The 52,549-nt window shown below is 74.5% G+C and carries 19 protein-coding genes (1 of these 19 running past the window's edge); 16 read left to right on the top strand and 3 right to left on the bottom strand.

Translation table 11 applies throughout. The features are described 5' to 3' along the window. The 9 genes from IH45_RS1000000145185 to trpC all read left to right on the top strand — a co-directional run. Positions 1-6,919, top strand: the 3' portion of a protein-coding gene (locus tag IH45_RS1000000145185; RefSeq protein WP_050514748.1) for a non-ribosomal peptide synthetase. It extends 5,606 nt beyond the left edge of the window; the window shows 6,919 of its 12,525 coding nt (coding positions 5,607-12,525); its start codon lies beyond the left edge, outside the window; its stop codon occupies positions 6,917-6,919. A gap of 36 nt (positions 6,920-6,955) precedes the next feature. Beyond that, entirely contained in the window at positions 6,956-11,557 is a 4,602-nt protein-coding gene (locus IH45_RS1000000145190; protein ID WP_050514749.1) for a non-ribosomal peptide synthetase, read from the top strand. A gap of 49 nt (positions 11,558-11,606) precedes the next feature. Further along, on the top strand, positions 11,607-12,359 hold the full coding sequence (locus tag IH45_RS0111815) for a thioesterase II family protein (protein ID WP_050514750.1): 753 nt from the start codon (positions 11,607-11,609) through the stop codon (positions 12,357-12,359). 281 nt (positions 12,360-12,640) lie between these two features. Then, positions 12,641-14,203 (top strand): tryptophan halogenase family protein, encoded by a 1,563-nt coding sequence (locus IH45_RS0111820; RefSeq protein WP_030665736.1) that lies wholly within the window; start codon positions 12,641-12,643, stop codon positions 14,201-14,203. A gap of 40 nt (positions 14,204-14,243) precedes the next feature. Then, a complete protein-coding gene (locus tag IH45_RS0111825; protein WP_030665737.1) occupies positions 14,244-15,503 on the top strand; it encodes a cation:proton antiporter in 1,260 nt (419 codons plus the stop codon). Further along, a complete protein-coding gene (locus IH45_RS0111830) occupies positions 15,500-16,021 on the top strand; it encodes a flavin reductase family protein (RefSeq protein WP_324607934.1) in 522 nt (173 codons plus the stop codon). Before IH45_RS0111825 ends, IH45_RS0111830 begins: the two co-directional genes overlap by 4 nt. Before the next feature lie 89 nt (positions 16,022-16,110). Continuing rightward, a complete protein-coding gene (ddaH, locus tag IH45_RS0111835; protein WP_078897474.1) occupies positions 16,111-16,941 on the top strand; it encodes a dimethylargininase in 831 nt (276 codons plus the stop codon). A gap of 49 nt (positions 16,942-16,990) precedes the next feature. Beyond that, a complete protein-coding gene (locus IH45_RS0111840; RefSeq protein ID WP_234440510.1) occupies positions 16,991-18,658 on the top strand; it encodes a 2-isopropylmalate synthase in 1,668 nt (555 codons plus the stop codon). Between the two features lie 85 nt (positions 18,659-18,743). Then, complete coding sequence (trpC, locus tag IH45_RS0111845) at positions 18,744-19,559, top strand: indole-3-glycerol phosphate synthase TrpC (protein ID WP_107058624.1); 816 nt, start codon at positions 18,744-18,746, stop codon at positions 19,557-19,559. Here the strand turns inward: trpC and trpD are convergent. Continuing rightward, complete coding sequence (gene trpD, locus IH45_RS0111850; protein WP_030665748.1) at positions 19,531-20,589, bottom strand: anthranilate phosphoribosyltransferase; 1,059 nt, start codon at positions 20,587-20,589, stop codon at positions 19,531-19,533. The two genes, trpC and trpD, sit on opposite strands and share 29 nt — an antisense overlap. A 235-nt stretch (positions 20,590-20,824) precedes the next feature. Here trpD and pdxR point away from each other — a divergent pair, with 235 nt between their 5' ends. Then, on the top strand, positions 20,825-22,252 hold the full coding sequence (pdxR, locus tag IH45_RS0111855) for a MocR-like pyridoxine biosynthesis transcription factor PdxR (protein WP_030665751.1): 1,428 nt from the start codon (positions 20,825-20,827) through the stop codon (positions 22,250-22,252). 8 nt (positions 22,253-22,260) lie between these two features. On the opposite strand, the gene IH45_RS0111860 is transcribed toward pdxR, so the two are convergent. Further along, complete coding sequence (locus IH45_RS0111860; RefSeq protein ID WP_030665753.1) at positions 22,261-22,833, bottom strand: anthranilate synthase component II; 573 nt, start codon at positions 22,831-22,833, stop codon at positions 22,261-22,263. Continuing rightward, a complete protein-coding gene (locus tag IH45_RS0111865) occupies positions 22,830-24,452 on the bottom strand; it encodes an anthranilate synthase component I family protein (RefSeq protein WP_030665757.1) in 1,623 nt (540 codons plus the stop codon). Before IH45_RS0111865 ends, IH45_RS0111860 begins: the two co-directional genes overlap by 4 nt. A 231-nt stretch (positions 24,453-24,683) precedes the next feature. Here IH45_RS0111865 and IH45_RS0111870 point away from each other — a divergent pair, with 231 nt between their 5' ends. The 6 genes from IH45_RS0111870 to IH45_RS01000000143485 form a co-directional block, all read left to right on the top strand. Continuing rightward, positions 24,684-26,027, top strand: a complete 1,344-nt coding sequence (locus IH45_RS0111870) for a class II 3-deoxy-7-phosphoheptulonate synthase (protein WP_030665763.1) — start codon at positions 24,684-24,686, stop codon at positions 26,025-26,027. Positions 26,028-26,225: 198 nt separating this feature from the next. After that, complete coding sequence (locus IH45_RS0111875) at positions 26,226-27,245, top strand: beta-ketoacyl-[acyl-carrier-protein] synthase family protein (protein ID WP_078897476.1); 1,020 nt, start codon at positions 26,226-26,228, stop codon at positions 27,243-27,245. After that, positions 27,242-29,185, top strand: coding sequence for a non-ribosomal peptide synthetase (locus IH45_RS0111880; RefSeq protein ID WP_234440511.1), 1,944 nt, complete (start codon positions 27,242-27,244; stop codon positions 29,183-29,185). The genes IH45_RS0111875 and IH45_RS0111880 overlap by 4 nt, the downstream gene beginning before the upstream one ends. Positions 29,186-29,304: 119 nt before the next feature. Beyond that, entirely contained in the window at positions 29,305-33,921 is a 4,617-nt protein-coding gene (locus IH45_RS0111885; protein ID WP_030665778.1) for a condensation domain-containing protein, read from the top strand. Beyond that, a complete protein-coding gene (locus IH45_RS01000000143480; protein ID WP_050514751.1) occupies positions 33,918-42,395 on the top strand; it encodes a non-ribosomal peptide synthetase in 8,478 nt (2,825 codons plus the stop codon). Before IH45_RS0111885 ends, IH45_RS01000000143480 begins: the two co-directional genes overlap by 4 nt. After that, a partial coding sequence (locus tag IH45_RS01000000143485) for a non-ribosomal peptide synthetase (RefSeq protein WP_050514752.1) occupies positions 42,392-52,549 on the top strand: 10,158 nt, incomplete at its 3' end. The genes IH45_RS01000000143480 and IH45_RS01000000143485, both read left to right, overlap by 4 nt.

The raw sequence follows: 52,549 nt of genomic DNA on the forward strand, positions 1-52,549 counted from the left end.
CCTCAACACCCTGCCGGTACGCACCCGCGTCACCGCCTCCGACCGGCTGGCCGACTGGCTGCGCGGCCTCCAGGAGGCACAGGTCGCGGCGCGCGACTTCGAGTACGCCGCGCTCGGGCAGATCCAGGGCTGGAGCGACGTGCCGCGCGCCACCGCGCTGTTCCACACGGTGGTGGTCTTCGAGAACTACCCGGCCAACGACACGGCCGCCGAGCGCAGCGGCCTGTGGCTGCGCGAGCTGTCCGCGGTGGACACCACCAGCTTCCCGCTGGATCTGACCGCCTTCACCGACGACGGCGAACTCGTCCTCCAGCTCTCCTACGACCCCGCGCTCTACGGGCATGCGCAGGCGGAGAGCCTGGCCGACCAGCTGCTGGCGCTGCTGAACGGCCTCGCCGCCGACCCCGGTCAGCAGGTGGGCGACGTACCCATGCTGTCGCCGGCCGAACGGGACCGCGTCGTCCACGAGTGGAACCGCGGCACGGTGCCGTGGCAGGAACTGTGCCTGCACGAGCTGGTCGCCGAGCGGGCCCGGCGCACACCGGACGCCGACGCGGTCGTCTTCGAGGACCAGGTGATCGGTTACGCCGCGCTGGAGGCCCGCGCCAACCAGCTGGCCCACCACCTGATGGACCTCGGCGTCGGCCCGGAGACCGTGGTCGGCGTCTGTGTGGAACGCGGCCCGGACATGGTCACCGCGGCCCTCGGCGTCCTCAAGGCCGGCGGCGCCTTCCTGCCGTTGGACCCCGGGCACCCCGCCGAGCGGCACCGGCAGGTGCTGCGGGACAGTGCCGCCGCCGTGCTGCTCACGCAGGACGCCGTGGCGGACCGGCTGCCGCTGTGCGACGCGACGGTGCTGCGCCTGGACGGCGAGTGGGACGCCATCGGGCAGTGGCCCACCCACGCGCCGGCCGTCGAGGTCACCCCGGACAGCCTCGCGTACGTGATCTACACCTCGGGCTCCACCGGCCGCCCCAAGGGCGTCATGGTCGAACACCGTAGCCTGAGTCAGGCGGTGGCCGCCTGGGGCCGGGTCTACGGCGTCGAGGACCGCCCGGCGCGCCAGCTCAACCTGGCGAGCATGGCCTTCGACGTGTTCGTCTCCGACCTCGGGCACGCGCTCGCCCACGGCGGGGCACTGGTGATCTCCCCGTCGGCGGTCACCACCGACCCGCCCCGGCTGTTCGACCTGATGGAGCGGGCCCGGGTCACCCACCTGGAGACCGTGCCGTCGCTCGCCGGCGCGCTCCTGGAGGAGGCCGAGCGGACCGGCCGCACCTTCCCGCCGCTGCGCTACCTCGTCGTCGGCTCGGACAACTGGCGTACGGAGGACTGCCGCCGGCTGCTGGACCGGGTCTCCCCCGGCACCGTCGTGCTCAACAGCTACGGCGTGACCGAGGCGACCGTCGAGTCGTCGGTCTTCCGTGCGGAGCGGGAGGCGCTGCCCGCCACCGCCTCGGTGCCGATCGGCCGGCCGATCCCCGGCGCCCGGATGTACGTCCTGGACGCCGGTATGCGGCCGGTGCCGGCCGGAGTGGTCGGCGAGCTGTTCATCGGCGGGCCCGGCGTGGCCAGGGGCTACCTGAACCGCCCCGACCTGACCGAGGAGCGCTTCCTGCGCGACCCGTTCGCCGTGGACGCGGAGGGGGCCCGGCTGTACCGGACCGGCGACCGGGCCCGGTTCCTGCCCGGCGGGGACATCGAATTTCTCGGCCGGTCCGACGACCAGGTCAAGATCCGCGGCTTCCGGGTCGAGCTGGCCGAGATCGAGAGCGCCGTCCAGCGGTTCCCGGGCATCGCCGACGCCGCGGCCGCGATCCGCCCGGAGGCCGGTGGCAGCGGGCTGACCTGCTACGTGGTCCCCGCGGCAGATGCCGCACCCGACCTCGCGGCGCTCCGTGAGCGGCTGGGCGGCCTGCTGCCCCGGCACATGGTGCCGCAGGTGTTCGTCCCGCTGGAGCGGCTGCCGCTGAACGCCAACGGCAAGGTGGACCGCCGCGCCCTGCCCGCCCCGCCCGCGCCCGCCGGACGCCCCGCCGCGCGCACCGCGCCCCGTACCCCCGCGGAGGAGACCCTCGCCGCGGTGTGGGCCGAGGTGTTCCGGGTGCCGTCGGTGGGCGTCGAGGACAACTTCTTCGACCTGGGCGGCGATTCGATCCTCAGCATCCAGGTCGTCTCCCGGGCCCGCGAGGCGGGCCTGAAGGTCTCGTCCCAGGACATCTTCAGTCACCAGACCGTCGCCGAACTCGCCTCGGTGGTGGCCGCCCGCGAACCGGAGGAGAAGGCAGACGTGAGTACGGAGCCGGTCGTCGGAAAGGTGCCGCTGACCCCCATTCAGCGCACGTTCTTCCGCCGGCACACCATCGCCCCCCACCACTGCACGATGTCCGTGCTGGCCGAGCTGGCGGAGCCGCCGTCCACGGACGCCCTGCAAGCGGCCCTGGACGCCCTGCTGGACCACCACGACGCCCTGCGCACCCGCTTCACCTCGGTGTACGGCCGCTGGCAGCAGGAGATCCCCGCCCCGGGCGACCGGTGGCCGCTGGAGCGGATCGCGCTGGGCGACGCCGGTGACGCGGCCGTGGAGAAGGCGGCCGCCGCCGCGCAGGGCGGACTCGACCTGAGCGAGGGGCCGTTGGTACGGGCCCTGCTCCTCGACCGGGGTGAGCGCACCCCGCTGCTCTTCCTGACCGCCCACCACCTCGTCGTGGACGCGGTGTCCTGGCAGGTGCTCCTCGCCGACCTGGAGCGCGGCTACCGGCAGGCGGCCGACGGCGGCCCGGTCGACCTCGGACCGAAGAGCGCGTCGTTCCTGCAGTGGTCGCGGCGGCTGTCGGAGCACACCGTCGCGGGCGGCTTCGACGCGGAGCTGGACCACTGGGCAGGTGTGGCGCAGCGGGCCGAGGCCGGGCTCCCGGCCGACGCCTCCGGTACGCCGACCGTCGCCTCGGTGGCGAGCGTACGGGTGCGCCTGGACGCCACGGACACCGAGGCGCTGCTGCGGGAGGTCCCGTCGGTCTACCGCACACAGGTCAACGACGTCCTGCTGTCCGCCCTCGGCCGGGTGCTGGCCGACTGGACCGGACGCGACGCCGTGCTGATCGACCTGGAGGGCCACGGCCGCGAGGAGCTGTTCGGCGACCTGGAGACCGGCGCCACCGTCGGCTGGTTCACCAGCAGCTTCCCAGTGGCCCTGGACACTTCGGCCGGGGACGGCTGGGGCGCGCTGCTGCGGTCCGTCAAGGAGCAGCTGCGGGCGGTGCCGGGGCGCGGCATCGGCTACGGCGCGCTGCGCCACCTCAGCCCCGCCGGTGCCCCGGCCGAGGTGCTGGCCGAGGGCCCGCAGGCCCAGGTCGGCTTCAACTACCTCGGTCAGCTGCCCGGCGCGCCGGGCCGCGACGGCGCCCTGCTGCGCGATGTCCGGCTGGGCTTCGGCACCGAGCTGTCGCCTGCCGAGAAGCTGGAGTACGGGCTGGACATCGTGGCCTGGGTGCGGGACGGGCAGCTGGAGTTCGAGCTGTTCCACTCCACCGAGGTGCACCACGCCTCGACCGTCATGCGGCTGGGTGAGGCGCTGCTGACGGCGCTGCGCGCGCTCGTGGCGCACTGCCGGGACGTGAGCGGCAAGGCGGCCGGTGCCACGCCGTCCGACTTCCCGCTGGCCCGCGTCGACCAGCAACTGCTGAACAAGCTCGCCGACGACGGCGGCCCCCTGGCGGACCTCTACCCGGTCACGCCGATGCAGCACGGCCTGCTGTTCCACAGCCTGACCGAGGAGGGCGACAGCGTCTACGTGGGCCAGCTGTCGTTCGTCCTGGACGGCGGGGTGGACACCGACGCGTTCGCGGCGGCCTGGCAGCGTGCGGCCGAGCGCACACCGATGCTGCGCACCGCGGTGACCTGGGAGGAGACCGCGGAACCGCTCCAGGTCGTACGGGAGCGGGTGCAGGTGCCGGTGGAGCGGCGCGACCACAGCGCGCTGTCCGCCCAGGACGCCGCCCGCGCGCTGGAGGAATTCCTCGCCGAGGACCGCGCCCGGGGCATCGACCTGACGTCCGCGCCGCTGATGCGGCTGACGCTGGTCTCCGAGCCGGACGGCGGGCTGCGGGTGGTGTGGACCTCGCACCACCTGCTGCTGGACGGCTGGAGCACGGCCGAGCTGATCTCCGACGTACTGGACCACTACCTGCTGCTGACCGGGCACGAGCGGCCCGAGCCCGCCACCCGGCCGCCGTTCCGCGATTACGTGGAATGGCTGGGCCGCCAGGACCTGGCGGAGGCCGAGCGGTACTGGAAGCACCTGCTGGACGGCTTCACGGCGCCCACCCCGCTGCCGGTCGACCACCGGTCGCAGGACACCGTACGGGCGGGCACCGAGGCCGCCGCGCGCTTCCAGCTCGACGCGGAGACGACCGCGCGGCTGGACGCGCTGGCCCGGCAGCACCGGCTGACCACCAACACCCTCGCGCAGGGCGCCTGGGCACTGCTGCTGTCCCGGTACGCGGGCGAGCAGCAGGTGTGCTTCGGCTCCGCCGTCTCCGGGCGCCCGGCCGACCTGCCCGGCGCCGAGTCGATGATCGGGCTGTTCATCAGCAACCTGCCGGTACGGGCCACCGTCCCGGACGACCGGCCGCTGCTGGAATGGCTCGCCGAGCTCCAGCGCGGCCAGGTCGCCGCCCGGCAGCACGAGTACGTCTCGCTCGCCCAGATCCGCGGCTGGGCCGACCTGCCCGCCGGGGTGGACCTGTTCGACAGCTATGTGGTCTTCGAGAACTACCCGTACGACGGCGAGATGGGCGCCGAGGGCGGCCTGCGCATCCGCGACGTGCGCTCCCACGAGCCCACCAGCTACGCCATGGTGCTCGCGGTGTTCGCCGGCGACCGGCTGTCCTTCCGGCTCGCCTACGACCCGGCCCTCTTCGAGGAGCGCACCGCCGCCCGGGTCACCGCCGACCTGCGGGCGCTGCTGGAGGACATCGCCCGCGATCCGCACCGTACGCCGCGGGAGTTCGACGCGCTGAGCGACGGGCACCGCGCCGAGCTGCTGACCCGCCACAACGCGACCGGCACCGAGCTGCTGAGCGAGCTGCCGGTGGCCCGGCAGTTCGCCGCGCAGGCGGCCCGCACTCCGGGGGCGACCGCGCTGGTCCACGAGGGGGGTCGGCTGTCCTTCGGCGAGCTGGACCGCCGGGCCAACCGGCTGGCGCACCACCTCCTGTCCCTCGGTGCCGGCCCCGAGGAGACGGTCGCCGTCTGCCTCGACCGCGGCGCCGACCTGATCGTGTCCCTGCTCGCGGTCCTCAAGGCGGGCGCGGTGTACGCGCCGCTGGACCCGGCGGCGCCCGGACGGCGTACCGCGTACCTGCTGGAGGACATCCGGCCGCGGCTGCTGGTGACCAGCGAGCCGGTCGCCTCGGCGCTGCCGCCCGCGCCCGGCGCCACCACGGTGGTGCGCCTGGACGCCGACCGGCAGGCCGTGGCGGCGCGCCCGGACACCGCGCCCGAGGTGACCGTGGCGCCCGGCGACGCCGCGTACATCATCCACACCTCCGGCTCCACCGGGCGTCCCAAGGGCGTGGTGGTGGAGCACCGCGGCCTGGCCAACCTGCTGGACAGCCACCGGCGTACGGTCTTCGGGCCGCTCCAGGAGGCCAACGGCGGCAGGCCCCTGCGCGTCGCCCACCTGGCGCCGGCCTCCTTCGACGCCTCGTGGAACCCGGTGCTGTGGCTGGTCGCCGGGCACGAACTGCACCTGGTGCCGGACGCGGTGCGCCGGGACGCGCACGCCCTGACGGCGTACCGCGCGGCGGAGCGGATCGACTTCCTCCAGACCACCCCGTCGTACTTCCAGCAGCTGGTGGAGACCGGCCTGCTGGCGGACGGGGACCACCCGCTGCGCGGCGTGGCGCTGGGCGGCGAGGCGGTCTCCGAGGGCCTGTGGGAGTCGCTGCGCGCCCGGGAGGACCTGATCAGCTTCAACTTCTACGGTCCCACCGAGGCCACCGTGGACGCGCTGATCACCAGAATCGCGGACAGCCCCGTACCGCTGCTCGGCCGCCCCGTGCAGAACACCCGCGCCTACGTCCTCGACGCGGCGGGGCACCTGGCTCCCGTCGGCGCCCCCGGTGAACTGCACCTGGCCGGTGACGGCCTGGCCCGCGGCTATCTGAACCGGCCCGAACTGACCGACCGGGCCTTCGGCCCCGCACCGTTCGACCCCGCGGAACGGCTCTACCGGACCGGCGACCGGGTGCGGCGGCTGGCCGACGGCCGTATCGCGTTCCTCGGCCGGGCCGACGACCAGGTCAAGCTGCGCGGCTACCGCATCGAGCCGGGCGAGATCTCCGCGACGCTGGACGGGCACCCGGCGGTTGCCGAGTCGGTGGTGGTGGTCCGCGGCGAGGGCGACCGGCGGCAGCTGGTTGCGTACTTCACGCACCGGGGCGCCGGTGACGCCGTACCCGCCGCGCCGGAGCTGGTGGGTTACCTGGCCGAGCGGCTGCCCGCGTATCTGATCCCGGCCGCGTTCGTCGCGCTCGACGCCTTCCCGCTCACCCGGCACGGCAAGGTGGACCGGGACGCGCTGCCCGAGCCGGAGGCCGGGCGGGCGGACGACGCCGGCCGTGTCGCGCCGCGCAACGAGACCGAACGGCTGGTCGCGCAGATCTGGGCGGAGACCCTGGGCGTCGCGGACGTCGGGGCCCACGACAGCTTCTTCGAGCTGGGCGGGCAGTCCCTGACCAGCGTCAAGGCGCTCACCCGTATCCGCAAGACCTTCGGGGTGCGCCTCGCGTTCCGCAGTCTGCTGGACACGCCCACCGTCTCCGGGGTGGCCCGGATGATCGAGGACAGCCTGCTGGAACAGCTGGAGAAAGAGGCCGCCGAGGCCGCGGGCGACGCCGTACCGGCGGCGGAGTAGCGGCGGTGCCGCAGTCACGGAAAGGAGTGTCACCCGATGTCCCCCTCGCATGAGGAACGCATAGCGGCGCTGCCCGAGCACCTGCAGGCGCTGCTGCGCAGCAGGCTCTCCGGCGCCGCCGGGACCGACGAGGCCCCCGAGGCCGACGCGGTCCGCCCGGTGCCGCGCGGCGGCCCGCTGCCCATGTCCTTCGCCCAGCAACGCATGTGGTTCCTCCAGGAGTTCGACCCGCTGGCGGTCGGCTACAACTCCTGCTTCGCGCTCCGGCTGCGCGGCACGCTGGACACCTCCGCGCTGCACCGGGCGGTGAACGCGGTGGTGGCCCGCCACGAGTCGCTGCGCACCACCTTCGACTCCGTCGACGGGACACCCGTGCAGATCCCGCACGCGCTGGTCCCCATCGACCTGCCGGTGACGGAGCTGACCTGCGCCGATCCTCTCGAACGCGAGCAGGATCTGCGTACGGCGGTGGAGCGGGAGAGCGCCCGCCCGTTCGACCTGCGGACCGGTCCGCTGCTGCGGACCCTGCTGGTACGGGCGGGCGAGCAGGACCACGTGCTGGTGCTGAGTCTCCACCACATCATTCACGACGGCTGGTCGCTGGGACTGTTCACCCGGCAGCTCGGTGAGGCGTACGACACCGCGCTCTCCGGCGGCGACCCGCACGTCGCGCCCGCCTCCGTGCAGTACGCGGACTTCGCCGTACGGCAGCGGGAGCGGATGTCGGGCGGCGCCCTGGACGACTCGCTCGCGTACTGGAAGCAGCAGCTGGACGGGGTCGCCCCGCTCCAGCTGCCCACCGACCGGCCGCGGCCCCCGGTGCTGTCGGGGGCGGGCGGCGCGCACCTCTTCGAGGTGCCCGCCGACGTGGTCGCGGGCCTGCGCACGCTGACCGCGCAGACCGGCACCACCCTCTTCATGACGCTGACCGCCGCGGCCCAGCTGCTGCTGGCCCGCTACTCCCGCCAGGAGGACATCGCCGTCGGCACGCCGGTGGCCGGCCGCGGCGGCAGCGGCGAACTGGACGAGCTGATCGGCTGCTTCCTCAACACGCTCGTGCTGCGCGGCCAGGTCGAACTGGACCTGTCCTTCCGGGAGTTCCTGCTGCGCACCCGCGAGACCGTGCTGACCGCCTTCAGTCACGAGGAGGTGCCGTTCGAGCAGATCGTGGACGCGGTGCAGCCGGACCGCGACCCGAGCCGGATGCCGCTGGCCCAGGTCCTGGTCGTCCTCCAGAACATGCCCGAGGCGACACTGGAGCTGTCCGGGCTGACGGTGGAGGTGCTGCAGCTCCCCCAGGCCAGCACCGGCTTCGACCTCGTCTGGGCCTTCGAGGAGCGGCCCGGCGGCACGCTGTGGGCGGCGGCCGAGTACAGCGCGGACCTCTTCGACGCGGAGACGGTGCACCGGATGTCCGGCCACCTGGTGAACCTGCTCCGGTCGGTGGCCGAGGCGCCGGACTCCCGCATGGGGCGGCTCGGCCTGCTGAGCCCGGCCGAGCACGAGCGGCTGACCCGCGGCTGGGCCCGCAACCCGCTGCCGCCCGCCGAGGCCGGGCCGGTGCACGCCATGGTGGCCCGCCGCGCCGCCGAGCGCCCCGACGCGGTCGCGGTGCGCTGCGGGGACCGGCGGCTGACGTACGGGGAGCTGGACGCCGGGGCCAACCGGCTGGCCCGCCGCCTGGGCACCGAGGGCGTCCGGCCCGGGGACGTGGTCGGCGTGTGCTGCGAGCGCGGCCCCGACCAGGTGCTGGCCACGCTCGCCGTGCTGAAGGCCGGTGCCGCGTTCCTGCCGCTGCACCCGGCCTTCCCGGCCGCCCGCCGGGCCCTGATGCTCACCGAGACCGGCGCGTCCCTGGTGCTGACCGGGACCGCGCTGCTCGACGGGTTCGCCGACGGCGGGGTACGGACGCTCGCCGTCGACGCCGAACGGTCCCGGCTCGCCGCGTACGACGCCACCGAGCCGGACACCGCCCGTACGGACCCGGCGGACCTGGCCTACATCATCTACACCTCGGGCTCCACCGGTACGCCCAAGGGCGTGCTGCTGCGGCACGGGGGCCTGGCCAACATGATCGACACGTCCCGGCGGAAGCTGGACGTGGGGCCGGGCATGACGGTGTGCCAGCTGTCCGCGCCGAGCTTCGACGGCGCGGTCTGGGAGACGTTCACCGGCCTCGCCTCGGGCGCCGTGCTGGCGCTGCCGGACGACCCGGCCGAGGCGCTCGGCTCCGCGCAGATCACCCGGCTGGCCGACGGGCGGCCCACGGTGCTCAGCCTGCCCCCGGCCGCGCTGGCCGCGGTGGAACCGCGGGCGCTGCCCGGCGGGTCGGTGATCCTCGCGGTGGGCGACCGCTGCCCCGCCGACCTGGCCCGTACGTGGTCGCGGGCCCACCGCTTCATCAACGGCTACGGGCCGACCGAGAACAGCGTCGGCGCCACCATGTACGAGGGCGACGGGACCGAGCGCGCCGACGCGGCGGACCGCCTGCCGATCGGGCGCCCGCTGCCCAACGTCGAGGTGTACGTCCTGGACGCCTTCGGCAACCCGGTGCCCACCGGGGTGACCGGTGAGATCCACCTCGGCGGCGCCCAGGTCGCCGCCGGCTACCTGGGGCGCCCCGACCTCACCGCGCGGCGCTTCGTCGCGCACCCCTTCGATGACGCCCCCGAGGCCCGGCTCTACCGGACCGGGGACCTGGCCGCCTGGCTGCCCGACGGGAAGCTGGACTTCCGCGGGCGGGTGGACGACCAGGTCAAGATCCGCGGCTTCCGGATCGAGCCGGGCGAGATCGAGGCCGCGATGGCGCGCCACCCGCAGGTGTCCCAGGCGGCGGTCGTGGTGCGCTCGGGCCCGCGCGGCAAGCGGCTGGCGGGCTACGTCGTACCGGCGTCCGGCGAGGGCACGTCGCTGGCGGCGGAGGTGCACGAGCTGCTGTCCGGCGAACTGCCTGCCTTCATGGTGCCGAGCACCCTGACCGTACTGCCGGAGCTGCCGCTGACCACCAACGGCAAGGTGGACCGGGCCGCCCTCCCGGAGGAGCAGCCGGGCGACGGGCGACCGGTGACGCGGCCCAGCGGCCCGGTGGAGACCGCGCTGGCCGAGGTCTTCGCGTCCGTGCTGGGCGTCGGGGAGGTGGGCGCGGACGACGACTTCTTCGCACTGGGCGGTGACTCGATCCTGTCCACCCAGGTCGTCACGCGCGCCCGGCAGGTCGGGCTGCGGATCACCACCAAGGAGCTGTTCCGGTTCAAGACCGTCGCCGGGCTCGCCCGGGTGGCGCGTGCCGAGGACGCCGCGGACGGCACCGACGACGATGCCCACCGGACCGGGCCGGTGCCACTGACCCCGGTACAGCACTGGTTCTTCGCCCACCACACCGTCAACCCGCACCACTTCAACCAGTCGGTGCTGCTGGAGCTGGTCCCCGGGGCCGACGTCGAGGCGCTGCGCCGCGCGCTGGGGCTGCTCATGGAACGCCACGACGCTCTGCGGACCCGCTTCCTGTACGAGAACGGGGGCTGGCGGCAGGAGATCGGTGCCGAGGCGGACGGACGCTGGCACTTCCGGCAGGTGGACCTGGCCGGCCTGGACGAGGCGGGCGCGGACGCGCGGACCGAGGAGGAGACCGTCGCCGCGCAGCGCGGGCTGCACCTGACCGACGGACCGCTGGTACGGGCCGTCCTCTTCGACCGCGGCCCCGGACGCTCCCTCCAACTGTTCTTGACCGTGCACCACTTGGTCGTGGACGGGGTGTCCTGGCGCGTGCTGCTGGACGACCTGCGCCGGGCGTACACCCGGCTCGCCGCCGGACAGGACGCCGACCTGGGTCCGCGCAGCACCTCCTTCGGGCAGTGGGCGCACCGGCTGCGCGAGCACACCGCCACCGGCGGGTTCGACGACGAACTGGCCTACTGGCAGGGCCTTCCCGTGGCCGACGGTCCACCGGAGGACACCGGCACCTTCGCCGGGCGCCGCACCGTGCACGACGGTCTCGACGCGGCCGACACCGAGGTGCTGCTGCGGCGGGTGCCGGGCGTGCTGCGGGCCAAGGTGGACGAAGTGCTGCTGGCCGTGCTCGGCCAGGCGCTCAGCGGCTGGGACGGCACCGGGCCGACGCTCGTGGACCTGGAGGGGCACGGCCGGGAGGACATCCTGGACGGTGTGGACCTCAGCGCCACCGTCGGCTGGTTCACCACCATCTACCCCGTCGCGCTCGACGTGCCCAAGGACGCGGCGCCCAAGGACGCCGTACGCGCCGTCAAGCGCCGGCTGCGCACGCTGCCCCGGCACGGGATCGGGTACGGCGCGCTGCGCCACCTGACGTCCGGTACGGGTCCAGGCGGACCGGCCCTGCCGCCCGCCCACGCGCGGATCGCCTTCAACTACCTCGGGCAGTGGGACGGCCAGCTCCCCGACGGCGACGCCCTGGTGGCGCGCCACCTCGACCACGGCGGTCACGACCACGAACCGGCCGAACGGCGGCTGTACGAGCTGGAGATCGCCGCCGCGGTCGAGAACGGCCGGCTCGACCTGAGCTGCGCCTACTCCCCCGCCCGGCACGACGCGGCGGTGGTCGCCGGTCTGCTGCGGACGGTCGCCGACGGCCTCAGGGAGCTGGTGCGCTCGTGCGTCTGACCCGCTCCGGCCCCTTGACACGACAGTTCACACGACAGGAAGACGCCTCATGACGACTCCCCACCCGTGGCTGGTGACCCCCGCCAAGCGTCCCGCCGCGGGAACCCGGCTGGTCTGCCTGCCGCACGCCGGCGGCAGCGCCAGCTTCTACCGGCGCTGGGCCCAGCACCTGGACTGCGGCGTCGAGTTGCAGATCGTCCAGTACCCCGGCCGGGAGGAACGGGTCGGCGAACCATTCCTCACCGACCCGGAGGCGCTGGTCGGGGCCGTCGCCGGGGCCGTGCTGGAGACGGCGCGGCCGGAGGTCGAGACGGTGCTGTTCGGCCACAGCATGGGAGCGCTGATCGGGTACGAGACGGTCCGCGCCCTGGCGGCGGACGGTCTGCGCGTGGACCGGCTGTTCGTCTCCGGCCAGGCGGCCCCGGACGAGCGGATCGGCCGGGAGCCCGCCACGGCGCTGTCCGACGACGCCATCCTGCGCGAGGTCGAGACGCACGGCGGCACGCAGATGAGCGTCTTCGACGACCCGGAGATCCGGGAGATGGTGCTGCCGATCCTGCGCAACGACTATTTCCTGATCGACTCCTACAGCCCGCGCGAGACGCCCCCGGTCGACGCCTCGGTCATCGCGCTCGCCGGCGAGCGGGACACCAGCGTCAGCGTGGCGCGGGTGCGGCGGTGGGAGGGCGTGGCCGGCAAGGAGTTCCATCTGCACACCTTCCCCGGCGGGCACTTCTTCCTGGCCGAGCAGCGCGCGCAGGTCATCACGGTGCTGCACCGGTACCTGCGCACCGGGGCCTGAGAACAGGGCGCACAGCACAGTCGGCACCCGAATGCCGGCACATTGAGCGAGAACTGAATGACGCACTCCGGGCGGCGCCGCACCGAGCGAATTGCGGCGCCGTCCGGAGTGCTGCCGTTTTCCGCAATCCGCCGCCGCGCACCGCCCTTTCGGGCACCTGGAGTGCAGGTTTCCACCGAGCCTTAAAAGCTTGTCCTGATCTCGCGGTCTGCTGAAGGATTCCGACGGTGCCGGCGACCGATTCCTTCGCCGGGTACTCGACTTCACACGGGAGGGCCTCAGTGCTCACAAACGTCGTCATCGTCGGTGGAGGCACCTCCGGCTGGATGAGCGCATCGTATTTGAAGGCTGCGTTCGGCGACCGCATTTCGGTCACGGTGCTGGAATCCAAGCGGATCAAGACGATCGGGGTCGGCGAGGCGACCTTCAGCACGGTGCGCCACTTCTTCGATTACCTGGGGCTGCCGGAGCACGTGTGGATGCCGAAGTGCAACGCCACGTACAAGCTCGGCATCCGCTTCGAGAACTGGCACCGCAAGGGCAGCTACTTCTACCACCCCTTCGAGCGGCTGCGGGTCGTCGACGGGTTCCCGCTCACCGACTGGTGGCTGCACCGCAAGCCGGAGGGCAGCGAGCGGTTCGACCAGGACGTGTTCCTGATGTCGGCGATCTGCGATGCCGAGCGGTCCCCCCGCTACCTGGACGGGACCCTCTTCGAGCAGGACTTCAAGGAGCAGGGCGACGCGAAGGGCCGGAAGCCGGAGCGCAGCACCCTCTCCGAGCAGGACACCCAGTTCCCGTACGCCTACCAGTTCGACGCCAGCCTGCTGGCCGACTATCTCTGCGCGTACTCCGCCGAGCGCGGGGTGCGGCACATCGAGGACGACGTCGTGGAGGTCGCCCGGGACGACCGCGGCTGGATCAGCCACCTGCGGACCCGTGAGCACGGGGACGTCACCGCCGACCTGTTCATCGACTGCACCGGCTTCAAGGGCCTGCTGCTGAACGAGGCGCTGGAGGAGCCCGTCACCTCCTTCCAGGACACGCTGCCCAACGACCGGGCGGTGGCCCTGCGGGTGCCGGTCGACATGGAGAAGCGCGGGCTGCGCCCGTGCACCACGGCCACCGCGCAGGACGCCGGGTGGATCTGGACCATTCCGCTCTTCGGGCGGATCGGCACCGGCTATGTGTACGCGAGCGACTACACCACCCCGGAGGAGGCCGAGCGCACCCTGCGCGAGTTCGTCGGTCCGGACGCCAAGGACGTGGAGGCCAACCACATCCGTATGCGGATCGGCCGCAGCCGCAACGCCTGGGTCAACAACTGCGTGGCCGTCGGGCTCGCCAGCGGATTCGTGGAGCCGCTGGAGTCGACCGGCATCTTCTTCATCCAGCAGGGCATCGAGCAGCTCGTCAAGCATTTCCCGGGCGCCGACTGGAACCCGCAGCTCCGCGATTCCTACAACCGTGCCATCGGAAACACGATCGACGGTGTACGGGAATTCCTGGTGATGCACTACCGGGGCGCCGGCCGCAACGACAACCAGTACTGGAAGGACGCCAAGACCCGCGCCCTTCCGGACGGTCTGGCCGAGCGCCTGGAAACGTGGCGGTCCAAGCTCCCCACCACCGAATCGATCTTCCCGAATTACCACGGCTTCGAGCCGTATTCGTACCACTCGATGCTGCTCGGTCTCGGCGGTGTCGACCTCAAGGCCCCGCCCGCGCTGGCCCTGATGGACGACTCGGCGGCGCAGGCGGAGTTCAAGCTGCTGCGCGCCCAGTCGCAGGAGCTCGCGAAGCGCCTGCCGAGCCAGTACGAGTACCTGGCCCAGATGCATTGACCACGAGCCGAACCATTGCTGCCGCGTCGAAGGAGGAGCCGTGGAGGCGCTGACGTACGTCCCGGCCGTGGTGCTGGTGGCGTCCGTGGCACCGGCCGGGTGGCTCGGCAGGCGGGCCGCCCGCCTGCTGGGCCAGCCCGCCGTCGTCGGAGAGATCATGGCCTGCCTGCTCCTCGGGGCCCTGCTGGCCGGTCGGCTCGGCTGGGGCGACGGGACCACCGCGGGCTGGCCGGTGCTGGAGAAGACGGGCCACCTGTCGCTCGCGCTCTTCGTCGTCGGCGCCGTGCAGGAGATCCGCGGCGGCGCCGGCAGACCGGCCGGCCGCGCGGTGGCCTGGACGGCGGCCGGGTCCGCGCTCCTGCCGATGGCCTGCGGCACGCTGCTGGCCGTCTGGATCCTCGTCGGGGGTGATCCCGCGCTGCGCGGTACGGCGCCGGCCACCGCGTTCGTGCTGATGCTGGCGGGCGCGCTGTCGGTGACCGCGGTCCCGGTGCTCGCCGGGGTCCTCCAGGACCGCGGGATGCTGCACACCCGCACCGGACGGCTGGCGATGGCCGCCGCGGTGGCCATGGACGCGGTCAACTGGGCCCTGCTGGCGGTGGCCGTCGGCCTGGCCACCGGCGGCGGACAGGCCACCCCGGCGCTGGTGTTCACCATCGGGCTGCTGCTGGCCTGGGGCCTGCGCCGGCTCGGCGGGCTGCCCGCCGCCCGCGCCCTGGCCCGCCGGGCGCGGGCGGCGGTACCCACCGCGCTGGTGGCGCTGACGACGGTGGCGGCGTCGCTGCTCACCGCCGGCCTGGGCCTGACCGATGTACTGGGCGCCGTCCTGGTCGCGCTGGCCCTGCCCGCGGACGGCGGCACCGGCCCCTGGACGCGGGCCGCCCGTACCGTCGGGCAGTGGGGCAGGACCGCGCTGCCGCTGCTGTTCGTCCTGACCGGCGCGGGTCTCGGCGGCGGCCCCGCCGGGCTCTTCTCCTGGCAGGCGACGGCCCTGGCCATCGCCCTGGCCATGGCCGGCAAGCTGACCGGCTCCTACCTCGGCGCCCGGGCCGGCGGCCAGGACACCCGTACCAGCCTGCGGCTCGCGGCGCTGCTCAACACCCGTGGCCTGACGGAGATCACCTTCCTCCAGATCGGCTACCAGGCGGGCATCCTGACGCCCGCCCTCTACCTCGCACTCGTCGTCATGGCACTCGTCACGACGGCGCTGGCCGGCCCGCTGCTGTGGGCCGCCGGCCGCGGCGGTCCGGAGCGCATCCCGGAGGCCGCGGGCCACTCCCTCCACCCAGTCGAGCGGTGAGTCACGTGGAACTCGTCACCCCCATCAGCCAGGTCAGCACTCCCACCGGATTCCGCGACTTCATGGCGGGCTTCCCCAGCGGGGTCGCCGTCGTCACGGCCATCGACGCCCAGGGCAGGCCCTGGGGCATGACCTGCTCCTCCCTGTGCAGCGTCACCCTGGACCCGCCCACGCTGCTGGTCGGCATGCGCCTGGAGAGCCCCACCCTGCGCGCGGTCATGCTCAGCGGGTCCTTCGCCGTGAACCTGCTGCACCACAAGGGGCAGGCGACCGCCGAGCTGTTCGCCTCCGGCGCGCCGGACCGCTTCGAGAGCACGCCGTGGCACACCCCCGAGGACGCCGCGGGACCGCACCTGTCCCGGGACGCCCACGCGGTGGCCGACTGCCGGGTCCGCCAGTCCGTCCGCGTCGGCGGGCAGCGGATGGTCTTCGGCGAGGTCCGGCGGATCTCCGGGCCGACCGACGAGCCCCCGCTGCTGTACGGGAACCGCCGGTTCGGCGTCTGGCCGGCCGGCTGACCCCCTCCGCGCCATCCCCGCGCACCCCCGTACAGCCCCCTCCGCGCGCACCCCCGCGCGCCCCTCCAGCAACAGGAGACACCTCAGTCATGAGCGCAACCACGCGCACCCGCACCCCCAGGCCACGTCGCTATCTGATGTGCCGCCCCAGCCACTTCGACGTCACCTACGCCATCAACCCGTGGATGGACCCGGCCAAGCCGGTGGACACCGGGCTGGCGGTGGCCCAGTGGGAGAGCCTGCGCGACCTCTACCTCTCCCTCGGGCACACCGTGGAGTGCATCGAGCCGGTGGCCGGCCTGCCCGACATGGTCTATGCCGCCAACGGCGCGACCGTGATCGACGGCAAGGTCCTCGGCGCCCGCTTCCGCAACGCCGAGCGCGCCGCGGAAGGCCCCGCGTACCTGGACTGGTTCCGGGAGCAGGGCTTCACCGAGGTGCACGACCCGGCGCACATCAACGAGGGCGAGGGCGACTTCCTCGTCACCGGCCGGTACGTCCTGGCCGGCCACGGCTACCGCAGCTCCCGCGACGGGCACGCCGAGGCCCAGGAGTTCTTCGGCCGCCCGGTCATCGGCCTGGAGCTGACCGACCCCGCCTACTACCACCTGGACACCGCGCTCGCCGTCCTGGACGACGACGAGGTCATGTACAACCCGGCCGCGTTCGCCCCGGGCAGCCGCGCGGTGCTGGAGCGGCTCTTCCCCGACGCCGTGCTCGCCACGCCGCGCGACGCCGCCGTGTTCGGCCTCAACGCGGTCAGCGACGGCTACCACGTGGTGCTGCCCGAGGCGGCCACCGGGCTGGCCGGGCAGCTGCGCGCCCGGGGCTTCCAGCCGATCGGGGCGGGCCTGACCGAACTGCTCAAGGGCGGCGGCAGCGTCAAGTGCTGCACGCTCGAACTGCGCGGTCCGCGCTGACCCTCCGTCCCCGCACGCACCCCGTCCCGAGCACCGCAGTGGAGGAGAGATGACGACGATCCTGACCGGCGCGGACCGAGCCCCGGGCGCCGCCGACCGCGGAATCCAGCGCCCCGGCGGGATGCCGGTGGACAAGTACCGGCCGTACGAGCCGGTCGGGCTGCCCGACCGGACCTGGCCGGGGCGCCGCGCCGAGCGGGCGCCGCTGTGGTGCAGCGTGGACCTGCGCGACGGCAACCAGGCGCTGACCGACCCGATGGACCCCGAGCGCAAGATGCGGATGTTCGAGCTGCTGGTGGCGATGGGGTTCAAGGAGATCGAGGTGGGCTACCCCACCGCGTCCCGTGACGACCACGACTTCCTGCGCCGGCTCATCGAGACCGACGCCATCCCCGAGGACGTGGTCGTCCAGGTGATGACGCCGATCCGCGGCGACTTCATCGAGCGGACCGTCAAGGCGCTGGAGGGGGCCCGGCGCGCGGTGCTCCAGGTCTTCAACCCCACCTCGGCGGTCCAGCGCCGGGTGGTGTTCCGCATGGACCGCAGACAGACCCTCGCCCTGGCCCTGGACGGCGCCGAACAGGCCCTCAAGCTCCAGGAGTCGATACCGGGCACGGACATCTTCCTCCAGTACGCGCCGGAGTCCTGGACCCACACCGAGCCGGACTTCGCGCTGGAGATCCTCAACTCCGTCCTGGACTTCTGGGCGCCGCGGGCGCGGCACACCCTGCGCGTCAACCTGCCCGCCACGGTGGAGTGCTTCCCTCCACAGGAGTTCGCGGACCGGATCGAGTACACCCACCGCAACCTGGCGCACCGCGAGCGCACCATCCTCGGCGTGCACCCGCACAACGACCGGGGCAGCGGGGTGGCCGCGGCGGAGCTGGCGGTGCTGGCCGGTGCCGACCGGGTCGAGGGCACCCTGTTCGGCAACGGCGAGCGCTCCGGCAACGTCTGCCTGGTCACGCTGGCCATGAACCTCTTCTCGCAGGGCATCGACCCGATGCTGGACCTTTCCGGCATCGACGGCATCCGCCGGGCGGCCGAGTACTGCACCCAGCTGCCGGTCGGCGCCCGCCACCCGTGGGCCGGGGACTTCGTCTACACCTCCTTCGCCGGTACGCACCAGGACGCCATCGCCAAGGGCCTGCGCGCCCGCGAGGAGTCGGGCGAGCGGGTCTGGGACGTGCCGTACCTGCCCATCGACCCGCGGGACATCGGCCGCGACTACCAGGCGCTGATCCGGATCAACACCCAGTCGGGCAAGGGCGGGATCGCCCACCTGCTGCGGGCCGGGTACGGCATCGAGCTGCCGCGGCGCCTCCAGATCGACTTCGCCGCGGTGATGCAGCGGGTGTGCGAGGACGCCGGCGGCGAGGTCACCGGGGACGAGCTGTGGCGCCACTTCGAGGAGCGCTACGTACGCCCCGGCCAGGAGACCGGACCCGGCCCGGCCGTCGCGGACACCGGCGACTGGGCGGCGGTGGGGCAGCGGGCGCTGGAGGCGGCCGGGCTCGACGGCTACGTGCACGGTCTCGATGTGACGCGCGCCGGTGCGCCGCTGGCCGCGCTGACGGCGTTCTGCGAGCTGGTGGTCGACTCGCGCTCGTACTGGGGCGTGGGCATCGCGGACACCGGGGAAGCAGCGGCCGCCCGGGCCGCCGGTGCGGCCGTGCGCCGCGCGCGGGCCGGGGACGACGAGGACGGCGTCCGGTGAGGACGCCCCGACGGCCGGGGGCCGGTGCGCCGCTCCCGGCCCCCACCCGGCGGCGCCCGCCGCGTACCGGAAGGAAGAACAGCGGATGAGCGTGCTCGACGAAATCGTGGCCGGGGCCCGCGCCGACATGCGGCGGCGGGAGCGGGAGACCGGCCTGGAGGTGCTGATCCACCGGGTGCGGTCGATGCCGCCCACCCGCGATGCCGTGACAGCCCTGCTGCGGCCGGGCGTTCAGGTCATCGCCGAGGTCAAGCGCCGCAGTCCCTCGAAGGGCGCGCTGGCGGACGTGCCGGACCCGGCCGACCTCGCCGCGGCGTACGAGAGCGGCGGGGCCGCGGCCGTCAGCGTGCTCACCGAAGGGCGGCGCTTCGGCGGTACGCAGGCGGACCTGCGGGCCGTACGGGCCCGGGTCGGCGTGCCGGTGCTGTGCAAGGACTTCCTCGTCACGCCGTACCAGCTGTGGGAGGCGCGGGCGTGCGGCGCCGACCTGGCGCTGCTGATCGTGGCGGCGCTGTCCCGCGGCGAGCTGGTGGACCTGATCGACCTGGCCGGGCGCATCGGGCTGACCCCGCTGGTCGAGGTGCACGACCGGCGCGAACTGGACCTGGCGCTGTCCGCCGGGGCCCGCGTCGTCGGCGTCAACGCCCGTGACCTGCGCACCCTGCGCATCGACCGGGCGGTCTTCGAACGGCTCGCGCCGCACATCCCGGACGATGTGGTCAAGGTCGCCGAGTCGGGCGTCCGGGGCCCCGACGACGTGCTCGGTTACGCGGCGCACGGCGCGGACGCGGTACTGGTCGGCGAGCACCTGGTCACCCACGGCAGCCCCGCCGACGCGGTGGCCTCGCTGCTCGCCACCCGCGCCGCGCCGCTCAGCGTTCCGCAGCGAGTTTCGCGGTGAGTTCCGTCCAGCGCTGGAGCACTCCCCGGGCCGCGCCCGAGTCCAGGGCGTGTGCGGCTCGCCGTACCCCGGCGGCGAGCCGCGCGGTGACCGGTTCGCCGGTGGGTGCCAGGGCGGCGAGGCCGGCCGCCGCCGAGAGCAGTACGGCATCGCGCACCGGCCCTCGCGCCCCGGCGAACAGGTCCCTGGCGACCTGCGCGTTGTACGCCGCGTCGCCGCCGCGCAGCGCCTCCCGCGGCGAGAGTTCCATGCCGATGTCGCGCGGGTCGAAGGTCTCGGCGCGTGCGGCACCGTCGGCGACCGACCACACCGACGAGGTGGCGGAGACGGTCAGTTCGTCCATGCCGTCGTCGCCCCGGAACACCAGCGCCGAGCCGCCGCGCCGCGCCAGCACCTCGGCGAGCAGCGGGGCCATCCGGCGGTCGGCCACCCCGACCGCCTGGGCGGTGGGCCGGGCCGGATTGGTCAGCGGGCCGAGGCAGTTGAACACCGTCGGCACGCCCAGCTCCCGCCGGGTGGGTCCCGCGTGGCGGGCGGCGGGGTGGAACGCGGGCGCGAAGCAGAAGGTGATGCCCGCCTCCACGGCGGTCTGCGCGACGTGTTCCGGGGCCAGTTCGAGGACCACGCCCAGCTCCTCCAGCACATCGGCGGAGCCGCAGGCGGAGGACGCCGAGCGGTTGCCGTGCTTGACGACCCGGGCCCCGGCCGCCGCCGCCACGACGGCCGACATGGTGGAGACGTTGACGCTGTCGCTGCCGTCCCCGCCGGTGCCGACGATGTCGAGCGTGGGGCCGGGCACGTCGAGCGGCACCGCGTGCGCGTACATGGCGCGCACCAGGCCGGTGATCTCGCCAGCGGTCTCGCCCTTGGCCCGCAACGCGACCAGGAACCCGGCCAGTTGGGCGCCCGTTGCCTGTCCGGTCATGACCTGGTCCAGGGCCCAGGCCGTGCTGTCGGCCGGCAGGTCGCGGCGCGCCAGCAGCGTGCCGAGAACGCCGGGCCAGGTGGGGGCCGTCTGCGGCTGCGTCACGGAATGCTCCTCGGGACGAGTGGAAAGACGAGCTGAAATGGGCGCGGCGTGCCAGGCAATTCCGGGCGAGCGCCGTTCGAAGCCGGTTGCCCGCCGTCAATTTCCGGAATACGCGGGCCATCCGCCGGCCGCTTCTCATTGTGAGCGCGCCGGAAATCCGTAACCAGACCAGTTGAGGTGCCCGTCGGCGGACCATTTCCGCGGAGCGCGCCCAGAGCGAAGGGGAACCGGAAAGGTGACCTGGAATACGCTGATCGATGTGTCCCGGGATTCCGGACTTCCGCTGACCGCCCAGATCCAGGGAAGCCTCCGGCAGGAGATCACCGGCGGCGCGCTGCACCCCGGCACCCGCCTGCCCTCCAGCCGGCAGCTCGCCGAGGACCTGGGCGTGTCGCGGAGCGTGGTGGTGGAGGCGTACGGGCAGCTGATCGCGGAGGGCTATCTGGAGGCGCTCCAGGGCTCCGGCACGCGCGTCGCGGCGGGCCTGGCGGCCGCGGCGACCGAGGGCCCCACCCTGCTGGACGGCGCGGGCCGCGCCCCGTCGGTGCGCTGGGACCTGCGCGCCGGATCGGTCTCGGGCGGCTTCCCGCAGCGGGAGTGGCTGGCCGCGTACCAGCGGGTCGTCCAGCGCACGGACCGGCACGACGTGGGCTATCCGCCGGTCTCCGGGGCCCCGGCGCTCCGCGGTGAACTGGCCCGCTACCTGGGCCGGGTGCGCGGGGTGCACACCACGGCGGAGGCGGTCATGGTGGTCTCCGGCTTCGCCCAGGCGCTCGGCCTGGTGTGTGCGGCGCTGCCGCAGCTGGGTCTCGGTGAGCTGGGTGTGGAGGAGCCGTGCCACCCGCAGCAGCGGCAGTTCGTCGCGGAGGCCGGCATCGTGCCCCGGCCGGTGCCGGTGGACGCGCAGGGCATCGATGTGGACGCGCTGTCCCGTACCGGCGTACGGGCCGTCCTGGTCACCCCTGCCCACCAGTTCCCGACCGGCGTCACGCTGAGCCCGCAGCGCAGGGAGGCGCTGGTGCGCTGGGCGCAGGACGTGGACGGGTGGATCGTCGAGGACGACTACGACGGCGACCTGTGGCTGGCGCACGGCGCCCGCCCGGCGGCGCTCCAGCGGCAGGCGCCCGACCGGGTGCTGTACGCGGGCACCGCCAGCAAGTCGCTGGCGCCCGGCCTGCGGCTGGGCTGGCTCGCGCTGCCCGCTCCGCTGCGCGGACTGCTGGTCCGGGTCCGCTCGCAACGGGACCTGGGTTGCGATGTGTTCACCCAGCTCGCTTACGCGGAGCTGCTGAGCACCGGCGTGTTCGACCGCCATCTGCGGCGCCAGCGGGCCCGGCTCCGGGCCCGCCGGGAGACCCTGGAGCGGGGTCTGCGTGCCTTCCTCCCGGACGCCCGGATCGCCGGTTCGGCCGCTGGGCTGCACGCCTACGCCCTGCTCCCCCACCGCACCGACGAGGCGGCGCTGACCGCCCTGGTGTCGCGGCGGTCGGTGCTGGTGCGCGGTGGCCGCTACTGCCACGACCGGCCGTGGCGGGCCCGGCCCGCGCTGGTGCTGGGGTACGCGGCGGTGCCGCGCTCGGGGCTGACCGAGGCGCTCGGCGAGATCGGGGCCGCGTACACGGAGCTGACCGGCGGGGCCCGCCGCCCCTCCCGCTGCGCGTGACAGCGGCCTCACCCCACGGCGGCGGCCAGGAAGTTCTCGAAGAACCGCAGACCGCTGTCGGTCATGATGCTCTCCGGGTGGAACTGCACGCCCTCGACGGGCAGCGTGCGGTGCCGCAGGCCCATCACGTACCCGTCGTCGGTGGCGGCCGCGGTCTCCCGGAGCTCGTCCGGCAGCGGCCGGGAGACGACCAGCGAGTGGTAGCGGGTGGCCACCGTACGGTCCGGCAGGCCACGGAAGACCCCCTCCCCGTCGTGCTCGACGGTGCTGGTCCGGCCGTGCATCAGGTGGTCGGCCACCTCGATGCGGCCGCCGTAGGCCAGGGCGATGGCCTGGTGGCCGAGGCACACACCGAGCAGCGGCGTGTGCCCGGCGAAGCGCCGCACCAGTTCGACGTGGCCCGAGTCGAGGGGGTGCCCGGGGCCCGGGCCGAGCACCACGGCGTCCGGCGCGGTGGCGGCCAGCTGGTCCGCGGTGCGGGTACCGGCCCGTACGACCTCGGTGCGGGCGCCGAGGGTGCGCAGGTACTGGTCGATGATGTGGACGAAGCTGTCGTAGGCGTCCACCAGCAGGATCTTCACAGCAGTTCGCTCCCGGTCAGCGCCCAGTGGGCGGCGGCCATCTTGGCCAGCGTCTCGTTCCACTCGGCCTCCGGCGCCGACTCGGCGACGATCCCGGCCGAGCTCTGCGTGGAGTAGACCTCGCCGTCGTGGACGACCGTGCGGATGCACAGCGCGAACTCGGCCCAGCCCGCCACGTCGACCAGGCCGACGGCCCCGGCGTAGATGCCGCGGGGCTCCTCCTCGATCCCGTCGATGATCTCCATGGCGCGCAGTTTGGGCGCGCCGGTCATGGTCCCGGCGGGGAAGGTGGCGGCCATCGCGTCCCACACCCCGGCGCCGGGCGCCAGCCGGCCGCTGACCGTCGAGACCAGGTGGAAGACGTGCGAGAAGGTCTCCACCGTCATCAGTCCGGTCTCGTCGAGCGATCCGGCGCGGGCCACCCGGCCGATGTCGTTGCGGCACAGGTCCACCAGCATCACGTGCTCGGCCTGCTCCTTGGAGCTGGTGACCATCTCCTCGATACGGCGCTCGTTCTCCTCGGGGTCCGCGGTGCGGCGGGTGGTGCCGGCGATCGGGCGCATCACGATCCGCGCGCCGTTCGCCGCACCCGGCCCGGGCCCGTCCGGTCCCCCGGCCTCCGGCTCGATGCGGAAGTGCAGTTCGGGGCTGGCGCCGATGAGGGTGTCGGTGCCGCGCGGGCACAGGTACATGTACGGCGAGGGGTTGCGGGCGCGCAGCCGCTGGTAGACCTGGTCGGGGCGCAGGGTGCTGCGGACGTCGATGCGGTGGCCGATCTGGATCTGGTAGATGTCGCCGATCCGGATGTGTTCCAGGCACTGCCCGGCCCACCGCAGGAAGTCCGCGCGCGTCACGCTGTCGCGTACGGACAGCGGCGCGGGCGCCTCGGGGCAGGCGGCGGCGTCCGAGGTGGCGCCCGGGGTGGTGTCGGCGGCGCGGCGGGCCAGGGCGGCCACGTCCACGGCCCCGGCGGGCGGGAAGTCCGCGCACTCGGCGGTCAGCAGCCGGGCGGTGCCCGCCTCGTGGTCGTACCAGACGGTCTCCCGGAAGAGCGTGGCCGTGACGTCCGGGCCGCCCCGCGAGGCGGTCCGCGCGGGCAGCGGTTCCATGTGCCAGGCGGCCTCGTACCCGAGGGTGGCGAGGAAGCCGAAGGCGTAGCCGCCCGGGGCGTCGCGCTCGACCCGGAACATCTCCTGGGCCGCCCGCAGCAGCTGCCAGGCCTGGTCGGAGCGGGCGAGGCGGTAGCGGTCGTAGGGACCGTGGCCGGGGGCCTCCGGCGTGAGCCCGGCCTGCTCGGCGGCGGCGCCCAGCGCGCGGCGCAGCGGTCCGGCGCCGTCGATCTCGACGTGCCCGGCGAACAGCCGGATCTCGGCGAGGCGCCCGTGCCCGACCACGGCGGGCCGGCGGTCGGCCCGCGGTCCGGCGAGGCTCTCCGTCAGGAACGTCTCGCCGTGGCCGGCGGCCGCGGTCAGCGCGCGGTACAGGGCGAGCGGGTCGTGACCGGGCAGCGGCACCGTCGCGACGCGTACGGAGAATCGGGGGTCCGCACGCGGCGGACAGGCTTTCGGTGTGTATTCCGGCGCCTTTTCGGCGGGCGCCACCGGTGTCGTGCCGGGCATATGATTCCTCGGTTTCTCAGGGGTTCACCAGAGGGGTTCCAGGATTTCCCCGGATGCGGGGTGAAGGGGCACGGTAAGGAAAGCAGCCGCCCCGCAACGCGTTCCAGACCAATTGGCGGGCGCCGGTACGGGCCACTCGCCCCTTTCTTGACCCGGCTCCCGCCTGCCGGTTGTATCCGGGTTCACCAGGCGCCGTAACCTGCCGAATTCGATCCCGTTCTGGGGGCCGTGATGGACGTATCCGCACCGAAGAGCCGTACCGCGCCGGCGGTCCCGCCGGCGCCGGAGCAGCAGCCGCAGTGGCCGGACGAGGCGGCCCGGGACGCGGTGGTCGCCGAACTGCGCGCCGCCGCGCCGCTGGTGTTCGCCGAGGAGTGCGACCGGCTGAAGGACCGGCTGGCGGCGGTGGCCCGCGGCGAGGCGTTCCTGCTCCAGGGCGGGGACTGCGCGGAGACCTTCCGGCAGACCTCCGCCGGGTCGGTCGGCGCGACGTTGCGCACCCTGCTCCAGATGGCCGTGGTGCTCACGTACGCGGCGTCCGTGCCGGTGGTCAAGGTCGGCCGGATGGCCGGGCAGTACGCCAAGCCGCGCTCGGCGCCGACCGAGACCCGCGACGGCGTCACGCTGCCCGTCTACCGGGGCGACGCGGTCAACGGCCTGGAGTTCAGCGCACCGGCCCGGCGGCCCGACCCGCGCCGGATGCGGCAGGTCTACGACGCCTCCACGACCACGCTCAACCTCGTACGGGCGCTGACCCAGGGCGGTTTCGCGGACCTGCACCAGGTGCACGCCTGGAACCGGGGCTTCGTCAGCGACTCCCCCTCGGGCCGGCGCTACGAGGAGCTGGCCGACGAGATCGAGCGGTCGCTGCTGTTCATGCACGCGTGCGGGGTGGCGCCCAACGAGGTGCACGCCGCCGAGTTCTTCGTCAGCCACGAGGGGCTGCTGCTGGACTACGAGAACGCGCTGGTCCGCACCGACGACCGGACCGGGACGCGCTACGCCGCCAGCGGGCACCTGATCTGGGTGGGCGAGCGCACCCGCCACCCGGACGGCGCGCACCTGGACTTCCTCAGCCGCATCCGCAACCCGGTCGCGGTGAAGATCGGCCCGGACGCGCACCCCGACGACCTGCTGCGCTACGTGGACCGGCTGGACCCGGACCGGGAGCCGGGCCGGCTGACGTTCGTGGTGCGCATGGGCGCGGAGCGGGTGCGCGACCGGCTGCCGCGGCTGGTGGAGAAGGCGGTGGCGGACGGCGCCCGGGTGGCGTGGGTGTGCGATCCGATGCACGGCAACACCTATGTGACCCCCAGCGGCCACAAGACCCGGCGTTTCGACGTGATCCTGGACGAGGTGCAGGGATTCTTCGAGGTGCACCGGGCGCTGGGCACCCACGCCGGCGGCCTGCACGTGGAGCTGACCGGCAGCGATGTGACCGAGTGCGTGGGCGGCGGCAGCACGGTGGGTGTGGAGGACCTGCCGCTGCGGTACGAGAGCGCCTGCGATCCCCGGCTCAACCACGGCCAGTCCATCGATCTCGCCTTCCGGGCCGCGGAGATGCTGCGCGGCTGAGCACGGCAGACCGCTTCCGGGGCGCGGATACGGACCAATCCGTAGATCATTGACCCGGCCGGGCGCGCTGATCAATACTCCTTCCGGGCGAAACCGCCCCGGAGCATTCGCTCACGAGGCGAGGCGTCACGGTGCGGACGAACGCCACGAGCGTCTTCTCCGCGCCGTGCCGAGGGGGGTTCCGGGTGATGAAGGCAGGTGACCGTGCCACGCGTTCCTGAAGGCCCGGCTCCGCTGGCCGTACGGGCCGCGGGCTGGCAGTTCCCGGAGACCGTCCGGGACACCGCCCGGTTACCGGAGTTGGCGGACCTGACACCGGCCGAACGCGGCGTCTGCGCCGGACTGGGCATCGACCGCATCCGGGCGGACGACGTACCGGACGCGGCCGCCCTGGCCGCCGGCGCCGCACGGCGCGCGCTGGCCGCCGCCGGACTGACCGCGGCGGAAGTCCGCGCCCTGGTCGTCGTCGAGTCCCGCGCCCCGCAGACTTTGCTCAGCTCGGAGGCGACCCGGTTACAGGAACTGCTCGGCGCCCGGGACGCGGTCACCTTCTCGGTGGGCGGGCTGGGCTGCGTCTCCATCGCCCCGGCCCTGCTCACCGCCCGCGGCCTGCTCGCCGCCGACCCGGACCTCGGCCACGTGCTGGTCGCGCACGGCAGCACCCCCGCGACCCCGGGCCGCTACCGCCACCCGGTGACCGTCAACGGGGACGGCGGCGGCGCGCTGCTGCTCTCCCGGACCGGCCCGGTGCGGGTACTGGATTCCGTCCAGGAGACCGACGGCCGCTACTGGAATCTCTTCGAGGTCGACTTCCGCGACGTGCCCAGCGCGCAGTGGCGGGAACGCTGCCAGGACCCGGCCGTCTATTCCTTCCAGTTGGCGGTGCAGACCCGCAACCGGCTGACGGCGCTGCTGGACAAACTCCTCGCCCGGCACGGGATGACCCGTACGGATGTCGCCGGATACGTCACGCAGAACCTCTCCGTCGGCAGTTTCGGGTTCACCGAGGAATCCCTCGGCATCGGCGTGCTGCCGGCCTGCCGCGACAACCTCCGCGAATTCGGGCACCTGGGCCCGAACGACGTGTTCTTCAACCTCTACACGGCGCTCGAACGAGGGGAACTGGGTGAAGGGGACCGCGCGGTGCTGATCAACGTGAGTCCGGTGGCCGCGTGGAGCGTGCTGCTGGTGGACATAGGCGCGGAGCCGGTGCGGTGACGCCGGCCACGGGGGAATCCGGACGGACGGGTGCGCGTGCCCACCGTACGGAAGGGGAGGCGCGCGCCGTGGTGGACGTGCTGGAGCTGTTCGAGCACCAGGTGCGTACGGCTCCGGAGCGCACCGCGCTGGCCGTCGGCGCACACAGCCTCACGTACGGGCAACTGCACTTATCGGCAGCACGGTTGGCGCAGCGGATTGCCGACGGCGGTGGCGTCCGGCCGGGCTCCGGCCAGGTCGTGGCGCTGCACCTGCGGCAGAGCGCCCACACGGTCGTCGGCATGCTGGCGGCCCTGCGCCTGGGCGTGGCCTGGTACGTGATCGAGCCGGACCCGCACGCCCCCGGTCCGGCTGCCGAACGGGTCCGCACGGCCCTCGCCGACACCGACTGCGCGGCCGTCGTCTTCGACGGCACCGACCCCGCGACCGCCCCGGAAGCGGTGGCCGCGGTGGCACCCCGTACGCCCCGGCTCGATCTGTCCGGGCCGGACGGAACAGCAGCTTCCGGGGCGGCGGCGTCCGGGACCGCGCCACGGGCCCGGGTGCCGGGCAGCGCCCCGGCGTACGTCATCGGCACCGCCGGTTCGACCGGCGCGGCCAAGGCCGTCGTGGTCGGCCGCGGCGCTCTCGCCCAGCTGATGGCCGTACGCGGCGAGGAGCCGGGCGTGACCACCTTCTCGCCGTGCCGGCTGGCCTGGGACGGGTCCCTGCTGCTGCTCTTCCACGCGCTGTGCACCGGCGGTACGGCCGTGCTGCCGGACGCGCGGGAGCTGCCCGACGCGGCGCGGAGCGCGGCACTCATCGCCACCTGGCAGGCCCGGCAGATCGCCGCGCCGCCGTCCTTCTACCGGCTGATGCTGCCGCACCTGGCCGGGGCCGACCGCCACCTGCGCAGGGTGATCCTCGGCGGTGAAGCGGTCCCCGCCACGCTGATCGACGCGCACCGCAGGACGCTGCCGGGTACGCGGCTGCGGAACGAGTACGGTCCGACGGAAGCCACGGTCGGCGTCGTCGCGTACGACGTACCGGACGCCCCCGAAGCCACCATCGCGGACACCGCCGCACCGATCGGCCGTCCCATCGGACCGGCCACCCGGATCCACGTCCTCGGCCGCGACCTGCGGCCCGTTCCCGCCGGGGCGCTGGGCGAGCTGTACATCGGCGGCCCGCAGGTCGCCCTGGGGTACGCGAACCGCCCGGCCGAGACCGCGGGCCGGTTCGTGGCGGACCCGTACGCCGGTGCCCCCGGCGCCCGGATGTACCGCACCGGCGACCTGGCGCGGGCCGACGCGGCGGGTGTGATCACCTTCGCTGGGCGTGCGGACGGACAGGTGAAGGTGCGCGGGGCGCGGATCGAACGGCACGCCGTGGAGGCCGTGGTGGAGAGCCACCCCGGGGTCGAGCGGGCGTACGTCCTGGCGGTGCCCGACGAGCGCATGGACACCACGCTCGTGGCGTTCTGGTCCGGGCCACGGGCCAAGGGGCCGACGGTCCGCGAGCTGCTGGCGCACTGCGCGTCCCGGCTGGCCGCGCACGCCGTTCCCGAACGCTTCGTCCAGGTCGCGGACGTTCCGTTGACGCCCCAGGGCAAGACCGACGAGAACGCCCTGCGCGCGCTGCTCGCGGAGGCCGGGCCCGCCGCTTCGGACGGCGGCGCCGCGCAGCGCTTCGGCACCGAGCTGGAACAGCAGGTCGCCGCGCTGTGGGCCGACGTGCTGCGGCACGACGGCTTCGGACCCGACGACGGCTTCTTCGCGGCGGGCGGCAACTCGCGCCGGGTCGTGGAGCTGCACATGGGGCTGGAGCGGCGGTGGCCGGGCGCGGTCCGGGTGGGGCAGCTCTTCGACCTGGTCACCGTACGGGACCAGGCGGAGGCCGTCGGCCGGGCGCTCGCCGGGAGCGACGGGCCGGCCGGTGCGCCGGCGGCGTTCGAAGTGTGAGCGCCCCGGCCCCGCGGGCCTGACCACTTGGGCACGGCCGCGTTCGAGCACCTCGGAAAGAGCGTGTACGACCACCTCGGCACAGCCGGGTATCCGCAAGCAGCACAGGGGGATTGCACATGACGAGCCGCCCGGCTCAAGACGACGACATCGCCGTGGTCGGCATCGGTCTGCGCCTGCCCGACGCGGACGGCCTGGCGCAGTTCCGCGCCAACCTCCGCGCGGGACGGGACTCCGTGGGACCGCTGCCCCCCGCCCGCGCGGCGGCGACCGGCCTGGACCCCGCTGCCGGCTACCTGCCCATGGGCCACCTCGCCGATATCACCGGCTTCGACCACGCCTTCTTCGGTATCTCGCGCCGTGAGGCGTCCCTGATGGACCCGCAGCAGCGCCTCGCCCTGGTGCTCGCGCAGGAGGCACTGGAGGACGCCGGATACGCGACGGCGGGCCTGCGGGATCACGCGGTGGCGGTCGTCCTCGGCTCCGCCGTCTCCAGTTACGGCGCGCCCGCCGCCGAACCCGGGGCGCTCAGCTCGCTGGGCAACGTCTCCTTCGGGCTGCCCGCGCGCATCGCCCACGTCCTGGGCCTGTCCGGTCCCTGCTACGCGATCGACACCGGCTGCAACAGCTCGCTGATCGCCGTCCACCACGCGAGCCGTGAACTGGCCGCCGGGGACGCCGAGTACGCCGTCGCGGGCGGCGTCAGCGTCCGCTGCGGCGCGCTGCCCGCGCGGGAAGCCGCGGGGCTGGACGAGCTGGTGTCCCCCACCGGGCGCTGCCGGGCCTTCGACGCCGACGCGGACGGCACGGTGTCCGGCGAAGGCGGAGCGGTGCTGCTGCTGACCACGCTGGGACGGGCCCGCGCGGACGGTGCCCCCGTGCACGCGGTGCTCCGGGGCAGTGCCGTACTGCACAACGGGCGGGCCGCCGCCACCCTCAGCACGCCGAGCGCGGCGGCCCAGGCGCGGGTGATCGCGCGGGCCTGGCGCTCGGCCGGTGCCGACCCCGCCGACGCCGGTTACCTGGAGGCGCACGGCTCGGGGACCCGGCTCGGCGACGCGGTGGAACTGGAGGGGCTGGCCGCCGCGTTCGCCTCCCGGGGCGCGGGCGGGGGTGACGGCGCCACCGCACGGCTCCCGCGCCTCCCGATCGGCTCGGTGAAGACGAACATCGGTCACCTCGACCACGCCGCCGGTATCGCGGGCCTGGTCAAGGCGGTGCTCAGCGTCCGGTACGGCGAGCTGTACCCGTCGCTGCACTTCACCCGCGCCACCGGCGGCGTCGACCTGGAAGCCGCCGACCTGGAGGTCGTCACCGGGACGCGCCCGTGGCCGGACCAGGGACGGGACCGGCTCGCCGGGGTCAGCTCGTTCAGCCTCGTCGGCGTCAACGCCCACTGTGTGGTGCAGCAGCCGCCGGAGGGGGACGAGCGGGAGCCGGTGCCGGACGGTCGTGGCGCGCCCACGCTGGTCGCGGTGTCCGCCCGGAGCCGGGACGCGCTGGCCACGCTGTGCGAACGTACGGCTGGGGCTCTGCACGACGGCCGTCCGCGGCTGGCCGATGTGGCCCTCACCCTCAACAGCGGACGCAACCATTACGAGCACCGCATCGCCGTACCGGCCCGCACCTCCGAGGAGCTGGCCCGGCGGCTCGCCGAACGGGCGGAGCGGCAGGCGGCGACGCCGTACGCCGGGAATCGGGCCGCAGGCGTCGCCGGCCCCGCGGCGCCCAAGGTCGTACTGCTGCTGTCGCCCGGGGCCCGGCCCGCGGGAGTGGAGCCCGTACCACTGCCCGCCGCGCTGGAGCCTCTGGCGACCGACCACGGCTACCTCGCAGGTCAGTTGGCGATGCACCGTGCGCTGATCCGCTGCGGGGTACGGATCGACGCCGTCCTCAGTGGCGGCGCGTCGCACTACCTGGCACGGCAGTTGCGCGGCGAGCTGACCGGGCCGGAGCAACTGCCGCCGGACGCCGGTACTGCCGTACCGGCGGTCGATGCCGGAAAGCTGCGCGCGGTGGCGGACCGGCTGTCGGCGGACGGCGCGGTGGTCTTCGTGGAGCCCGCCCCCGACGGCGAACTCGGCGCCCTGCTCACCCCGCACCTGTCCGGGCGGGAAGGCGCCGAGGTGCTGACGGCCGACGCGGACAGCGGTCTTCCCGGCATCCTCGGCGGACTGTACGAACGCGGGCTGGGCCTCGACTGGTCCGCGGTGAACGCGCTCTCCGCGCAGGCGGACGGGGCGGCCGGACGGGCCCCGCGCCGCCTGCGGCTGCCGGGGCACCCGATGACCCCGACCCGGTGCTGGGTGGGCCCGCCGCCGGCCCCGGAGGCGCCCCTCGCGGCTCCTCCGGCACCATGCGCCCCGGAGCACGCCGAACCCGCCGCCCCGCCCGGCGACGCGTCGGCCTGGCTCCGTACCGTGTTCGCCGAACTGCTCGGCACCGAAGGCGAAATCACCGACGGCGCCGACTACTTCGCGCTCGGCGGCAATTCGATCATCGCGCTCCAGCTCGTCGAACGGGTCGAGGCGCGCTACGGGTTCCGGCCGAAGCTGCTGGACGTGTACGAGCACCCCACGGTCGCCGGATTCGCCGGCCTGCTCACCGGTACGGCCGCCGGAACAGCGCAGCCGCCCGCCGCCCCGCTGCCCCCGGTGGTGCCCCAGCCCGACCTGGTGATGTCCTTCGGCCAGGAACGGATGTGGTTCCACCACCAGCTCGACAAGGACACCACGCTCTACAACCTGCCGATGGTCAGCCACGTCCGCGGCCCGGTCGACGTGGCCGCGGTGCGCGGCATGTGGGAGGGCCTGGCCGCCCGCCACGAAGTGCTGCGGTCCAACTTCGCGGAGGTGGACGGGGAACCCGCGCTCCGGATACGCCCGGAGCTCGGGAACTTCTTCCGGTACGCCGACGTGCAGACGGCGCCCGACCCGGCCGCGGCGGCCCGTGAGCTGGTGCGCGAGGCGGCGGAGCACCGCTTCGACCTGGCCGCGGACCCGCTGGTGCGGGTGCTGGTCGTCCGGCTGGCCCCGGAGGAGCACGTCATCCAGGTGACCATGCACCACGCCGTCAACGACGGCGGCTCTCCGGCGGTCTTCGCGCGTGAGCTGCCGGAGCTGTACGCGGCATACCGGGAGGGCCGGGCACATCGCCTCGCGCCGCTGCCCGTCCAGTACCGCGACTACGCCCGCTGGCAGCGCGACCTGCTGCGGTCGGCCGCGCTCGACGGCGAACTGGACTACTGGAAGCGGGCGTTGGACGACGCGCCGCTCCTGGAGCTGCCGACCGATCATCCGCGCCCGGCACGCAAGGACTTCGCGGGCGCGCTGCACACGTTCTCCGTACCCGCCGCGGACATGAGGGCGTTGCGGGATCTGGCGGCCCGCGAGTCGGTCACCCTGTTCGTGGTGCTGCTGACCGCCCTGTACCTGCTGCTGGCCCACCGCAGCGGACAGCGCGACCTGATCGTCGGTACCCCGACCACGGGGCGCAACCGCGGCGAACTCCGGGACCTGATCGGCTTCTTCAACAGCACGGTCGCCCTGCGCGCCGACCTGTCGGGCGACCCGGAGCTGCGCGAGGTGCTGCACGGGGTACGGACCGTCGTCGCGGAGGCCATGGAGCACCAGGAGATCCCGTTCGACCGGGTGGTGCACGCGCTGGGCGGGGAGCGCGACCTCGGCCGCGCCCCGCTGTTCGACGTGTTCTACGTGCACCAGGACCTCCCGCCGATCCAGCAGATGGACGGCGCCTCGGTCGGGTACTTCGACGTGGACAGCTCCCCCGTCAACCGCTTCGGCGGGATGCCGGAGGGCACCGCGAAGTTCGATCTGACGCTGGTCACCTCGGACCGCGCGGGCGACGCGGCGATGGACGCCTGCCTGGAGTTCAGCACCCAGCTGTTCACCGCCGGGACGGCGGCCGGGCTGGTCGAGGAGTACATGGCGCTGCTGCGCCGGCTGGCGGCGCCGGGGGCGGGCGGGTGCCGCCTGTCCACGCTGCTGGGGGCGGCGGGGGCGGCCCTGGAGGCCGTACCGGCGCCTGCCGGCGAACTGCTGGTGCCCACGGACCGGCCGCGCCGGCCGGACGGCCCGCCGTCCGTGCCGAGCGCCACGGTCGAGGAACCACTTGGCCTGGAGCTGACGGACCGGCTGGCCGCGTTCGCGTCGCGCTGCGGGCTCGACGGCGCGCCTCCGCACGACGACCCCCTGCACCTCACGCTGATCACCGGCTGGACCGTCCTGCTGGCCTGGGTGTGCGGACAAGACGAGGTGTCGGTGGGGACGCCCGCCGGCCCGCTGACGGTCGACCTCGGCGATGAGCCGGACTTCCCCTCACTGATGGCCAGGGTCGGAGAGGCGTTGTCGGCGGCACCCGGTGGCGGTCCGGGGCTACGGGTGCGCTGCGACGGCCTCCAACCGCCCGGCGGCAACACCCGTTCCGAGGACGACGCGGCCGAACTGGCGCTCTCTTGGCGCACCGACGACAGCAGCACCGGCACCAGCACCAACACCGGCGCCGTCCTGACGCTGGCCTTCGCGCCCGAGCTGTTCGACGCCGCCACCGCCGCGGGGCTGGCCGCCGGCCTCCGACGGCTGCTCACCGGCCTGCTGGCCGCGCCGGACCTGCCGGTCCACGACGTGGCGCCCGACTGTCTGGACGAGGACCCGGCCACCGGTACCGCACCATCCGACATCCCGGCCAGCCCGGCCACCGGAGCGAGGACCCGATGACCACTTCTGTTCCGCTGCCGCTGAGCGCGGCCCAGCACGCCGTCCTGCTGGACGGCCGGGACCGGGCGGCCGACTGCCTGGCGCAGTACCTCGATGTCGCGGAGACAGTACGGCCGGAGGTACTGCGCGAAGCCCTGCGCCGCGCCGTGGACGAGTGCGCGGCCCTGCGGGTGGTGTTCCGGCGGGGGACGGACGGGACGGTGCAGTCCTTTCCGACGACCCCGGGCCCGGACCCGGACCCGGATGTGGCACCCGGCGTCGTGGAGGTCGATGTCCGTACCGGCCCGGATGCCGGGGGCTCCGCGGTCGCGGCATGGACCGACACCGAACTCGCCCGCCCGCTCGACCCGTTCACCGGCCCGGCCTACCGGGTGGCCCTCTTCCTGCTGCCCGGCGGCCGGCTCGGCTGGTTCCAGCGCTTCCACCGGCTGGTTCTCGATGAGGCGGGCATGGCCGCATTCGCCGCGCGGGTGGGCCAGCACTGCGCCGCGACAGCCGCCGGAGAGGCGCTGCCGCTTCCCCTGGCCGGGCCTGCCGACCGGCTCGCCGAGGAAGACGCGTACCGGCGTTCGCCCGGCCGCGCGGCCGACCACCGGTACTGGCGCGAGCTGCTGACGGACGTGCCCGGCCCGGTACCTGCGCTGCTACCCGCCCCGCACGGCGCACCGGCCCCGGTCGCGGCCAGCGCCGGTCACTTCGTACCGCTCGGCGCCGCCCCCGCCGTCCTCGCGCGGGCCGCGCGGCGCAGCGGCGGCGGCCCGGCGGCCGTGCTGCTGGCCGCGCTGGCGGTCCACGCCCACCGCCGTACGGGCTCCCGCGACCTGGTGCTCGGCCACTGGACGACGCCCGCGGGCCCCGGCGGCGCGACCCTGGTCCCGGTACGGATCGCCGTCACCCCGGACCTGACCTTCGCGCAGGTCGCCAAGCGGGCCGGTGCCGCCCTGCGCCGCGCCCGGCGGCACCGGTTCCTCGCCGACGCCGACCTGTCGTGGAGCGCACCGGCCGGTTACGGCGCGGTCGCCGCCTTCGAACCGGCCGGCGGGAGCTCGGGCACCGTCGTCCGCACCTGGGGCGCGCCCGGCGAAGGTCTGTCGGTACGGGCCCGGGAGACGCCCGACGGGGACTGGCACCTGGAGGTACGGGAGGGCGCGGCGCCGGACGACCGCGGGGCCGGGGACCGGCTGCCCCGGCTGCTGGCGGAGCTGGTGGCCGCGCCGGATGTCCCGGTGGGCCGTTTCGACCTCGCCACACCGAACGAACTTCGCCGTGTGCAGGTGGAGTTCAACGACTCCGCGCAAGCTGTACCGGAATCGACGGTGACCGCGGATTTCGCGGCGGTCGTCCGCCGTACTCCCGACGCGGTGGCGGTCCGCGGCCGGGACGGCACGCTCACCTACGCCGAGCTGAACGAGCGCGCCACCCGGCTCGCCGTCCGGCTCCGGCAGCAGGGCATCGGACCCGAGGACCTGGTGGCCGTCCTGCTGCCCCGTACGCCGGACATGGTCACCGCCGTGCTGGGCGTGCTGCTGGCCGGTGCGGCGTACCTGCCCGTCGACCCCGCGTACCCGGCGGGCCGGATCGCCTTCCTGCTCGACGACGCACGGCCCCGGGCCGTCCTGACCAGCACGGAGCAGGCGCCACACCTGCCCGACGGCGCCCCGCCCGCCGTACTCCTCGACGCCCCCGGCCCCGGTGGTCCGCTGCCGGCCTTCTCCGTACGGCCCGGCAACGCCGCCTACGTCATCTACACGTCCGGCTCGACCGGACAGCCCAAGGGCGTGGTCGTCACCCACCGCGCCGTGCACAACTTCGCCCGCTGGTCGACCGGCGCGCTGGGGGCCGAGGCCTTCACGCGGGTGCTCGGCGCGACCTCGCTCAGCTTCGACATGTCGGTCTTCGAGATCCTCGTCCCGCTGATGACCGGCGGCAGCGTGGAGCTGGTCGGCAACCTGCTGTCCCTGCTCACCGTCCCGGACTGGTCCGGCAGCCTGATCAACACCGTGCCGTCGGTCTACCGGAAGGTGATCGCCGCGGAGTGGGTGCGCGAACGCGCCGACCACTACGTCTTCTGCGGCGAGCCGCTCCCCGCCGAGCTGGTCCGCGAGGTGCTGCGGCGCTCCCCCGGGGCGACGGTCCACAACATCTACGGGCCGACCGAGGTCACCGTCTACGCCACGTCCTGGCGCTGCCCGCCCCAGCGGCCGGACGACCCCACGCCGCCGCCCATCGGCACGCCCGTCACCAATGTCCGCTGCCATGTGCTGGACGCGGCGCTGCGGCCGGTGCCGGTGGGGCACACCGGCGAGCTCTACCTGGCCGGCGACTACCTGGCGCGCGGCTACGCGGGACGGCCGGGGCTGACCGCCGAGCGGTTCCTCGCGGACCCCTTCGGGCCGCCGGGCGGCCGGATGTACCGTACGGGCGACCTGGCCCGGTGGAACGCCGACGGACAGCTGGAATTCATCGGCCGCGCCGACCACCAGGTCAAGGTGCACGGCCACCGCGTCGAACCGGGCGAGATCGAGGCCCTGCTGACGGCGCTGCCCGAGGTGGCCGCCGCCGCGGTGGTGGCGACCGACGACGGCGAGGGCGACCGGCGGCTGACCGCGTTCGCGGTCGCGGCCGAGGGGCACCGGCCCGGCCCGGCGGCGGTCCGCGAACGGCTGGCCGCCGGCCTGCCCGCGCCGCTGGTCCCGGCCGCGATCGTCTTCGTCGACGCGCTGCCGCTCAACCCGAACGGCAAGACCGACCGGCCGGCCCTCCAGGCACGGGCTGCCGCGCTGCCCGCCACCGCCGGCGCCGACGGCCCCGAGACCGCGGCCTCCGCCGAGGACGCCCTGCGGCAGGTCTTCGCCCAGGTGCTGGACCGCGCCGAAGTCGGCGCGCACGACAGCTTCTTCGCGGTCGGCGGCGACAGCATCCGGTCGATCAAACTCGTCCGGCGGGCGCGCGAGGCGGGGTGGGTGATCCAGCCCGAGGACGTCTTCGAGCACAAGACCCCGGCGGGGCTGGCCGGAGTCGCGGTTCCGTACGCGCCCGAGGCGCGGCACACCTCCGTATCCGTAGCGGCACCCGAAGCGCGGGTCCCGAGCCCGCCGCCGCGCGAGCCGCTGCTCCCTCTCGACGCGGGCGAGCGCGACTGGCTGGCGCGGCACCACCCCACCCTCTCCGAAGTCCTGCCGCTCACCCCGCTCCAGGAAGGGCTGCTCTTCCACGGCCGGTACGACCGGGACGGCGAGGACGCCTATGTCATGCAGATGACGCTGGACATGACCGGTGCCCTCGATGTCCCCGCCCTGCGCCGGGCCTGCGACCTGCTGTGCCACCGTCACCCCAACCTGCGGTCCGGCTTCGTGCAGCTGCCGTCCGGCCGCGCCGTCCAGGTCGTCCCCGAGCGTGGCGCGGACTTCACGGAGGTGGACCTCTCCGGGCTGGACGGGGAGCGGCAGCGGGCCGAGGCCGACCGGATCGCCGGGACCGGGCGGCGCACCCGCTTCGACCCGGCCGACCCGCCGCTGATCCGCTTCGCCCTGCTGCGGCTGGGCACGGACCGCTACCGGCTGCTCGTGACCGCCCACCACATCCTGCTCGACGGCTGGTCCAACCAGCTGTTCCTGCCGGAGCTGTTCGCCCTCTACCGCGCGCCGGAAGACGTCCCCGCCCCCACCCCCTACCGCGACTACCTGGACTGGCTGCACCGCCAGGACCGGCAGGCCTCGCTGCGTACGTGGTGCGAGGCGCTGGGCGCCGGCGACGGGGTGCCGCGGCCGACGCTGCTGGCCCCGTCGGGGCTGCACCGTACGTCGATGTGGCCCACCCGCCTCGCGCACACCCTGACGCGGGAGCGGACCGATACGGTGACGGAGTTCGCCGGCCGGCACGGCGTCACCGTCAACACGCTGCTCCAGTGCTGCTGGGGCCTGCTGCTCGCGGAGTGGACCGGGCGCCCGGACGTGCTCTTCGGGACGATCGTCTCCGGGCGGTCGCCCGACGTGCCCGGCGTCGAGTCGATGGTCGGCTTCCTCATCAACGCCCTGCCGGTACGCGTGCGGACGGTGCCGGGCGAGACGCTGGGCGCCCTGCTGAGGCGCGTCCAGCAGGAGCAGTCGCGGCTGCTGGCCCACCACCACGTGGGCCTCACCGACATCCAGCGCGCGGTCGGCGCCGACGAGCTGTTCGACACCGCCCTCGTGTACGAGAACTTCCCGGTCGCCGGTGATCAGCGCGCGGCCCTGCCCGGAATCGAGATCACCGGGGCCACGAGCGAGACCGCCGGGCACTACCCGCTGTCGCTGATGGCGATCCCGCGGGACGGCCGCCTGGAGTTCCACTTCCTCTACCGGCCGGACGTCTTCACCCGCGAGGCCGTCGACCGCATGCTGGCCCGGCTGCTGCGGCTGCTCACCACCGTCGTCACGGCCCCGGACACCCCGCTCGCCGCCCTCGATCTGCTCGACGCGGACGAGCACGCCACGGTGGCCGCCCACCGGGGCGCGGCTTCCACCGCGCCCCGGACGACCGTCACCGCGCTGCTGGACGCGCAGGCCGCCCGTACGCCGGACGCTCCGGCCGTACGGTGGGCAGGCGGGACGGGCGGTCCCGGCACCGAGTTGAGCTACGCCGACCTGCACGCCCGCGCGAACCGCACCGCACGGGAGCTGGCCGCCCGCGGCGCCGGTCCCGAGAGCTACGTCGGACTGCTGCTGCCGCGGTCGCCCGAACTGGCCGTGGCCCTGCTGGCGGTGCTCAAGGCGGGCGCCGCCGTCGTACCCCTCGATCCGGACCACCCCGACGAGCGGCTGCGCCTGATACTGGACGGCGCGCGCCCAACCCTTGTGATCACCGGCCGGGAGCACGCCGCGGCGGCCCCGCTCGACGGCGTCGGGACGCTGGTCCTCGACGACGACGGGACGGCGGCGGCGATCGCCGCCCGGCCCGCCGGACCGCTGGACGACGGCGCCCGGACCGCCCCGCTGCTCCCGGACCACCCCGCCTACCTGATCCACACCTCGGGAACCAGCGGCCGCCCCAAGGGCGTCGTGGTGCCGCACGGCGGGCTGCCCGGGGTGCTGGGCAGTACGGTCCCGGCACGCGGCGCCGGCCCGGGAAGCCGCATCCTCCAGTTCGGCTCGCCAGGGTTCGACGGGGGCCTGATCGACTACTTCGAGACGCTGACCAGCGGCGCAACCCTGGTACTGGCCCCCGAGGACCGGCTGCGGCCGGGCCGTGCGCTGACGGAACTGGCCCACCGGGAACGGATCACCGGTGTCTGCGTGCCGCCCTCCGTCCTCGCCGTCCTGACCCCCGGCGAGAGCCTGCCCCCCGGCACGCTGATCCGCTGCGGCGGCGAGGTGCTGCCCGCCGAGCTGGCCGCGCGGTGGGCGGCACACCACCCCCTGGTCAACGCCTACGGCCCGACCGAGGCCACGGTCGCGGCGACGACCACCGGAATCCTGCCGCCCGGCGCCGGGGCACCCGTCGGCCGCCCGGTCGACGGAACGGTGGTCCACCTGCTCGACACCGCGCTGCGTCCCGTCGGCCCCGGCCGCCCGGGCGAGGTGTACCTCGGCGGGTCCGCGCTGGCCCGGGGCTACCTCGGGCAGGCGGCGCTGACCGCCGAGCGCTTCGTGGCCGACCCGTTCGCGTCCGGTGGCGGCCGGATGTACCGCACCGGGGACACGGCCCGGTGGAACGCCGACGGGCAGCTGGAGTTCCTGGGCCGCACCGACCGGCAGATCAAGATCCGCGGATTCCGCGTCGAGCCGGGCGAGACCGAGGCGGCGCTGGCGGGCCACCCCGCCGTGGCGAGTGCGGCGGTACGGCCGTGGAGCGCGGCGCCGGACGACATCCGGCTCGTGGCGTACGTCGTACCGGAGCGGCGGTGCGTGGCGGCCGAGGTCACCGGGCCCGCTGCCGAGGCGGACACAGAGGCGGGCACCGAGGGGGACATCCAGGCGGACATCGAGGCGGAACTGATACGGGAGTGGGAATCCGTCTACGCGGACCTGCGCTCCGAGGGCACCCCGCCCGAGCGGCGCGAGCCCTTCGCGGCGGACTTCTCGGGCTGGGACAGCACGTACGACGGCTCGCCCATCCCCGCCGGGGAGATGCTGGAGTGGCGGGCGGCGACCGTGGAGCGCATCCGCGAACTGCGGCCGTCCCGGGTACTGGAGATCGGCGCCGGCAACGGCCTGATCCTGTCCGGGGTCGCACCGCACTGCGACCGCTATGTGGCCACCGACTTCTCGCTCCCCGCCGTCGAGGGGCTGCGGGCCGACCTCGCCCGCAGCCCGGACCTGGCGGCCCGGACGGAGGTGCGCCACCAGGCGGCACACGATGTCTCCGGCCTGGAACCCGGCGCGTTCGACGTGGTCGTGCTCAACTCGGTGATCCAGTACTTCCCCTCGCGGGCCTACCTGCTGCGCGTCATCGAGGGCGCGCGGGAGCTGCTGGCGCCGGGCGGCGCGCTCTTCCTCGGTGACGTCCGCGACGCCCGGCTGCGCGACCGGCTGTTCACCGCCGCGGAGTGCGCCGCGGCGGCCCCGACCGCCCCGGTGTCCGCCGTACTGCTCGCCGCCGGACGGCGCACGCTCCTCGACGAGGAGCTGGCCGTGGCACCGGAGTTCTTCGGCACGCTGGACGGGTGGGCCGGGGCGGACATCCGCCTCAAGCGCGGCCGTCACGACAACGAACTCACCCGGTACCGCTACGACGTGGTGCTCCACAAGGACGCCGGTACGCCGGTGGTGCCGGTCGGCGATGCAGTCCCTCTGCGGTGGGGCTCCGACGTGCGCACGCCGGAGGAACTGGCGGCGCTCCTGCGCGCGGCGGCGGCCCCGATGCCCGTACGGGTATCCGGCATCCCGGACGCCCGGCTCGCCGCCGACACGGCGTTGCGCGACGCCCTGCTGTCCGCGCCGCCCGGCAGCCGGGTCGGTGCGCTCGGCAGCCCCCCGGCCGGGGCGGGCGTCCACCCGGAGGACCTGGCCGACCTGGGCCCGGAGCTCGGCTACCGGGTGCTGGCGACGCCGTCCGCCGTCGAGGGCGAGTTCGATGTGGTGCTGGTGCCCGGGGACGATGCCGACCGGTTCCGGGATGTGCATCTCGCGCTCGCGGGTACGGCCACGGATCAGGACGCCGTGCACGACCCGGCCGTCGCGGCCGGACTCGCCCGGCTGCCCGGCATCCTGCTGGACGCCCTGCGCGGCACACTGCCGGAGTACGCCGTGCCCGCCACCGTCGTCGTACTGCCCGCGCTGCCCCGTACCCCCAACGGCAAGACCGACCACGCCGCGCTGCCCGACCCGGAACGCTCCGCCGGGACCACCGGACGCCGGCCCCGCACCGCGCAGGAGCGCCGCCTGTGCGCGGTGTTCGCCGAGGTCCTCGGCCTGCCGTCGGTCGGCGTCGACGACAACTTCTTCGACCTGGGCGGGCACTCGCTGCTCGCCACCCGGCTCGCCCGGCGGCTGGAGACGGCGGGTGCCGGGCGGGTGGACACCTCGGTGGTGTACGCCGCGCCGACCGTCGCCGCGCTCGCCGAACATCTCGGCACGGACGAGCCGCGGCCACTGGCCTTCGACGTCCTGCTCCCCCTCCGCCCGGTCCGCACCCCGCACGGCACGGGCCGCGGCGACCGCGCCGGCGACGACCCGCCGCCGCTGTTCTGCGTACACCCGGCGGGCGGGATCGGCTGGATGTACGCCGCCCTGATGCGGCACCTGGGCAGCGAGCGCCCGCTCTACGCGTTGCAGTGCCGCGGCCTGGACGGCGAGGGTCAACTCCCGCGTTCGGTCGAGGAGATGGCCGCCGACTACCTTGCCGAGATCCGTTCGGTGGCTCCCACCGGACCGTACGACCTGCTCGGCTGGTCGTACGGCGGAATGGTCGCGCACGCCATGGCGACGGCCCTCCAGGAACAGGGCGAGACGGTCCGCCTGCTGGCGCTGCTCGACGCGTACGTCATGGCCGATGTCCCCGGGCTGCCGCCGGCCGACGCGTTCGGCAGCGAGCGCGCGCTGTACGGCGCGCTCCTGGACTACGCCGGGCTGCCCGCCGGTACGGAGGGCCCCGGCGCCTGGTCGACGCCCGACGACCTCACCCCTGAACGGTTCCTGGAGATCGTCGGGACCGCCGACAACCCGCTGTCCGGCATCAGCGCCGAGCAGCTGCTCGCGATGGGGCGGGTCTACCGCAACAACGTCGCCCTCGCCGCGGACTTCCGCCCCGCGAAGTTCGCCGGCGACCTGCTGTTCGTCGCCGCCCGCCGGGACGTGCCCGACCCGGTCCCCGCGCTCACCCCCGACCTGTGGGCCCCGTACGTCACCGAGGGCCGCGTCACGGTGCACCACAGCGACTTCGCCCACCCCGACCTGGGCAGCCCCGCGGCGCTCGCCGAGATCGGCCGCCTCCTGACCACCGAACTGCGCACGCGCGACACGCACGCCACGCACGAGAGGAACCGGACGCCATGACGGAGGGGACGGACCGTGCGGCCGAGCGCGGGAAGGGCGCGGCGGACCGGCGATGGCCGCTGACCGCGGCGCAGTCCGGCATCTGGTTCGGCCACGAACTCGACGGCACGGGGCGGCGCTACAACGTCGGGCAGTATGTGCGGCTGCACGGCGCCCTGGACGAGCAGTGCTTCGAGCAGGCGTTGCGCTCGGTGCTGGCCGGCAGTGAATCGCTGCTGGTGCGCTTCGCGCGGACGCCGGAGGGCATCGTCCAGATCCTCGACCCGGACGCCGCCGGCCGCCCGCCGCACCGGACGGACCTCAGCGGCCGCCCCGACCCGGACGCCGCCGCTCAGGAGTACATCGCTGCGCTCTACGACGTCCCGTACGACCTCACCGCCGCACCGCCCTTCGACCACCACCTGATCAGGACCGGTGCGGCGGAGTACCTGTGGTGCATCAAGATGCACCACCTGGTGGTGGACGGCCTGTCCATGGCGGTCCTCATCCGCCGCGTCGCCGCCGCGTACACGGCGCTGTGCGCGGGCGAGCCGCTGCCCGGGGACCGGTTCGACTCACTGGACACCCTGGTCGCCGAGGACCGTGCGTACCGCCGGTCGGACCGCTTCCGCAGCGACGCCGCGTTCTGGGCGGAGCGGCTGACCGGCGCCGGGGAGGCGCCGCACTTCTCCGCCGGTCCGGTCTCCCCGGACGCGCCGGAGCATCTGCGGTACAGCGCACGGCTGGAGCGCGGACGCTGGGCGCGGGTCCGGGAACGGGCCGAGGAGTGGGGCGAGCGCTGGCCGTCCGTCTTCTCGGCGGCGGCCGCCCTGGCGCTGCACGCCGACACCGGGCACCGCGACATCGTGCTCGGCCTGGCGGTACCGGCACGCAACGCCCGCCTCCGGAGGGAGACGCTGGGCACGGTCTCCAACGTGCTGCCGCTGCGGGTGCACGTCGACCCGGCGGCGTCCGTCGAGAGCCTGGTGCGGGCCGTGGCCGCGGAAACCCGCGACATCCTGCGCCACCAGCGCTACCGCCTGGAGGACATGCTCCGCGACGCCTCCGCCCTCCTCGACGAACAGCGGATCGTCGGCCCGCGGCTCAACATGATGTCGATGGACCGCGACCTGGACTTCGGCGGCATCCCGGCCACCGTCCACGAGATCTCCCCCGGCCTGACCGACGGCTTCACCATCGGCGTCTACCACAACGGCGAACCGGACCTGCGCGTCGACGTGGACGCGGGCGGAAGCCGCTACGGGCCGGTCGACGCGAAGGGGCAGCTGGGGCGGTTGCTGGAGCTGGCGGGGGCGGTCGGGGAATGCCCGGCCGGGACCCGGGTCGGGGCGCTGCGGACCGGCTCCCCGGCGTCGCCGGAGGCGTTCGCGCGCCCCGGTGGCACGCGGACCCCGCCTCACCCGGTGGACGCGTCCGACACCCTCGTCGGCCTCGTCGCGCGGCAGGTCGCCGCCCGGCCCGGCGCGACGGCGGTGGTCTGCGGGGAGGACCGGCTGTCCTACGCCTCGCTCGACGCCCGCGCGGAGCGACTGGCCGGCGCCCTGCGGGCCGGGGGCGCGGGGCCCGGCCGGCTGGTGGCGGTGGCGCTGCCCCGTTCGACGGACCTGGTGGTGGCCCTCCTCGCCGTACTGCGGACCGGTGCCGCCTACCTCCCGCTCGACCCCGCGTCCCCGCCGGACCGGCTGACCGCGATACTCACCGACGCGGCACCGGCGCTGGTGATCGCGGACCGGTCTTCGGGTGCGCCGGGCGCATACGGCGTGCCGGTGGTACGGCCGGACGCCGAAGCCCCGGCGGGCAGCGCGGACGGCCTCCGCCATGTGCCCCGCCCCGCCGACCCCGCCTATGTCATCTACACCTCCGGCTCGACCGGCCGCCCCAAGGGCGTGGTGGTCACCCACCACAACGTGGCCCGCCTGCTCACCCACAGCACCGATCGCTTCGGCTTCGACCACACGGACACCTGGACGCTCTTCCACTCCTACGCCTTCGACTTCTCGGTCTGGGAGATCTGGGGCGCCCTCGCGCACGGCGCCCGCCTGGTGGTGGTGCCCGAGGACATCACCCGCTCCCCCGTCGAGTTCCTGGACCTGCTGGTGGCCGAGCGGGTGACCGTACTCAACCAGACGCCGTCGGCGTTCACCCAGCTCGCCGAGGCCGACGCGACACGCCCCGAGGTGGGCGCCCGGCTGCGGCTGCGCCATGTCGTCTTCGGCGGCGAGGCGCTGGAGCCGTGGCGGCTGGCCGGCTGGTACACCCGGCACGCGGACGACGCGCCCCGCCTGGTCAACATGTACGGCATCACCGAGACCACCGTGCACGTCACCGACGGGCCGCTGGAGTCCGCGGCGGCCACCGGCACCGTCACCGGCATCGGCAGACCGCTGCCCGACCTGCGGGTGCACCTGCTGGACGCCGCGCTGCGCCCGGTGCCGCCGGGCGTCCCGGCGGAGATCTGCGTCGCCGGGCCCGGCGTCGCCCTCGGCTATCTGAACCGCCCCGGGCTGACCGCCCAGCGGTTCGTCGCCGACCCGTACGGCCCGCCCGGCAGCCGGATGTACCGCAGCGGCGACCTGGCGCGACGGCGGGCCGACGGGACCCTGGAGTACCTCGGGCGCGGCGACCGGCAGGTGAAGATCCGCGGGTTCCGCATCGAGCCCGGCGAGATCGAGGCCCGGCTGGCGGAGCTGCCCGGCGTCGCGGACGCCGCCGTCCTCGCCACGGCGTACGGCCCGGGCGACCGCCGCCTCGTCGCCTACCTGGTGCCGGACGGCGCCCCGCCGGACCCGGACGACGTGGCGCGGCGGGCGGCACGGGTCCTGCCCCGCCACATGGTGCCGTCCGCGTTCGCCGTGGTGGACGCGTTCCCGCTGTCCGTGAACGGCAAGCTGGACGAGCGGGCGCTGCGCCGCCTCGCCACCGAAGGGCCTGCTACGGAGCCGGCTTCCGGGCGGGCGCCGTCGGGTGAGCTGGAGACAGCCGTACACCGGCTGTTCGGCGAGGTACTGGGGGCGGTGACCGGCGCACCGGAGGAGTCCGCGCCCCGGTCCTTCGGCGCGGACGCGAACTTCTTCGCCCTGGGCGGCGACTCGTTGCTGGCCAACCGGCTCGTCATGCGGCTGTGCGCGGAGATCCCCGCGACGCTCTCGGTGCGCGACCTCTTCCGGCATCCCACGGTCGCCGGGATCGCGGCACTGATCGACGGTGCGGGAACCGGCCCGCGTGCGGCCGTTCCGCTCCGCCCGGCCGCCGGTCCGCGCCCGGCGCGCATCCCCGCCTCGTACGCCCAGCGCAGCCTGTGGTTCCTGCACCGGCTCGGCGGCCAGGAGTCGACGTACCACATCCCGCTCGCCGCCCGGCTCTCCGGGCCGCTGGACGTCGAGGCGCTGCGGGCCGCGGTCGCCGACGTGCAGAACCGCCACGAGAGCCTGCGTACCGTCTTCCCGGACACCGGCGGCGAGCCCTGCCAGCACATCCTGGAAGCCCCCGACGCGCCTTTCACCGTCCTGCCGACGGACGAGGACGGCCTGCCCGCCGCGCTGTCCGGCCACGCCCGAGCCCCCTTCGACCTGCTGGCCGAAGTCCCCTGGCGGGTCACGCTGTTCGCCCTGTCCCCCGACACCCACGTCCTGCTGCTCGTCGTCCACCACATCGCCGCCGACGAGCACGCGCTGCGCCCCCTGCTCCGCGATCTGGCCGCCGCCTACGAGGCACGGTCGTCCGGCCGGGCCCCGGCGCTGCCGCGCCTGCCCTTGCAGTACGCCGACTTCACACTGTGGCAGCGCGGCACGCTGGGCAGCGAGGACGATCCGGACAGCCCCCTTTCGGCCGAACTCGCCCACTGGCGCGAGACGCTGCTCGGCTCACCGGCGGAGCTTCCCCTCCCGGCGGACCACCGTCCGCCCACGGTGCCCGCCCACCCCGGCAGCACGGTGACCTTCACCCTGGACGCCGCACTCGGCACCCGCCTCGCCCGACTCGCCGCCGCACGCGGGGCGACGCCCTTCATGGCGCTGCACGCCGCCGTGGCGTGCCTGCTCAGCAGGCTGGGCGCGGGGACGGACATCGCGGTGGGCACGGTCACGGCGGGCCGCGCCGACCCGTCGCTCGACGACCTGGTCGGCTTCTTCGCCCAGACCCTCGTCCTGCGTACCGACCTGTCGGGCGACCCCGGCTTCGCCGCCGTCCTCGACCGCGTCCGGGAGACGGACATCCGGGCGTTCGCGCACGAGGCGCCGTTCGACCGGGTGGTGGAAGCGGTCAACCCGCCCCGCGCCCTGGGGCGCCACCCGCTCTTCCAGACCATGACCACCATGCATGGGCGGCAGCGGACCGCACTGCGGCTGCCCGGCCTCGACTGCACCCCGCTCCCCCTGGACCGGGCCATGGCCAAGTTCGCGCTGCTCTTCGAATTCACGGAGTGCGCCGACGGCCGTATCGAGGGCATCCTCGAATACGCCGCCGACGCCTTCCGGCAGGAGACGGCCGAGCTGATGGTGCGCGCGCTGGAACGGCTGGTGCGAGGCGTGCTGGACGATCCGGAGCGGCCGTACGGGACGGTCGCGGTGGCGGGGCCGGGAGAGGAACCGGCGATACGCGTACCGGTCCCCGCACCAGCCCCGGACCCGGCACCCGCACCGGAACCGGCTCCGGCCTCAGCCGCCGAGGACCTGCTCGCGCACCTCTTCCGCTCTCTCCTGGGCAGGGCCGGGATCGACCCCGACGTCAGCTTCTTCCAGCTGGGCGGCGACAGCATCCTCGCCGTCCAGCTGGTCGCCCGGGCCCGCGCCGGCGGCGTGCTGATCAGCCCCAGGGACGTCTTCACCCACCAGAGCGTGCGCGCCCTCGCCACGGCGGCCGGCCGGGCCGTCCCCGCCGCCGTACCGGAGGATGCCGGGCACCAGGCCCTCGGCGCGTTTCCCGCCACCCCGATCATGGACTGGCTCGCCTCGCTCGGCGGCCCGGTGGACGGCTTCGCGCAGTCCGTGGTGTGCCGGGTGCCCGGTACGGCCACGATCAGCACGCTGCGAGCGGCACTGCAACAACTGCTCGACCACCACGACGCGTTGCGGATGCAGTGGCACGGACCGACGGAGACGCCGTGGCGCTTCACGGTCCGGCCGCCGGGTGCTGTACGCGCGGACGCCGTGCTGCACCGCGTCTCCCTCGCCCGCGAGGGCATCACCGACCGGTCCGGGCTGGACCGGCTGATCGGCGAGCAGCGCCGCGAGGCGCGCAGGCGGCTGGACCCGGCGTCCGGCGTGCCACTCCAGGCCGTCTGGCTCAACGCGGACGGGCCGGGCGAGGGCCGGCTGCTGCTGGTCGTACACCACTTCGCGGTGGACGGCGTTTCCTGGCGCATTCTGCTGCCCGACCTGGCGGCGGCGCACTCCGCGGCCGTACGCGGAGAGCGCGCCGAACTGCCGCCGGTGCAGGTGCCATTGCGGTCCTGGGCCCTGGCCCTGCGGTCGGCAGCCGAGTCGCCGCGCCTTCAGGCCGAGGCGGAGTGGTGGCGCGCCCTGGCCGCCCGCGCGGGCGAGCCGGTCGGCAGCCGCCCGCTCGATCCGGCGCGGGACACCGTCGCCACCGCGGACTCGCTCAGCACGGTGCTCGGCGCCGACGCGACCGCGCCGCTGCTCGCCGCCGTCCCGGACGCCTTCCGCACGGCGACCCGCGATGTACTGCTGGCCGCCCTGTCCGTGGCGCTGCACCGGTGGCCCGGCAATGCGTCGGGCGGGCCGCTGCTCGTGGACATCGAGGGCCACGGGCGCGACATCGACCTGGGAGAACTGGCCGGTCAGGCCGGGCCGTCCGGCCATGGCCGGATACCCGGCCCGGACGTCTCGCGGACCGTCGGCTGGTTCACCGTGCTGCATCCGGTGCTGCTGGACGCCCGCGTCGAGGACTGGGACGCGATGCGGACGGCGGGCGCCGGGCTGGCCCGCGCCGTCCGGCACGTCACCGGGCACCTGCGCGCCGTCCCCCACCGCGGCGCGGGCCACGGCCTGTTGCGCCGCCCCGGAGGGCGGCTGGAAGACCTGCGCGGTGCCGGGATCGCCTTCAACTACCTGGGCCGTTTCGATACGCAGGAGCCGGGCGACTGGGAACTGGAACCGGGCAGCTTCCGCGGCGAGGCGGACCCCGCGCTGCCGCTCGCCCACGCGCTCTCCGTCGACATCTTCGTGGAGCAGGGCCCGGACGGTCCGCGCCTGCGTACGGTGTGGACCTGGCCGGACGGCGTCCTGAACGCCGGGTCGGTCCGCGCGCTCGCCGACTCCTGGCACACCGTACTGACCTCCTTCGTACGGCACCGTGACGCACCCGCCGAGCCGGTCGGGCGGGCGCCGTCGGACTTCCCGCTGGTCAGCGTGGCCCCCGCCCGGCTGACCGCCCTGGAAGCCGCTTACGGCGAACTCGCGGACCTGCTACCGCTCTCCCCGCTCCAGACGGGTCTGCTCTTCCACACGCTGTACGACACGGGAACGGCGGCCGGGACCGAGGGGACGGGTGACGCCGAAGCGCCCGCCCATTCCGACCCCTACGTCGTCCAGCTCACCCTCGACCTGACCGGCCCCCTCGTCCCCGGCCGGCTGCGTACCGCCGCCGATGCCCTGCTCCGGCGGCACCCCCACCTCGGCGGCGCCTTCCTGGCCGACGACGGCGCGCACCAGCCCGTGCTGGCCGTACCGTCCACCGTCGAGGTGCCATGGCGCACACTCGACCTGACCGGCACGGACGCCTCCGCGTCCGGCCGCGCCGAACAGGCGGCGGAACTGGCCCGGGAGGACCGCCGCCCGTTCGCCCCGGACGTACCGCCGCTTCTCCGCTTCAGCCTGATCCGGCTGTCCGAGGACCGCTGGCGGCTCGTCTTCACCCACCATCACGTGCTGCTCGACGGCTGGTCGGTGCCGCGCGTCCTTAAGGAACTCTTCGCCCTGTACGAGGGCACCGCGCTCCCGCCCGCTCCCCCGTACAGCGCGTACCTGCGACTGCTGGCCCAGCGAGACGCGGGAGCCGCCCGTAACGCCTGGCGCGCGGCGCTCGCGGACTGCACGCCCACCCGGGTCGGACGGGACAGCGGGGAGCGCTTCGCGGAGCCCGCCCAGTGCCACACGTTCGCGCTGCCCGACGCGACCGCGGCAGGCCTGACGGCACGGGCGGCCGAGTGGGGCGTCACCCTCAACACCGTCGTCCAGACCGCCTGGTCCCTGCTGCTCGCCCACCTCACCGGGCAGGACGACATCGTCTTCGGCAGCACCGTCGCCGACCGCCCGGCCACCCTCCCGGACGCGGAACGCCTGGTCGGGCTGCTCCTCACCACCGTCCCGCTCCGCGTACGGCTGCGCCCCGGCACACCGCTGTCCGGCCTCGCCCGGCAGATCCAGCAGGACCGCGCGGGCCTGTGGGACCACGACCACCTGGGACTCGCGGCCATTGAGGAGGAGGCGGGCGCCGGCTCCCTCTTCGACACGGCCGTGGTCTTCGAAAACTACCCGCTGGACTCCGAGGAGTTGGCGGCTCCGGCCGCCGGAATCCGCGTCGGCGCCATCGACGTACACGACGGTACCCACTACCCCCTGGCCCTCGTGGTGCTCCCCCGCGACGGCCGGCTGACCTTCCGGCTCACCGTCCGGTCCGCCGCACTCGCCTGGTGCGGCGGCGCCGAAACCCTTCGCGAGCGGCTGCTGACCGCCTGCGCGGCGCTGGCCGAACAGGGCGACCGCCCCACGGGCCGTATCCGGCTGCTGCCCCCGGCACTGGAGTCGGACGCGCTCCGCCTGGGCACCGGGGGCCCTGCCCGGCAGCCTCGGTACGAGGAGGGTGCCGCCCCGGTGCCGGACAGCGCATCCCTGGCCTCCGCCTTCGAAGCCGTGGCGGCCGCCCACCCGGGCCGCGTGGCGCTCTGGTACGAGGGTGAGCAGATCGGCTACGGCACGCTCAACCGCCGGGCCAACCGGCTGGCCCGCCACCTGGCCCGCGAAGCCGTCGCCCCCGGCACACCGGTGGGCGTCGCCCTCCGCCGCTCACCCGAAGTCGCGGTCGCCTTCCTGGCGTTGGCCAAACTGGGCGCCGTCTGCGTCCCGCTGCACAGCAGCTTCCCCGCCGAACGCGTCCGCTGGATCCTCGACCACACCGGCACCACCCTCGTCCTCGACGACCACGGCCTCGCCACCCGGGAAGCCCACGCCGCGCGTACGGAAAGCCCGGCCGGCCTCCGGGCCTCCCCCCTCCCGGACTCGGTCGCCTGCGTCATGTTCACCTCGGGCTCCTCCGGCGAGCCCAAGGGAGTCGAGGTCACCCATCGCAACATCCTGGCGCGCGCGGGCGACCCGGCCTGGCAGGGCCCCGACCACGACCGGGTGCTCTTCCACTCCCCGTACTCCTGGGACACCACCGTCTACGAACTGTGGATGCCGCTGCTCACCGGGCGCCGGGTGGTGGTGGCACCGCCGGGCGACCTGGAGCCCGGGGATTACCGGCGGATCATCGACGCGGGCGGCGTCACCGCGGCATGGCTGACCGCGGGCCTCTTCGACGTCCTCACCGACCAGGACCCCGGCGCGCTGCACGGCCTGCGCCGGGTCTCCACGGGCGGCGATGTCGTACCACCGGCCGCCGTCCACCGCGCCCGCCAGGCCGCCCCCCACCTCCACGTGTCCAACCTGTACGGCCCCGTGGAGAACACCACCTTCTCCCTCGGTTACGACATCCCCGCTCCCGAAGCGAGCACAGCGGTCGAACCGTCCCTGCCCATCGGCCACCCCCTGACCGGAACCCGTGTCCGCCTGCTCGACTCCGCCCTGCGGCCCGTGCCCAGGGGCGTACCGGGCGAGATCTACCTGGCCGGAACGGGCCTCGCCAACGGCTACCACCGCGCGCCGGCGCGCACCGCGGCCCGCTTCGTCGCCGACCCGTACGGGCCGCCCGGCAGCCGTATGTACCGCACCGGCGACCTGGGCCGGTGGGACACCGGGGGCCGGCTGCGCTTCCTGGGCCGCCGGGACCGCCAGGTCAAGATCAACGGCTTCCGGATCGAACCCGGCGAGGTGGAGGCGGCACTGCGCCGCGAGCCCGGGGTGACCGGCGCCGTGGTGACCGTCCGCGGCACCGGTGCGACGGGCCGCGCCCTGATCGCCCACGTGACGCACACCGGGCACCTCGACCCCGTCGCCCTGCGCGCCCGGCTGGCCACCCGCCTCCCCGGCCACCTCGTGCCCGCGGACGTCGTCCCCCTCGGCTCCCTCCCCCTCGGCACCAACGGCAAGATCGACCCGGCCGCTCTCCCGGTGCCCCGCACCGCACCGCCCACCGGGCCCCGCACCCCCCGCCAGGAAATCCTCACCGCGATCTTCCGCGAAGTACTGGACCTGGACACAACGGTCGGCGTCACGGACAACTTCTTCACCCTGGGCGGCAATTCGCTCTCCGCCATCCGGCTGACCGGCCGAGTCCGCGCCGCCCTGCACCGCTCCGTCTCCGTACGGGACCTCTTCGAGGCTCCGACGGTCCTGGCCCTGGAGTCCCGCCTCACCCGAACCGCACCCGACACGGCCACCGCTCCCGACGAGTTCCTGGCGAGCGCGCCGCCGGTCCCCCGCCCCAGCCCCATCCCCCTCTCCCCGGCCCAAGCCCGCCTGTGGACCGTCAACTACCTCGGCGACGGAAGCCCCGACTACGTCAGCGCCCTCCTCCTCACCTTCGACGGCCCGCTGGACACCGACGCGCTGGAAGCGGCCCTCCGCGACCTCACCACCCGCCACGAAATCCTCCGCACCGTCCTCCCCTACGGCGAAACCGGCCCGGAACAGCGCATCCTCCCCGCCGACGCCGCCCCCCTCGACTTCCACGCCACCACTCTCGACAGGGACGCGGACCTGGACGCGACGGTGTCCGCCGAACTGGCCGCCCCCTTCGACCTCCAACGCGACCTCCCTCTCCGCGCCCGCCTGTACCTCCACGACGCGAAGCAGCACACCCTCCTCCTCGCCATCCACCACGTCGCCTTCGACGGCCACTCGGCCGCACCGCTCCACCGCGACCTGGCCACCGCCTACACAGCCCGAGCCGCGGGCCGGCCCCCCGCCTGGCCCGCCCCGGCCCCCCAATACGCCGACTACACCCTCGCGTTGCACCACAGCGGCACGGGCCAGGCC

Source organism: Streptomyces rimosus subsp. rimosus, assembly GCF_000720725.1.
Classification (GTDB): domain Bacteria; phylum Actinomycetota; class Actinomycetes; order Streptomycetales; family Streptomycetaceae; genus Streptomyces; species Streptomyces rimosus_A.

Coding starts and splice junctions, on each gene's coding strand:
- IH45_RS0111885 (WP_030665778.1), top strand. CDS start 29,305: ATGACGAGCCGCCCGGCTCAAGACGACGACATCGCCGTGGTCGGCATC.
- IH45_RS0111815 (WP_050514750.1), top strand. CDS start 11,607: ATGACGACTCCCCACCCGTGGCTGGTGACCCCCGCCAAGCGTCCCGCC.
- IH45_RS0111865 (WP_030665757.1), bottom strand. CDS start 24,452: ATGCCCGGCACGACACCGGTGGCGCCCGCCGAAAAGGCGCCGGAATAC.
- ddaH (WP_078897474.1), top strand. CDS start 16,111: ATGAGCGCAACCACGCGCACCCGCACCCCCAGGCCACGTCGCTATCTG.
- IH45_RS0111840 (WP_234440510.1), top strand. CDS start 16,991: ATGACGACGATCCTGACCGGCGCGGACCGAGCCCCGGGCGCCGCCGAC.
- IH45_RS1000000145190 (WP_050514749.1), top strand. CDS start 6,956: ATGTCCCCCTCGCATGAGGAACGCATAGCGGCGCTGCCCGAGCACCTG.
- trpC (WP_107058624.1), top strand. CDS start 18,744: ATGAGCGTGCTCGACGAAATCGTGGCCGGGGCCCGCGCCGACATGCGG.
- IH45_RS0111870 (WP_030665763.1), top strand. CDS start 24,684: ATGGACGTATCCGCACCGAAGAGCCGTACCGCGCCGGCGGTCCCGCCG.
- IH45_RS01000000143480 (WP_050514751.1), top strand. CDS start 33,918: ATGACCACTTCTGTTCCGCTGCCGCTGAGCGCGGCCCAGCACGCCGTC.